General features: G+C 71.9%; 48 protein-coding genes and 2 pseudogenes. 19 read left to right on the forward strand and 31 right to left on the reverse strand.

The annotated features are described in order from the left end of the window. From AB0G16_RS29725 to AB0G16_RS29745, 5 genes and pseudogenes are all read left to right on the forward strand, one after another. Positions 1-324 (forward strand): annotated as a pseudogene (locus tag AB0G16_RS29725) (phospholipid carrier-dependent glycosyltransferase); the annotation flags it as partial. Between the two features lie 110 nt (positions 325-434). Then, positions 435-1,733 carry a hypothetical protein gene (locus AB0G16_RS29730; protein WP_362812166.1) on the forward strand — a complete coding sequence of 433 codons (1,299 nt, stop codon included), beginning with the start codon at positions 435-437 and terminating at the stop codon, positions 1,731-1,733. A gap of 84 nt (positions 1,734-1,817) precedes the next feature. Next, complete coding sequence (locus AB0G16_RS29735; RefSeq protein ID WP_362812169.1) at positions 1,818-3,167, forward strand: AI-2E family transporter; 1,350 nt, start codon at positions 1,818-1,820, stop codon at positions 3,165-3,167. A 228-nt stretch (positions 3,168-3,395) separates the two neighbouring features. After that, complete coding sequence (locus tag AB0G16_RS29740) at positions 3,396-4,040, forward strand: hypothetical protein (protein ID WP_362812173.1); 645 nt, start codon at positions 3,396-3,398, stop codon at positions 4,038-4,040. Positions 4,041-4,119: 79 nt separating this feature from the next. Further along, positions 4,120-4,308 (forward strand): annotated as a pseudogene (locus AB0G16_RS29745) (MerR family transcriptional regulator); the annotation flags it as partial. Between the two features lie 383 nt (positions 4,309-4,691). Here AB0G16_RS29745 and AB0G16_RS29750 read toward each other — a convergent pair. Beyond that, positions 4,692-5,279 (reverse strand): XRE family transcriptional regulator, encoded by a 588-nt coding sequence (locus AB0G16_RS29750; protein ID WP_362812176.1) that lies wholly within the window; start codon positions 5,277-5,279, stop codon positions 4,692-4,694. Positions 5,280-5,463: 184 nt separating this feature from the next. Between AB0G16_RS29750 and AB0G16_RS29755 the strand changes: the two genes are divergently transcribed. Further along, positions 5,464-6,978, forward strand: a complete 1,515-nt coding sequence (locus tag AB0G16_RS29755) for a ricin-type beta-trefoil lectin domain protein (RefSeq protein ID WP_362812179.1) — start codon at positions 5,464-5,466, stop codon at positions 6,976-6,978. A 203-nt stretch (positions 6,979-7,181) separates the two neighbouring features. Here the strand turns inward: AB0G16_RS29755 and AB0G16_RS29760 are convergent, their stop codons facing one another. Both AB0G16_RS29760 and AB0G16_RS29765 read right to left on the reverse strand, forming a co-directional pair. After that, positions 7,182-7,838, reverse strand: coding sequence for a response regulator transcription factor (locus tag AB0G16_RS29760; RefSeq protein WP_362812181.1), 657 nt, complete (start codon positions 7,836-7,838; stop codon positions 7,182-7,184). After that, positions 7,835-8,926 (reverse strand): histidine kinase, encoded by a 1,092-nt coding sequence (locus AB0G16_RS29765; RefSeq protein WP_362812184.1) that lies wholly within the window; start codon positions 8,924-8,926, stop codon positions 7,835-7,837. Before AB0G16_RS29765 ends, AB0G16_RS29760 begins: the two co-directional genes overlap by 4 nt. Before the next feature lie 100 nt (positions 8,927-9,026). On the opposite strand from AB0G16_RS29765, the gene AB0G16_RS29770 reads away from it, so the two are divergent. The 3 genes from AB0G16_RS29770 (at position 9,027) to AB0G16_RS29780 (ending at position 11,831) form a co-directional block, all read left to right on the forward strand. Beyond that, positions 9,027-10,412 carry an alpha/beta hydrolase gene (locus AB0G16_RS29770; protein ID WP_362812187.1) on the forward strand — a complete coding sequence of 462 codons (1,386 nt, stop codon included), beginning with the start codon at positions 9,027-9,029 and terminating at the stop codon, positions 10,410-10,412. Continuing rightward, positions 10,409-11,203 carry a hypothetical protein gene (locus tag AB0G16_RS29775; protein WP_362812190.1) on the forward strand — a complete coding sequence of 265 codons (795 nt, stop codon included), beginning with the start codon at positions 10,409-10,411 and terminating at the stop codon, positions 11,201-11,203. Before AB0G16_RS29770 ends, AB0G16_RS29775 begins: the two co-directional genes overlap by 4 nt. Positions 11,204-11,393: 190 nt before the next feature. Next, complete coding sequence (locus AB0G16_RS29780; RefSeq protein WP_362812193.1) at positions 11,394-11,831, forward strand: GNAT family N-acetyltransferase; 438 nt, start codon at positions 11,394-11,396, stop codon at positions 11,829-11,831. Here the strand turns inward: AB0G16_RS29780 and AB0G16_RS29785 are convergent. From AB0G16_RS29785 to AB0G16_RS29800, 4 genes are all read right to left on the reverse strand, one after another. Beyond that, entirely contained in the window at positions 11,826-12,350 is a 525-nt protein-coding gene (locus tag AB0G16_RS29785; RefSeq protein WP_362812196.1) for a hypothetical protein, read from the reverse strand. The genes AB0G16_RS29780 and AB0G16_RS29785 overlap by 6 nt on opposite strands. A 281-nt stretch (positions 12,351-12,631) precedes the next feature. Further along, positions 12,632-13,339 (reverse strand): dihydrofolate reductase family protein, encoded by a 708-nt coding sequence (locus AB0G16_RS29790; protein ID WP_362812199.1) that lies wholly within the window; start codon positions 13,337-13,339, stop codon positions 12,632-12,634. Between the two features lie 99 nt (positions 13,340-13,438). After that, the gene (locus tag AB0G16_RS29795; RefSeq protein WP_362812202.1) at positions 13,439-14,767 is read right to left on the reverse strand and encodes a sigma-70 family RNA polymerase sigma factor; all 1,329 of its coding nucleotides are present in this window, start codon (positions 14,765-14,767) and stop codon (positions 13,439-13,441) included. Continuing rightward, positions 14,754-15,122: a YciI family protein gene (locus tag AB0G16_RS29800; RefSeq protein ID WP_362812205.1), complete on the reverse strand. Its 369-nt coding sequence runs from the start codon at positions 15,120-15,122 to the stop codon at positions 14,754-14,756. Before AB0G16_RS29800 ends, AB0G16_RS29795 begins: the two co-directional genes overlap by 14 nt. Positions 15,123-15,319: 197 nt before the next feature. Here AB0G16_RS29800 and AB0G16_RS29805 point away from each other — a divergent pair, with 197 nt between their 5' ends. Both AB0G16_RS29805 and AB0G16_RS29810 read left to right on the forward strand, forming a co-directional pair. Next, a complete protein-coding gene (locus AB0G16_RS29805; RefSeq protein ID WP_362812208.1) occupies positions 15,320-15,958 on the forward strand; it encodes a helix-turn-helix domain-containing protein in 639 nt (212 codons plus the stop codon). Continuing rightward, complete coding sequence (locus AB0G16_RS29810; RefSeq protein ID WP_362812211.1) at positions 15,955-16,398, forward strand: thioesterase family protein; 444 nt, start codon at positions 15,955-15,957, stop codon at positions 16,396-16,398. The genes AB0G16_RS29805 and AB0G16_RS29810 overlap by 4 nt, the downstream gene beginning before the upstream one ends. 12 nt (positions 16,399-16,410) lie before the next feature. On the opposite strand, the gene AB0G16_RS29815 is transcribed toward AB0G16_RS29810, so the two are convergent. The 6 genes from AB0G16_RS29815 to AB0G16_RS29840 form a co-directional block, all read right to left on the reverse strand. Beyond that, on the reverse strand, positions 16,411-17,328 hold the full coding sequence (locus AB0G16_RS29815) for an ABC transporter ATP-binding protein (protein ID WP_362812214.1): 918 nt from the start codon (positions 17,326-17,328) through the stop codon (positions 16,411-16,413). Next, positions 17,325-18,338, reverse strand: coding sequence for an iron ABC transporter permease (locus AB0G16_RS29820; RefSeq protein WP_362812305.1), 1,014 nt, complete (start codon positions 18,336-18,338; stop codon positions 17,325-17,327). Before AB0G16_RS29820 ends, AB0G16_RS29815 begins: the two co-directional genes overlap by 4 nt. 118 nt (positions 18,339-18,456) lie before the next feature. Further along, a complete protein-coding gene (locus AB0G16_RS29825) occupies positions 18,457-19,500 on the reverse strand; it encodes an iron ABC transporter permease (protein WP_362812217.1) in 1,044 nt (347 codons plus the stop codon). Then, positions 19,497-20,561 (reverse strand): iron-siderophore ABC transporter substrate-binding protein, encoded by a 1,065-nt coding sequence (locus tag AB0G16_RS29830; RefSeq protein WP_362812220.1) that lies wholly within the window; start codon positions 20,559-20,561, stop codon positions 19,497-19,499. Before AB0G16_RS29830 ends, AB0G16_RS29825 begins: the two co-directional genes overlap by 4 nt. Before the next feature lie 264 nt (positions 20,562-20,825). Next, the gene (locus AB0G16_RS29835; RefSeq protein ID WP_362812223.1) at positions 20,826-21,599 is read right to left on the reverse strand and encodes an AraC family transcriptional regulator; all 774 of its coding nucleotides are present in this window, start codon (positions 21,597-21,599) and stop codon (positions 20,826-20,828) included. Positions 21,600-21,842: 243 nt separating this feature from the next. Further along, the gene (locus tag AB0G16_RS29840; protein WP_362812226.1) at positions 21,843-23,393 is read right to left on the reverse strand and encodes a polysaccharide lyase family 1 protein; all 1,551 of its coding nucleotides are present in this window, start codon (positions 23,391-23,393) and stop codon (positions 21,843-21,845) included. A gap of 881 nt (positions 23,394-24,274) precedes the next feature. On the opposite strand from AB0G16_RS29840, the gene AB0G16_RS29845 reads away from it, so the two are divergent. Beyond that, a complete protein-coding gene (locus tag AB0G16_RS29845; protein ID WP_362812229.1) occupies positions 24,275-26,122 on the forward strand; it encodes a hypothetical protein in 1,848 nt (615 codons plus the stop codon). A 33-nt stretch (positions 26,123-26,155) separates the two neighbouring features. Here AB0G16_RS29845 and AB0G16_RS29850 read toward each other — a convergent pair whose 3' ends face one another. Further along, a complete protein-coding gene (locus AB0G16_RS29850; RefSeq protein ID WP_362812233.1) occupies positions 26,156-26,692 on the reverse strand; it encodes a YceI family protein in 537 nt (178 codons plus the stop codon). Between the two features lie 299 nt (positions 26,693-26,991). Between AB0G16_RS29850 and AB0G16_RS29855 the strand changes: the two genes are divergently transcribed. Beyond that, positions 26,992-27,744, forward strand: a complete 753-nt coding sequence (locus tag AB0G16_RS29855; RefSeq protein WP_362812236.1) for a hypothetical protein — start codon at positions 26,992-26,994, stop codon at positions 27,742-27,744. Positions 27,745-27,840: 96 nt separating this feature from the next. Here AB0G16_RS29855 and AB0G16_RS29860 read toward each other — a convergent pair whose 3' ends face one another. After that, on the reverse strand, positions 27,841-29,550 hold the full coding sequence (locus tag AB0G16_RS29860) for a hypothetical protein (RefSeq protein ID WP_362812239.1): 1,710 nt from the start codon (positions 29,548-29,550) through the stop codon (positions 27,841-27,843). 349 nt (positions 29,551-29,899) lie between these two features. On the opposite strand from AB0G16_RS29860, the gene AB0G16_RS29865 reads away from it, so the two are divergent. Both AB0G16_RS29865 and AB0G16_RS29870 read left to right on the forward strand, forming a co-directional pair. Next, entirely contained in the window at positions 29,900-30,784 is an 885-nt protein-coding gene (locus tag AB0G16_RS29865) for an ABC transporter ATP-binding protein (protein ID WP_362812242.1), read from the forward strand. Between the two features lie 39 nt (positions 30,785-30,823). Next, positions 30,824-31,543 (forward strand): ABC transporter permease, encoded by a 720-nt coding sequence (locus tag AB0G16_RS29870; RefSeq protein WP_362812245.1) that lies wholly within the window; start codon positions 30,824-30,826, stop codon positions 31,541-31,543. 52 nt (positions 31,544-31,595) lie between these two features. On the opposite strand, the gene AB0G16_RS29875 is transcribed toward AB0G16_RS29870, so the two are convergent. Next, a complete protein-coding gene (locus AB0G16_RS29875) occupies positions 31,596-31,991 on the reverse strand; it encodes a RidA family protein (RefSeq protein WP_362812308.1) in 396 nt (131 codons plus the stop codon). A gap of 137 nt (positions 31,992-32,128) precedes the next feature. Between AB0G16_RS29875 and AB0G16_RS29880 the strand changes: the two genes are divergently transcribed. The 3 genes from AB0G16_RS29880 to AB0G16_RS29890 all read left to right on the forward strand — a co-directional run bounded on the left by AB0G16_RS29880 (position 32,129) and on the right by AB0G16_RS29890 (position 34,621). Further along, positions 32,129-33,106 (forward strand): WYL domain-containing protein, encoded by a 978-nt coding sequence (locus tag AB0G16_RS29880; protein ID WP_362812248.1) that lies wholly within the window; start codon positions 32,129-32,131, stop codon positions 33,104-33,106. 220 nt (positions 33,107-33,326) lie between these two features. Then, positions 33,327-34,163 carry an MBL fold metallo-hydrolase gene (locus AB0G16_RS29885; protein WP_362812251.1) on the forward strand — a complete coding sequence of 279 codons (837 nt, stop codon included), beginning with the start codon at positions 33,327-33,329 and terminating at the stop codon, positions 34,161-34,163. Positions 34,164-34,264: 101 nt separating this feature from the next. Next, positions 34,265-34,621 (forward strand): helix-turn-helix transcriptional regulator, encoded by a 357-nt coding sequence (locus AB0G16_RS29890; RefSeq protein WP_362812255.1) that lies wholly within the window; start codon positions 34,265-34,267, stop codon positions 34,619-34,621. Positions 34,622-34,636: 15 nt separating this feature from the next. Here AB0G16_RS29890 and AB0G16_RS29895 read toward each other — a convergent pair whose 3' ends face one another. From AB0G16_RS29895 to AB0G16_RS29940, 10 genes are all read right to left on the reverse strand, one after another. Next, positions 34,637-35,239 carry an ATP-dependent Clp protease proteolytic subunit gene (locus AB0G16_RS29895; RefSeq protein ID WP_362812258.1) on the reverse strand — a complete coding sequence of 201 codons (603 nt, stop codon included), beginning with the start codon at positions 35,237-35,239 and terminating at the stop codon, positions 34,637-34,639. Continuing rightward, the gene (locus tag AB0G16_RS29900) at positions 35,236-35,862 is read right to left on the reverse strand and encodes an ATP-dependent Clp protease proteolytic subunit (RefSeq protein WP_362812261.1); all 627 of its coding nucleotides are present in this window, start codon (positions 35,860-35,862) and stop codon (positions 35,236-35,238) included. Before AB0G16_RS29900 ends, AB0G16_RS29895 begins: the two co-directional genes overlap by 4 nt. A 145-nt stretch (positions 35,863-36,007) precedes the next feature. Then, complete coding sequence (locus tag AB0G16_RS29905; RefSeq protein WP_362812264.1) at positions 36,008-37,003, reverse strand: MerR family transcriptional regulator; 996 nt, start codon at positions 37,001-37,003, stop codon at positions 36,008-36,010. A gap of 122 nt (positions 37,004-37,125) precedes the next feature. Further along, positions 37,126-38,376, reverse strand: coding sequence for an ROK family transcriptional regulator (locus AB0G16_RS29910; protein ID WP_362812267.1), 1,251 nt, complete (start codon positions 38,374-38,376; stop codon positions 37,126-37,128). Between the two features lie 40 nt (positions 38,377-38,416). After that, positions 38,417-39,841 carry a cellulase family glycosylhydrolase gene (locus AB0G16_RS29915; RefSeq protein WP_362812270.1) on the reverse strand — a complete coding sequence of 475 codons (1,425 nt, stop codon included), beginning with the start codon at positions 39,839-39,841 and terminating at the stop codon, positions 38,417-38,419. Between the two features lie 26 nt (positions 39,842-39,867). After that, positions 39,868-40,701 carry a carbohydrate ABC transporter permease gene (locus AB0G16_RS29920; RefSeq protein ID WP_362812273.1) on the reverse strand — a complete coding sequence of 278 codons (834 nt, stop codon included), beginning with the start codon at positions 40,699-40,701 and terminating at the stop codon, positions 39,868-39,870. After that, a complete protein-coding gene (locus AB0G16_RS29925) occupies positions 40,688-41,566 on the reverse strand; it encodes a sugar ABC transporter permease (RefSeq protein WP_362812276.1) in 879 nt (292 codons plus the stop codon). Before AB0G16_RS29925 ends, AB0G16_RS29920 begins: the two co-directional genes overlap by 14 nt. 61 nt (positions 41,567-41,627) lie before the next feature. Then, on the reverse strand, positions 41,628-42,887 hold the full coding sequence (locus tag AB0G16_RS29930) for an extracellular solute-binding protein (RefSeq protein ID WP_362812279.1): 1,260 nt from the start codon (positions 42,885-42,887) through the stop codon (positions 41,628-41,630). Next, the gene (locus tag AB0G16_RS29935; RefSeq protein WP_362812282.1) at positions 42,884-44,278 is read right to left on the reverse strand and encodes a GH1 family beta-glucosidase; all 1,395 of its coding nucleotides are present in this window, start codon (positions 44,276-44,278) and stop codon (positions 42,884-42,886) included. The genes AB0G16_RS29930 and AB0G16_RS29935 overlap by 4 nt, the downstream gene beginning before the upstream one ends. A 212-nt stretch (positions 44,279-44,490) precedes the next feature. Further along, complete coding sequence (locus AB0G16_RS29940; RefSeq protein ID WP_362812285.1) at positions 44,491-45,978, reverse strand: hypothetical protein; 1,488 nt, start codon at positions 45,976-45,978, stop codon at positions 44,491-44,493. Between the two features lie 990 nt (positions 45,979-46,968). On the opposite strand from AB0G16_RS29940, the gene AB0G16_RS29945 reads away from it, so the two are divergent. Beyond that, positions 46,969-47,361, forward strand: coding sequence for a ribonuclease E inhibitor RraB (locus tag AB0G16_RS29945; RefSeq protein WP_362812288.1), 393 nt, complete (start codon positions 46,969-46,971; stop codon positions 47,359-47,361). A 399-nt stretch (positions 47,362-47,760) separates the two neighbouring features. Here the strand turns inward: AB0G16_RS29945 and AB0G16_RS29950 are convergent, their stop codons facing one another. The 5 genes from AB0G16_RS29950 to AB0G16_RS29970 all read right to left on the reverse strand — a co-directional run bounded on the left by AB0G16_RS29950 (position 47,761) and on the right by AB0G16_RS29970 (position 52,060). Then, positions 47,761-48,744, reverse strand: coding sequence for a CU044_5270 family protein (locus tag AB0G16_RS29950; protein WP_362812291.1), 984 nt, complete (start codon positions 48,742-48,744; stop codon positions 47,761-47,763). Positions 48,745-48,747: 3 nt separating this feature from the next. After that, positions 48,748-49,341, reverse strand: a complete 594-nt coding sequence (locus AB0G16_RS29955; protein ID WP_362812294.1) for an RNA polymerase sigma factor — start codon at positions 49,339-49,341, stop codon at positions 48,748-48,750. A gap of 312 nt (positions 49,342-49,653) precedes the next feature. Then, on the reverse strand, positions 49,654-50,205 hold the full coding sequence (locus AB0G16_RS29960) for a hypothetical protein (protein ID WP_362812297.1): 552 nt from the start codon (positions 50,203-50,205) through the stop codon (positions 49,654-49,656). Between the two features lie 868 nt (positions 50,206-51,073). After that, a complete protein-coding gene (locus AB0G16_RS29965; protein ID WP_362812299.1) occupies positions 51,074-51,328 on the reverse strand; it encodes a hypothetical protein in 255 nt (84 codons plus the stop codon). Positions 51,329-51,337: 9 nt separating this feature from the next. Beyond that, entirely contained in the window at positions 51,338-52,060 is a 723-nt protein-coding gene (locus AB0G16_RS29970) for a DUF433 domain-containing protein (protein WP_362812302.1), read from the reverse strand. Between the last annotated feature and the right edge of the window lie 263 nt (positions 52,061-52,323).

The following is a 52,323-nucleotide window of genomic DNA, read 5'->3' on the forward strand; positions in this document are numbered from 1 at the left end:
CGCGCCGGAGCCGTCCTGCTCGCCTACGCCGCCGGCTGGCTGCCCTGGTTCTACTGGGCGATCGCCGACAACCGGACCATGTTCCTGTTCTACGCGATCCCCATGGTGCCCTTCATGATCCTGGCGATCGTGCTCGCGGCGGGGCTGGTCCTCGGCCCGGCGGGCGCCTCTCCGCGCCGGCGGATGGCCGGTGCCGCGGTCGTGGGCGCCTTCGCCCTGCTCGCGCTGGTCAACTTCTGGTGGCTGTACCCGGTGCTCACCGGCGAGCTCATCCCGTACGCCGAGTGGAGTTCACGAATGCTCTTCAAGAAGGGCTGGATCTGAGCGCCCGGATATGAGGCACTTGGAAGACATTTCTTAGGGTAGGCGCCGTGCAGGATCCATTACGTCATGTTCATCGTCAGAGCAGGCCCGCATACGGCAGACTTCGAGGCATGCCTGCACCGGACGTGGCCGCACTCCTGTCCGAGCTGGAGCGTTCCGAGCCCGCCTCGGCCGAGCACGCCCGCAGCGCGGTCGACTGGCTGACCGGCGGCGAGCCGCTGGAGACGATCACCCAGCTCAACGTGTGCGAGTTCCTCTGGTACACCCTGCCCTGCAAGGCCACCGGGGACCGCCACGCGATCGCCCGCGCGCTGGGCCGCCTGCTGCGGCTGGGCGGGCTTGAGCGCTACGCCGCGCTCTGCTTCTCGTCCACGACCGCCCACATCCTGCGCGTCTACGCCCGGCTGGGCGAGGACGCCGGGGCGGCGGCCTACCAGGGCGCCCTGGACGCGACGGGCGTGCTCCCGCCCGACGTTCCCGAGCTCCGGTGGAGTTCGATCATGGGTCCGGAGGAGCTGGGCGCGCACGGCGCCTGCTCGGCCGCGCTGGAACTGGCCATCGTCTCCGGCGAGATCGTCCCCGACCCCGGCGCGCCCGGCGGACATACCGAACACGACGGGCACGACGGGCACGGTGAACGTGACGGGCACGGCGGGTCGCCGCCGTCCGCGGAGGGGCGTCGGCGGCTCACCAGCCGCTGGCTCACCACGCCCCGCCCCGAGCTGGGCGGCGACAACTGGCTCCACCGCGTCCAGGGCGAGCGGCTCAACCGCTGGGTGCTGGGCCGCGGCACCGCCTGGCGTGAGCTCGCCCAGCCCTTCGAGGTACGGCTGCACGCCCCCGTCCCGGCGCCGCGGGAGGCCCACCTGGACGCGCTGCGCTGGCTGCTGGCCGCCGGCCTGCGCCCCGGCGGCGTCCCGCTGACCCAGCGGCACAACCTGGCCCGTTCCGTGCTCGCGGAGAGCGTCTGGAGCGGCGCCGAGCTGGCGGCCGTGCGCGAGGTGGCCCAGGGGCAGATGGGCGCGCTGCGGCAGGCCGGCAGGCGCCTGGTGACCACCCCGGCGGGTGAGCGCCTGCTGGGCGACCCCGATTTGCTCTGGGAGACCGCCGCGGCCGCGCTGCTCGCCCCCGAGTCCGGGGAGAACGGCTTCCGCGCCTCGGCCAGGGAGGTGGCGCTGATGCTGCTCGCCGACGGCGCGCCCGCCGACCGCGACCACGTCGCCGCGGTGATCGACTGCGCGGAGTGGCAGACCGGCGAGGTCGACGCCTCCCTCAACGAGCTGGGAAAGCGCCTGGACGCCTTCGGCCTGCGGGCCGGCGGCCGTCTCACCCCGGCCGGCCGCTCCGCCGCCCTGGCCGCCCTGCGCGGTCACGCCCTGCGCCCCCGCCAGTACGTCCACCTGACCTGACCCGATCGGAATTCGCGCGACGACCTGGGGAGGGACGCCGGCGGTAAAGCGACTATCTTCCGCCGGATCGGGCAGGGGCCACAGGTGCCCGAGTCCACCTCCGCCGGTCGCTCCCCGGCGGCATCCTCCCCGCCCGCCTCCGGTGTCCCGCCGAAGGGACCGAAGGCGCCCGCGCAGCCCTCCGTACCGGAAGGGGCCCCCGCGCCCGCGCAGCCCGCCGTACCGGAGGAGACCGTCGCGCCCACCGGGGCTCCCGAACCGATCCTGACCTCGGCGGGACCGCTCGTGCTGCCCGGTGTCGCGCCCGCTCCCCCCGGCAGGGCCGCGGCCGCCGCCCCGGACAGGCCCGTCCCGCCGGAGGCGCCCGTCGCCGTCCCCCAGGCCCTCCCGTTCGGTCGTCCCGGGCGCTCGATGAGCGGCAACCCGTTCGTGTTCGGTTTCACCGCCGCCCTGGGCGTGCTCACCGCCTGGTGGCTGGTGCAGGCGGTGGTGACGGTCAGCTCGGTGCTGATCCTCATCATCGTCTCGCTCTTCCTGGCCATCGGCCTGAACCCGGCGGTCGAGTTCCTCCAGCGGCGCCGCGTCCCGCGGCCGGGCGCCATCACCGTCGTCTTCCTGGGCGTCATCCTGGTCTTCGTCGTCTTCGGGCTGGCCATCGTCCCCCCGCTGACCACGCAGTCCACGCAGTTCGTCGCCGAGCTCCCGCAGTACGTCCAGGAGCTTCAGGACAACCCGCTCATCCGCGACCTGGACCAGCGCTTCCAGCTCCTGGAGAAGCTCCAGCAGTACGTGACGAGCGGGGACTTCGGCACCCAGATGTTCGGCGGCGTGCTCGGCATCGGGTCGGTCGTCATCGGCGCGGTCTTCAACTCGCTGACGGTCCTGGTGCTGACGCTCTACTTCCTGGGCTCGCTCAAGACGCTCAAGAGGATGGCCTACCGGCTGTTCCCCCGGACCCGCCGCAACCGCGCGGCCCTGCTGGGCGACCAGATCATCGACAGCATCGGCGGGTACGTCGCCGGGAACCTGATCATCTCGCTCATCGCCGGTGTCACGACCTTCATCTTCCTGAGCATCATGGAGGTCCCCTACGCGCTGGCGCTGTCCCTGATCGTGGCGCTCACCGACCTCATCCCGCTGGTCGGCGCCTTCATCGGCGCGGGCGTCGCCTCCCTGGTCGGGTTCTTCGTCTCCCCGACCGTCGGCATCGTCTGCCTGATCTTCTTCACGATCTACCAGCAGATCGAGAACTACTGGATCGCGCCGGCCGTGATGAAGAGCTCGGTCGACGTGCCGCCGCTGGCCACGATCGTCGGCGCCCTGCTGGGCGGCGCGCTGCTCGGCGTGCTGGGGGCGCTGCTCGGCATCCCGATCGTCGCCGCGGTCCTGCTCATCGTCCGGGAGGTGGTCCTGCCCCGGCAGGAGCGCTCCTGACCGGCCCGCCCCGGGTCCGCCACGGCCGCGCCGGCCGTTCCCGGGCCGGCCGTTCCCCGGGCCGGCCGTTCCAGGACCCGCGTCCCCGGACCCGCCGTTCCGGGTCTGTTCGCCCGCGAACCCACCGTTCCCGGAAAGATTTTTCCCTTCTTCGCCTTGAAAGCCCCTGGATCGCAGGAAGATGAGATAAAAGATCGTTTGTAACTACTGTCTCTTCTTGGGGTCTACGTGAAGAAGCACCTCCGACTTCTTGCGGCCCAGCTGTTCGCCGCCACCCTCGTCCTCACCGCTCTCCCCGGCCCGGCCCACGCCGCCACCCCCGCGGACGACGCCCGGCTCGCCGCCGAGTGGCAGGCCGCGTGGGACACCCACCGGTTCCACGAGAACACGCCGCCCGCGCCGGACTCGGGACGGAGCCGGGCCCAGGACAGCATCTCCATCGTGATCGACGCCCCGATCGCCCGGGTGTTCCCGGCGTACCTCGACTTCAGCAACCACATCGGCAAGCACTCCTTCCTGAAGCGGGTCGTCACCCACAGGGACCGGTTCGTGGGGGCCGAGCGCCACATCGACCTGACCGCCGTCGAGGAGATCCCCTACGAGGGCACGACCGTCACCGTCGACACGCACGCCCAGCAGCGCGTCAACTACCAGGGGCACTACTACGAGACGGACAGCTGGACGTTCCCGGGCGTCGTCACCCACCAGAGAATCGTCTTCACGAGGCTGTCCGGTGCGAGGACCGAGGTGACCGAGTACCTCACCTTCGAGGCGGACACCTCGATGATCGACTTCGCCCTCGCGAACGGGGTCGCCTCCCACCGGGCGACGCAGACCGCCCTGAAGCAGGCCATCGAGAACCACGACCTCTGACCCCTCCCCCGACGTCCGCCCCCTCCCGGCCGGACGCGGTTGACCTTGCCGCGACGTCAACGTCTCTAATGGGGACATGATGATCGGCGAGCTCGCCGCGCTGGTCGGGGTGTCCACCCGGACCGTGCGTCACTACCACCACCTGGGCCTCCTTCCCGAGCCCGAGCGCCGGGCCAACGGCTACCGGACCTACCGGTTGCGCGACGCGGTCGTCCTGGCCCGCGTGCGGCGGCTGGCCGAGCTGGGCCTGTCGCTGGACGAGATCCGCGACGTGCTGGCCGACGACCGGGGCCGGGAGCTGCGCGAGGTGCTCCTGGAGCTGGACGCCGACCTGGCCGGGCAGGAGAGGGCCATCGCCGCCCGGCGGGAACGGCTGGCCGCGCTGCTCGCGGAGGCCGACCCGCATCCCGACGCGGCCGTCTCCGCGGAGATGGCGTCGGTGCTGCGCGACCTGTCCGTCGAGGGCTCGGCGTCCGCCGCGGCCGACCGCGAGCTGCTGGCGCTCATGGACACCGTGACCGGCCCGGCCGGCCGGGCCCGGGTGCTCGACCTGCTCCGGCCGCTCACCGAGCCCGAGGCGCTCGCGCGGCGCCCTGCGCCCCGGTGGGCGTCCGGACCCCGCCGCCGGTCGCGTGCCGGGGTGAGGTGCCGTCAGCGGGGACCCTCCCGTGGCCGGGCCCTGACGTGCGCCCGTTCGCCCTGGGGGCCGAACAGGCTGAGCAGTTCCGCCGCCCCGGGCCCGGGGTTGGCGAAGAAGTGCGGGATCCGGGTGTCGAACTCGGCCACCTCTCCGGCGTTCAGCAGCACGTCCCTGTCGTTGAGCCGCAGCCGGACCCTGCCGGACAGCACGTACATCCACTCGTAGCCCTCGTGGACCTGCATCTCGGGCTCGTGCGAGGGCCAGTTCACCGGGACCACCATCTTGTAGGCCTGCAGGCCGCCGGGGCGGCGCGTCAGCGGGACGAACGTCATCCCGTGCCGCTGGAAGGGGCGCGGGTGGACCCGGGGGTCGCCGGTCACGGGCGCGCCGACGAGCTCGTCGAGCGGCACCTGGTGGGCCCGCGCGAGCGGCAGCAGGAGCTCCAGCGTCGGCCTGCGCTGCCCGGCCTCCAGCCGTGAGAGCGTGCTCACCGAGATCCCGGTCGTCGTGGAGAGCTGGGCGAGGGTGACCCCCCTGCTCTGCCGCAGCGACCGCAGCCGGGGACCCACCGCGTGCAGTACGTCGTCAAGGTCGTCCACCCCTCCATAGTGCTGCACCGGCGGGGTGATCCGCGGCGGATCACGCGCCGGCCGCCGCGCGGGCGGGCCGCCCGCTGATCGCATTACCCCCCGGACGCTTATTGACTTCATCTGTAAGAAATGAAAAGTTTCTTTCCTGAGAGCGCTCTCACGCCTCGTCCACCCCCCACTCGAAGGACCCGTCGTGAGATTCAGCATGCTGACCGGCGTGGCGGTACTCGCCGCCGCGCTCGTCCTCCCGCCCGTGTCGGCGCAGGCCGCCACGGTGCCCGGACCCGCCCCGACCCCGCCCGGGGCGGCCACCGCCGAGCAGGCGCTGCAGCGCGACCTCGGGCTGTCCGCCACCGAGGTCCGCGTACGGCAGGCGCACGAGGCCGCGGCCTCCGTGGTGGAGAAGAGGCTCCGCGCCCGCCTGGCCGACCGGTTCGCCGGCGCCTGGTTCGCCCCCGGCGAGGAACGGCTGGCCGTCGGTGTCGTGACCGACGCCGACGCCGCCGTGGTCCGCGCCGCCGGCGCGGTGCCCGTGCCGGTGCCGCGCAGCGAGCGGCAGCTGACCGCCACCAAGGACGCCCTCGACCGGGCCGCCGGCCGCGCGGGCAAGGACGTGCACACCTGGTACGTGGACGTGGCCGCGAACACCGTGGTGGTCTCGGCGGCCGACCGCTCGGCCGCCGAGCGCTTCGTCAGGGCCGGCGACGTCGACTCCGGCGCGGTGCGCGTGGCCGTCGGCGAGGCGCCCAGGACCCTCTACGACATCCGCGGCGGCGACCAGTACGTCATCAACGGCAACACGCTGTGCTCGGTGGGCTTCTCGGTCAACAACGGCGGCTTCGTCACCGCCGGGCACTGCGGCGGCACCGGCAGCCCCACCCTCGGCCACAACAACGTCTCCCAGGGCACCTTCGCGGGCTCGTCGTTCCCGGGCAACGACTACGCCTGGGTGCGCACCAACGGGAACTGGACGCCCCGCCCGTGGGTGAACAACTACGGCGGCGGCAACGTGCCCGTGGCCGGCTCCCAGGAGGCCGTGGTCGGAGCCTCGATCTGCCGCTCCGGGCGGACCACCGGCTGGCGCTGTGGCGTCGTCCAGGCCAAGAACGTGACCGTCAACTACTCCGGTTCCCTGGTCCACGGGCTGACCCAGACCAGCGCCTGCGCCGAGGGCGGCGACTCGGGCGGCGCCTACATCACCGGCGACCAGGCCCAGGGCGTGACCTCCGGCGGCGCCGGCAACTGCTCCAACGGCGGGCACACCTTCTACCAGCCGCTCAACGAGATCCTCGGCGCGTACGGGCTGACCCTGACCACGACCGGCGGCGGGGGCGGCAGCCGGCTCATCGGCTGGCAGGACAGGTGCATCGACATCCCCGACGGGATCCCCGCCGACGGCAAGCGCCTGCGGGTGTGGGACTGCAACACCACCCCCGCCCAGACCTGGACCTTCCCCGGTGACGGCACCGTGCGGGCCATGGGGATGTGCATGGACGTGGCCTGGGGCTCCACCGCCAACGGCGCCGCCATCCAGCTCGCCAACTGCAGCGGCAACCCGGCGCAGCAGTTCGTCCTCAGCGGAGCCGGCGACCTGGTCAACCCGCAGTCCAACAAGTGCGTGGACGTCACGAGCTGGGGCGGCAACGGCACGCAACTGCAGCAGTGGGACTGCCTCGGCGGCGCCAACCAGAAGTGGCGTCGCGGCTGACCCCGTACGCCCGCGGTGAGGCCCGGACGGGGTGACAGCCGCGGTCGAGGTGACACCCGCGCACGACGGCGGCCGCCGGGGCGACGGGTCCGGGACGCCCCGGCCCGCCGCCCCGGCGGCCGTCTGCCGTTCGTCCTCCTCCGCCCTCCCCCGTCCCGCGCCCCGCCCCGCGGGTCGGGGTCCCGCCGCGGGTGCCCCCGCTGTCAGTGCCGCGAGGTCGCGTCGCGGAGCAGCAGGGCCGCCTGCACCCGGTTGGCGCAGCCGAGCTTGGCCAGGACGCGGCTCATGTAGGTCTTGACGGTGGCCTCGGTCATGTGGAGCCGCCGCCCGGCCTCGGCGTTGGACAGCCCCTCGGCGACCAGGGCGAGGACGTCCGCCTCGCGGGCCGTCAGGGCTGCCAGCCGGCGGGAGGCGTCGTGCCCGCGCCGGCCGTCGCCCGGTCCCCGGCCGTCGCCGGAGCCGGCCATGTCGAGCACCTGCCGGGCCACGGCGGGTGACAGGTACGCCTGCCCGGCGTGCGCGGCGCGCACCGCCCGGACCAGTTCCTCCGGGGCGCAGGTCTTCAGCACGAACCCGGACACGCCCTGCCGTACGGCCCGCCGGACGTTCTCCTCGTCGCCGAAGGCGGTGAGGATCACCACGCGCGGTCCCGCCAGTTCCGCCGCCGCGGCCAGGCCGTCCATCACCGGCATGGAGATGTCCAGCAGGGCCACGTCGACGTGGCGCCGGCCGGCGGTCTCGACCGCCTCGCGGCCGTCGCGCGCGACGGCCACCACCTCGATGTCCCCGGCCGACTCCAGGACCGCGCGGATGCCCGCGGTGATGAGGGGTTCGTCGTCGGCGATCAGCACCCTGATCACGCGACGGCCCCGGCGCCGGCCGGTGCCAGCGGCAGCATCGCGACCAGCCTGAACTCGTGGGGCCCCGGCCGGACGCGCAGCAGTCCACCGGCCGCGCCGACGCTCTCCGACAGCCCCGCCAGACCGGTCCCGCCGGTGCCGTCGATCCCGTCGGCGCCGTCGATCCCGTCGGCGCCGTCGATGCCGCCGGGGGGAGCGCGGTGGGGTGCCGGGTTGGCCACGGTGACGAGGAGCGCGTCGGGCTGCCAGTCGAGGGACAGGGTGACCGGCGCGCCCGGAGCGTGCTTGGCCGCGTTGGTCAGTCCCTCCCGGACGACCCGGTAGGCGGCGTGGGCCGCGTCCCCGCCCGGGAGCGGGGCGCTCCGGCCTGACGTCTCGACCGTCACCGCGGCTCCGGCCGCCCGGAAGCGCGCGACGAGGCCGTCGATCCCCTCCAGGCCGGGACCCTCGTGCCGGCGGAGCGCGCCGACCACGTGGTGCAGCTCGGCCGCCGCCGTACGCGCGGCCGCGGCGAGACCGTGCACCGCCCGCCGCTGGTCCTCCGGGAGCGGGCCCACCTCCAGCGCCGCGGCCCGCACGGACACCAGGCTGAGCAGGTGCCCCAGCGAGTCGTGCATGTCACGGGAGATGCGCAGCCGCTCGCGCTCGGCGACGAGGTCCCTCTCCCCGCGCAGGTGCTCCCGCTGCCGGGCCAGGTACCGGCCCGCCAGCAGGGGCGGCACGGTGAGCACCACGGCCCGCGCCGGCACCGTCCACGCCTCCTGACCGCCGGGCGCGCGCTGGGCGACCGACAGGACCACTCCCACGTACGCGGCGAGCACGACGGCCGTCACGACCGCGTCGGCACGGGTGCGGAGGCGGTGACCCGCGTGGAAACCGGTGCAGACCAGCAGCGCCAGCGACCCGCCGGTGAACACCGCCAGCGCCAGGGCGGCGAGAAAGGCCGCGAACGGCAGGCGGCTCACCGCCGCCATCACCGCCGCCACCGACACGGCGTACGCGGCGAGTGCCCATCCCCCCGCCCCGTCCAGCCACAGCAGTGCCGTGTCGGCGGCCGCCACCGCGGCGACGAGGACATACCTCACCATGGGCATCACCCTACTGACCGCCCGTCCGTCCACTTTCGTGAACACGATCGACGACTTTCGGCGGCAGACCGCACCGTTCCCGCGTCCCTAGCGTTCGGGCATGCTCACATCACTCATGGCGCTGGTCGTCCTCGCGTCACCGCTCCCGGCATCCGCGACGCCCCCGGCGCCCCCGGCGCCCGGAGGGCTCGAATGGGGCGCCTGCCCCGGCGCGGGCACGTCCGAACCGCGGTGCGCGGACCTGGCCGTCGCCCTGTCGCCCGGGAGCGACCGGAAGATCACTCTGAAGGTGGCGCGCCTGCCCGCCACCGGGGTCAGGAAGGGAGCGGTGCTGGTCAACTTCGGCGGGCCCCAGGGACACCAGATCGCCACGATGCTCTCCCGCCCGGCCGTCTTCGACAAGATCCGCGCGTCCATGGACGTCGTGACCTGGGACCCGCGCGGCTACCCCGGGCTGAGCAGCCCGGTGCTGCGCTGCGACTGGGGGCTGCTGCGCACCCCGGCGTTCCCGGCCGACCAGGCCGGATTCGACCGGCTCGCCGAGGCCAACAGGGCCAGGGGCGACAGGTGCCGCGACACCGACCCCGAGCTCTTCGACCACATGGACTCGGCGAGCGACGCCCGGGACGCCGACGCCGTCCGGCACGCCCTGGGCGAGGACCGGATGAACTTCATCGGTCTCTCCTACGGCGGCACCATCGCGCAGTCCTACGCCCGGCTGTTCCCCGGCAGGGTACGGACGATCTACATCGACGGCACCCGGAACCACGCCGTGCGCGACTGGCGGCGGGAACTCGACGCCCAGGCCCGGGAGAACGAACGCCTCATCGAGCGCTTCTTCGACTGGGCGCCCCCCGGCACGAGGAGGCGCTGGCGGTCGCTGATCGCCGCGGCGGACCGCGAGCCGATCCCCGCCCCCTCGGTGAACGCCCGCTTCGACGGGACGCAGATACGGGCGCTCGGATTCCTGAAGCTCCGGCCGGGCCCGGCGCGGTGGGACGAGCTCGTGGCGGCCGTCACCGCGGCCGAGGGCGGCGACGCCTCCGGCTTCGCCCTGTCCGCCCGTGAGCCGTACCCCGGCCTTCCCGGCGGCGGGGTGAAGGAGTGCCTCGACTTCCCGCGCCCGGCCGGGCAGGCGGAGCTGGCGCGCGCGGTCCGGCGGCTGCGCGCGATCGCCCCCGACACCGGTGCCGCGTTCCCGCTCGCGTGGCACCTGCCGGTCACCTGCGCCGGCTGGCCGGCACCGGTGGCCAACCCGCCCGCGCCGATGCCCCGTGACCTGCCCCCCGTCCTGGGAGCGGGCACATGGCTGGACTTCGACTCCACCCGGCGGGTCGCCCGGCGGATCCCGGGCAGCCGGACGATCCAGTACGACGGGCCCGGCCACAACCTCTTCGCCGCGATGGCCAACCCGTGCGTCATCGACCACGTCAGCAGATACGTCACCACCCGCCGGCTGCCGTCCCCGGGTACCGTGTGCCCATGATCGATCGGGAGACCGGAACGACCGGTGAGTCCGGCACCCCCCGTGGGGGACGCCGGTTGACCCCGCGCCGGGTGGCAGTCGTCCTCCTCGCCGTCCTCGCCGTCCTGCTCGTCGCCGCCGTGGCCGTGACGGCGCTGGCCTTCCCCTCCGTCGCGGCCACCACCTGCCCCGGCTGCTACGGACTGGAACGGCTCCGGCCCGGCCTGTACACGGAGCCGGGCCTGTCCCCGGAGCGGCGCCGCCAGGTGATCGAGGTCGTCGAGCGGGCGAACCGGCGGGTGAGCGACTTCTACGGCGGGCGGAAGAGCTCGCCGGACGTCCTGGTGTGCCTCACCGACGACTGCTACCGCCGGATCGGCGGCGGCGGGGAACGCGGCGTCGCCGTGCTGAACCGCGCGGTGATGCTCTCCCCGCGCGGCGCCGACCCCGTGATCGCCTCCCACGAGATGTCACACGTGGAACTGCACGCCCGTCTCGGCGGCGAGGTCCCCCAGTGGTTCAACGAAGGGCTCGCGGTCCTGGTCAGCGACGACCCCCGGTACCTCTCCCCGGCCGGCGACCGATGCCTGGCCGAGCCCCGCCCGGCGCTCCCGGCCACGCTGGAGGACTGGCTGCACGCCGCGTCCGCCGACCGGCGGGTCTACGCCGAGGCCGCCTGCCGGGTGAGCCGCTGGGCCGGGGCGGGCGGCGGGCCGCGAGCGGTGCGGGACCTCACCGCACGGCTGTCGGCGGGTGGGTCCTTCGCGGAGGTCACGGGGATCACGGGCCACGCGCCGCCGTCCCGGCCCTGATCCCCCCCACCGACCGGCCGCGTCCTTCGTGCCGGTCGGCCGTGGCCTCCACGCCGACCGGCTCCGGCCCGCGCGCGGCCCGGCCGTGACCCGCGCGCGGCCCGGTCACACCCTTGGCACCGCCCGGTCACACCCCCGACATCGACCGGCCGTACGCTCCCCTGTGCCGACGCGGGGAAAGGCGGGCACCATGAAGATCATCGTCGACGACCTCTCCGGTCCGGAGATCGCCGGGTTCCTCGACGAGCACGTTCGCGAGATGCGGTCCATCACACCTCCGGAGAGCAAGCACGCCCTCGATCTCGACGCGCTCCGCAGGCCCGAGATCACCTTCTGGTCGGTCCTGGACGACGGCGACCTGGTGGGCTGCGGCGCGATCAAGCGGCTGGACGCGGAACACGCCGAGGTCAAGTCGATGCGTACCGCGCCGTCCCGCAAGCGGAGCGGGACCGCCTCCCTGCTGCTGGAGCACATCATCTCCGAGGCACGGCGCATGGGCCTTGCCCGCCTCAGCCTCGAGACCGGCGCGGCCGGCTTCTTCCTGCCCGCAGGCTGTACGAGAAGTTCGGGTTCGGCTACTGCGAACCCTTCGGGGACTACCGGCCCGACCCGCACAGCGTGTTCATGACACGACCCCTCTGACGGGGGCGGCCCGGGGGGCCGAAGCCCTCGGGCGTCGTCCCCCGGCGACCCCCGCCGCCCAGAGGGCCACGCCGATGTAGAGGATCTGCTCGGGGACGCGCTGCCACAGCGGCGTCGCCGGCTCCCCCGCCAGGGTGACCCCGGCCAGCGCGGCGTGGACGTTGGCCGGGAGCATGAGCACGAACAGCAGCGCCAGGCAGATCCCGGCCGCCCGCCGGGTGGCCGTCAGCACCAGCCCCACCGCCCCGGCCAGCTCAAGGACGCCGGTCAGGTACACCACGAGGGCGGGGAACGGGACGAACGGCGGGACCATGGCCGTCATGTCGGCGTGGTTGGGCATGACGGTCACGTCCGACGGGACGAAGTGGGCGGTGGCCGTCATCACCAGCATGACGGCCAGCCCGTGCGCGGCGCTCACCCGCCAGGTGGAGAAGCGCGTCAGGTGGGACACCGCGCCCAGCAGGCGGAAGCACAGCGTGGCGACGACGAGAACGATCAGGGTCATGGGATTCCCTTTCCTTGGATAGCGATACTACCCAATATTGGATAGTTGCGCTATCCAAAAAAGGCCGAGGTTCCCGTCGCCCGATGTCGTCCGCCCGCCGCCGGTGGCCGGTGAGCGGGGGACCCGAGGCCGGGAGGAGTGGCCGGGGAGACCCGTCAGGGCCTCCCCGGTGTTCCCGCGCTCACGGTGCCCTCAGGTCGCCGGCGTTCCCGCGTTCCCGCGTTCCCGCGTTCCCGCGTTCCCGCGTTCGCGGGTTCACGGCGTTCGCGGCGGTCCGGGGGTTACGGCGCGTCGGTTCCGCGCGGGCCGCCGCCCCTGCCGCGGTCGTCCAGGACGAGGGCCTCCCGCCCGTCGACGGTGTAGCGGATGTGGGTGACCTTCGGGGTGTGGACGACCCGGACGGGCGTGAGCTCGATCGCCTCCTTCACCGCGAGGTCGAGGTCGGCGTCGAACAGGCGCATCCCGGCGCCCAGGACGGTCGGGACGATGTGCAGCTCCAGCTCGTCCAGCAGACCGGCCTTGACGACCTGGCGCAGCAGGGTGCCGCCCCCGGCGATCGCCACGTTCTTGCCGCCCGCGACCGCGCGGGCCTGCTCGACGGCGCCGGCGACCCCGTCGGTGACGTAGGTGAAGCTGGTCCCGCCCCTGCGCCTCAGGACCTCGCGGGGGCGGTGGGTCACGACGAACACCGGCGCGCGGAAGGGCGGCTCCTCGCCCCAGGGCACCTCTCCCCCGTCCATCATGTTCCGCCCCATGACGTACGCCCCGGCCGCCTCGAACGACTCGGCGATGATGTCGGAGTCGACGTCGTCCTCACCGCCCCGGAAACCCTGCCGCTCGCGCCAGGCCATGGCGTCGACCGCCCATCGGGTGATCCGGTAGAAGCCCGCGGCCTCCGCCGACTCCAGCCAGCTCCCCGTGCCGTCGTGGCGCGGGCCGGCGTAGTGGCCGTCAAGTGAGATCGACATCTGTGCCGTCACCTTGGTCATGTCGTTCCGCCCCTTCGTGCGGGCCCCTCGGTGGGCCCGTTCGGGGAGGGAACGGAGCCGCGGACGGGATTTCTACACGCCCGCGCCGGAAATCACGACTCACCCCGCGCAGCGGGCGGCTCGCCCCAGGAGGAACCGCCGCTCGGGCCGGCTGCCGGCCAGGCGCGCGGCCTCCCGGTAGGCCTCGGCGGCCTCGGCGGCCCGGCCGTCCCGGTCGAGCAGGTGGGCGCGGACCGCCAGCAGCCGGTGGTGACCGGCGAGCGCCCCGGACTCCAGCCCGTCCAGCAGGGCCAGCCCGGCTCGCGGCCCGCGCACCATCGCCAGCGCGACCGCCCGGTTGAGGGTGGTGACGGGGTTGGGCTCCAGGCGCTCCAGGATCTCGTACAGCCCCAGGATCTGCCGCCAGTCGGTGTCCTCGGCCGACGGCGCCTCGTCGTGCACCGCCGCGATGGCCGCCTGCACCTGGTACGGCCCGATCGGCCCGGTCGCCAGCGTGCGGGCGACGAGCTCGGTCCCCTCGGCGACGGCGGCGGCGTCCCAGCGGGACCGGTCCTGCTCCGCCAGCGGTACCAGCACGCCGTCGGGGCCCGTACGCGCCGCGGCGCGGGCCTCGGTCAGCAGCATCAGCGCCAGCAGGCCCGCGGTCTCGCCGGACCCGGGGAGCCGCGCGTGCAGCCGTCGTACGAGATGCAGGGCCTGCCGGGTCAGTTCGGGCCGGCGCAATCGTGAGCCGGCGCTGGCGCTGTAGCCCTCGTTGAACACGAGGTACAGCACGTGCAGCACGACCCGCAGCCGTGGCCCGTGCTCGGGGTCCGTGGGCGCCTCGAAGCGCGCCCCGGCCTCGCGCAGGCGCTGCTTGGCCCGTGAGATCCGCTGTCCCATCGTCTTCTCGGGCACCAGGAATGACGCGGCCACCTCACCGGTGGTCAGCCCGGCGACCGCCCGCAGCGTGAGCGCCATCTGCGACGCGACGGTCAGCGCCGGGTGGCAGCACAGGAACAGCAGCTCCAGCAGGTCGTCGCGGGTCTCCTCGGCGTCCGGCGGCGGCGCGACCAGCGCGTCGCGCGGCGTGGCGTCGAGGGCGGCCCGCTCGCGGCGCTCCCTGGCGCCGTCGGAGCGGACCTGGTCGATGTAGCGGTTCGCGGCGACCGTCACGAGCCACCCCAGCGGACGGGCCGGGACGCCGTCACGCGGCCAGGCGCCCGCCGCGGTGATCAGCGCCTCCTGCGTCGCGTCCTCGCACCGGGCGAAGTCGCCGTAGCGGCGCACGAGCGAACCGAGCACCCGGGAGGCCAGCGACCTCAGCAGCTCCTCGACGGGGTCGTCGGCACCCGGCGGCCTCTCGACCGGGTCGTCGGAGCCCGGCGCCGCCCCGGCCGGATCGCCGGTCGCCCGCGGCTCCCCCACCGGACCGTCAGGTTTCGGCACTCGCCCAGCCACGCTCCATCAGCGGCCACACCTCCAGGCCGCCCACGCCGTGACGCAGCCCGGGATAGGACCTGGCGATCTCCAGGGCCCGCCGCTCGTCGTCGACCTCGACCACGAAGTAGGAGCCGACGTACTCCTTCGCCTCGATGTAGGGGCCGTCGGTGACGACCACGTCGCCCGGCACCGGCCGGACCGACCGCGGCCGGGCGACCAGCCCCTCGGAGTCGATCAGCTCTCCGGACTCGCGCAGCGCGGCGTTGAAACCGTCGACCTCGTCGATCAGCCGCGCCAGCTCCTCCGGCCCCAGGCTGTTCCAGATCTCCTCGTTGCCGTAGATCAGCATCAGGTATCTCACCGCGGGGTCCCCGTCCTCGTCCTCGTCGTCCTCGTCCTCGTCGTCCTCGTCATCTTCGTCATCCTCGTCACCGGACCGACGCCGCCTCCCGGAGGGGCCGGCCCGCTCGTCCTGCCCCGATTCTGCCCCAGCGGGGACGGTCGCCGGATACGCTCGGCAGATATACAAACGATCGGTCGTTAATATAGTGTGCCTCCATGACGACCGACGGGCGACGACTGCGCGGGCTGCGCAGCCGGGAGGCGATCCTGGAGCAGGCGGTGAGCCTGGCCTCGGTCGAGGGGCTGAACGGGCTCTCCCTGGGACGGCTCGCCACGGCGACCGGCACCAGCAAGTCCGGATTTTTCTCCCATTGGCAGGACAAAGAGGAGCTGCAGCTCGACGCGGTGGAATGGGCCGTCCGGCAGTGGACCGAGGCGGTGGTGGCCCCGGCGCTGGAGGCTCCCGCCGGGGTGCGGCGACTGTTCGCGTTGCACGAGGCGCGGCTGCGGTTCTACAGCGACGGCGTGCTGCCCGGCGGGTGCTTCTTCTTCAGCGTGCAGGCCGAGTTCGACGACCGGCCCGGGGCGGTGCGCGACCGTGTCTCACGGGCCCTGCACGACTGGCTGGGGTTCATCCGGCGGCAGGTGACCGAGGCGGTGGAGCTGGGCGAGCTGGCCGGAAGCGTGGACCCGGCCCAGCTCGCGTACGAGATCGACGCGCTCGGGGAGATGATCGTCCTCCACTCGCGCCTGCACGACGGGCCGGCCGCCTTCGTCCACGGTCGCCGTGCCGTGCTGCAGCGCCTGCGCGCGCTCTGCCCGGACCCCTCACTTCTCCCGGAGGACCGACCATGATCGACGACGGTGTCCACGAACCGGTCCAGGTGCATTTCGACGACCTCGACGCCATGGGCCTGCTGCACAACTCCCGCTACTCCCTGCTGGTCGAGCGGGCGATCAGCGCGTACTGGCGACGCCTGGGCTGGGCGCCCGACCCGGCCCGGTCGGCGTTCAGGGACGTCTTCCTGGCCGTACGCGAGTTCAAGGTGACCTACCACGTTCCCATCGCCGGGGCGGGCGAGCCGCTGGTGCACTTCTGGATCGACCGCCTGGGCCGCAGCAGCGGCGTGTACGGCTTCCGCGTGCTGTCGGCCGACCGCGCCGTGGTGCACGCCGAGGGCTACCGCGTCAACGTCAACCTGGACCCGGCCACGTTGCGGCCCGCGCCGTTCAGCGACGAGCTGCGCGCCGCCGCCGGCTCCCTGCTCCGCCGTACGGCGGCGGCGGCCCGCTGAGGTCCCGCCGGGTCACCGCTGCGCGGAGCCGGTCGGACCCGCGGAGCCCGCGGAGCTCGCGGAGCTCGCGGAGCTCGCGGACTCCGTGGGCTCCGCGACACCCGTGGGATCCGTGGGCGGGGCGGGTCGTGGCCGGATGTGGTGGCGGCCGATGGGGAGCATCAGGGGGCGGCCGGAGACGGGGTCGGCGATGATGCGGCTGTCGAGACCGAAGACGGCGCGGACCACGTCCTCGGTGAGGACCTCCTCCGGGGTGCCGGAGGCGTGCAGGCGCCCCTCGGCCAGGGCGATGAGGTGGTCGGCGTAGCGGGCCGCGAGGTTGAGGTCGTGCAGGACCATCACGATGGTGGTGCCGCGCGTGCGGTTCAGGTCGGTCAGCAGGTCCAGGACGTCGATCTGGTGGCTGGCGTCGAGGAAGGTGGTGGGCTCGTCCAGCAGGAGCAGGTCGGTCTGCTGGGCCAGTGCCATGGCGATCCAGACCCGCTGGCGCTGGCCGCCGGACAGCTCGTCGACCGCGCGGTCGGCCAGGTCCGTCGTCCGGGTGGCCTCCAGGGCGGCCGCCACCGCGGCGTCGTCCCCGTCGTTCCACCGGGAGAAGATCCCCTGGTGGGGATGGCGGCCACGGCCGACGAGGTCGAGCACGGTGATGCCCTCGGGCGCGACCGGCGACTGGGGCAGCAGCCCGAGCGTGCGGGCCAGTTCCTTGGCGGGCATGCGGTGCACCTGCCTGCCGTCCAGGACGACACGGCCCTCGCGGGGCCGCAGCAGCCGCGACAGGGAGCGCAGGAGCGTCGACTTGCCGGAGGCGTTCGCGCCGACGACGACCGTGATCTCACCGGGCGGCACGGTCAGGTCGAGGGACTCGACGACGACGCGGTCGCCGTAGCCGAGCGTGAGGCCCTCGGCCGCGAGGGAGTGGGACGTGGTCACAGCGAGCCTCCGGCCCGATGGGTGCGGACGATCAGGTAGACGAGGTACGGCGCGCCGAGGACCCCGGTGACGACGCCGACCGGGTAGCGGATGTCGAACGCGAACTGGCCGGTGAAGTCGGCGACGAGGACCAGGAGGGCGCCGACGAGCCCGGCGGGCACGAGCAGGGAGCCGTTCGCGCCGACGAGGCGGGCCGCGATGGGCCCGGACAGGAACGCCACGAACGCGATCGGCCCCGCCGCCGACGTGGCGAAGGCGATCAGGCCGACGGCGGCGACGATCACCGTGATGCGGGTGCGTTCGACGCGGACCCCGAGGGCGGAGGCGGTGTCGTCGCCGAGCTGCATCGCCGACAGGTCACGCCCCTGCGACAGCAGGACGGGCGCGAGGACGGCCAGCGCGACGACGACGGGCACGACCTGCTCCCAGGCCGTGCCGTTGAGACTGCCGGTCAGCCAGCGCAGGGCCTCCTGCAGGTCCCAGTCGGCGGCCTGGGACAGGACGTAGGAGGTGATGCTCTCCAGCATGGCGGCGATCCCGATGCCGATCAGGATGAGCCGCGTGCCGACGACCCCGTCCCGGAACGCCAGGGTGTACACCAGCAGCGCCACGGCGAGGGCGGAGACGATGGCGAGGAACGACACCTGGGCCCGCTCCAGGGACAGCGACACGATCGCGATGGCCGCCGCGGCGCTCGCCGCCCAGCTGATGCCGATGATGTCGGGACTGGCCAGCGGGTTGCGGAGCATCGTCTGGAAGGTGACGCCGCCCAGCCCGAAGCAGAGCCCCGCCGCCACGGCGAGGACGGCCCGCGGCAGCCGGAGCCGCCCGACCGTGAAGGACGCGCCGGGGACCTGCTCGCCGAGGACGACGCGGACCACGTCGCCGAGCGGGTAGAACGTCTGCCCGGCCATCAGGGTCACGAGGAACCCGGCGACGACGAGTACCGCCAGGGTCATGACGACGACGCGGCGGCGGGAGGCGCGGCGACGCCGGCCCTGGGCGACCATCCGGGCGACGGGCGTCCGGACGGCGGCAGGAACGGGGGCGGGGGCGCTCACGGCTTCCCCTCCGCCGGAGCCGTGGGCGCGACGCCACCGTGTCCGGCGGCTCGCTCGCTACGCTCGCTCACAGGTCACGCACCTTCTGACTGCGGACGATGTGGATGAAGAACGGGGCGCCGATCAGCGCCGTGACGATGCCCACCTCGATGTCCTGCGGGCGCGCCACCACGCGGCCGACGACGTCGGCCGCGGTGAGCAGCGACGCGCCGACCAGGGCCGAGAACGGCAGCAGCCAGCGGTGGTCGACGCCGACCAGCATGCGGCACGCGTGCGGGACGACGAGCCCGACGAAGGCGATCGGCCCGGCGACGGCCGTGGACGCGCCGCACAGGACGACGGCGCCGAGGGCCGCCGTGGCCCGGATGAGGACGACGCGCTCACCCAGCCCGGCCGCGATCTCGTCGCCCAGGGCGAGCGAGTTCAGCGCCCGCGCCGACAGCAGGCACACGGCGAAGCCGACGGCGAGGAACGGCAGGATCTGCCCGATGCGCTCGTAGGACGCGCCGCCGACCCCGCCGATCTGCCAGAGCCGGAAGGCCCCGGCGATGTCGTTGCGGGGCAGGACGACGGCGCTGACCAGGGACGCGAAGGCCGCCGACGTGGCGGCGCCGGCGAGCGCGAGCTTCAGGGGTGTGGCCCCGCCGCGCCCGAGGGAACCGACGGTGTAGACGAACACGGCCGAGACGGCGGCCCCGGCCATCGCGACCCAGACGTACCCGACCGGCGAGGTGAGCCCGAAGAACGCGACGGCGCTGACGACGAAGAGCGACGCGCCCATGTTGACGCCCAGGATGCCCGGGTCGGCCAGCGGGTTGCGGGTCACGCCCTGCATGACCGCTCCGGAGAGGCCGAGCGCGGCGCCGACGACGATCGCGAGCAGGGTACGCGGCACCCGCTTGACGACCGCCGCCTGTTCGATGGAGCCGTCCGCGCCGCCGAGGGCGGTCCAGACGTCGGACCAGGTGACGTCGCGGGAGCCCAGGGCGACGGAGGCCACCGTGAGCGCGGCCAGCACCAGGAGCACGACGAGCAGCCACAGGACGCGGACACGCGCCGGACGCCGTACGAGGACGGCGTCCGGCGCGCGACCGGTGTCGACCGGTGTCAACTGACCTTGTCCGCGGCCTCGGCGAGCGCCTTGGCGTAGTCCTCCAGCACCCAGGAGATCGACAGCGGGGTCGGGTTCGCGGCGGTGCCCAGGGGCGTGCTGTCGGGCAGCAGGTACACCGAGCCGCGCTTGACGGCGGGGATCTTCGACAGCAGCGGGTCCTTGCGGATCTTCGCGAGCAGTTCGCCCTTCGCGTCGCCGTACCCGGTGATGATGTCGACGTCGTCGAACAGGTCGATCTGCTCGGCGCTCCGCGTCAGGGCGAACTTGTCCGTGCCCTCGGACGCCTTGGTGATGCTGCCGGGGATCGTCAGCCCGAGGTCCTCGAAGAACAGCGTGCGGGTGTCGTGCGTGGTGTAGAAGCCGACCTCGCTCACGTCGTTGGGGTCGACGTGCGTCATGAACATCGCCGACTTGCCCTTGAGCTGCGGGTACTTCGCGGCGACCTCGGCGATGTCGCCCTCGATGTCACCGATGAGCCTGTCGCCCTCGGCGGCGAGGCCGATCGCCTTGCTGTTCAGCTGGATGATCTCGCGCCACGGGGTCGCCCACGCGGCCTTCGGGTAGGCCACCACCGGGGCGATCGTGCTCAGCGTCTCGTAGTCCTGCTTGGTCAGGCCCGAGTAGGCGGCCAGGATCACGTCCGGCTTCGTGTCGGCGACGGCCTCGAAGTCGATGCCGTCGGTCTCGTCGAACAGGACGGGCGTCTTGGCGTTGAGCTCCTCCAGGCGCTTCTTCACCCAGGGCAGGAGCCCGTCCTTGTCGTCGTCGCCGAAGTTCGCGGCGGCCATGCCGACCGGGACGACGCCGAGGGCCAGCGGCGCCTCGTGGTTGGCCCAGTTGACCGTGGCCACCCGCTGCGGCTTCGCCGGGATGGTGGTCGTCCCCAGCGCGTGCTCGATCGTCAGGGGGAAGGCGCCGGAGTCGCTGCTCGCGCTGGTGCTCGGGGCGGTGCTCGCGCTCGCGCTCCCGGCCGGGGTCTCCGTCTGGCCGCCGCAGCCCGCGATGCCCAGCAGGACGGCCGCGACGGCGAGGATGCGAAGGCTACGTGGACGCTTCAATCCGTACTCCACTTTCAGGAATCTCCACTGGCGCCGGCCCTCACCCGTCCGGATCGCGGGACGCGTCCGTGGAGCGGTGCACCGTACTTCCGCACAGTTTGATCTAGTTAGGTAAGGCTTACCTTTGAGGCACCTTAGGAGAAATGACCGACTTGTCGCAATGAAGCTTTTGAGACAGCCGATATCGCGATCGGGACATCGGAGCCGCGAGACGGCCTCTACGGCGGCGCGCGCACACACGGAGCGGCCCCGCCGTCCGGAGCCTCAGCGCGCCCGGAACGCTCCCGGGGTCAGCCCGGTCGTCCGGCGGAAGGCCGCGCCGAACGCGCTCGCCGAGCGGTAGCCGACCTCCTCGGCCACGAGGTCGACCTCCCATCCCCGGGTGAGGAGCGCGACCGCGTGCTGGGCGCGCACCGCCGCGACCCAGCGCGCGAAGCTGGTCCCCGTCTCCGCGTTGAAGGCGCGGGTGATCGTACGGGCGCTCACGCCGAGGTGGGACGCCCAGTCCGCCAGCGTCCGGAGATCACCCGGGTCGGCGCGGAGCGCCTCGACGATCGGGCGCAGCAGGTCGGAGGTGGGCACGTTCAGCAGCAGCTCGCGTGAGGAGGGGGTGAGCACGTCGAGCACCATCGCCTCCGTCACCGCCCGCGATCCGGGGGACAGGTCCGTGTCGGCGAGCCGCTCCAGCAGCAGCCGCAGCAGCGGGGTGATCTCGACGCCGACGGGCGTGGGAGAGATCGAGGTCATGGTGCCGAAGCCGAAGAAGTTGGCCCGGCAGCAGGTCCCCACGATCGCCGAGCCGGAGTGCAGCGTGCCCGCGGGCATCCACAGGCCCAGGGTGGGGGTGACCGTCCAGGCCCGCGCCCCCACCACGGCCGTGGAAGCGCCCCGCTCGTTCCAGAGCAGTTCGTGGAAGGGGTGGGAGTGCTCGTTCCAGGTGGTGTCGTGGGCGATGGTCTCGCTCCAGCCCAGGATCACGAACGGCATCTCGACCGGCCCCGCCGCGAGGGCGGGCAGCGTGCGGGTCTCCCTGGTCACGGGAGGACGCGGCCGGCGGTCACGGAAGGGCGGGGCCGGAGGTCACGGGGGAACACGACCGGGGTCACGGGAGGACGCGGTCGGCGCGACAGGACGCGAGCGGCATCCCCCCACCCTAGTGCCGCGTCCCTCTTCGTGCCTGATCGCCCGGAACGGCAGGGAGCGGGGGCCGCCGGTCCGGCGGCCCCCGCTCCCTTTCCTCTCACGTCCGGATGATCGGTGACGGACGGCGGAACCGGTCCGCTATCCGGTGTAGGTCTCGAACTCGGCGACCCTCGGCGTGCCGGACGAGCCGGTGATCTTGAAGGTGAGCTTGGTCAGCGAGGTCGGGGAGAAGGTGATGGTGCCCGCTCCGCTGCCGGACTTCAGCACGGCGCCGGTGCTGCCGTTGAGGAGCTGCCAGGACCCGATGCTGGACCCCGAGGCCTCACGGATGACGGCCCTGGACACCGACTTGGCTGAGCTCCACTTGATCGAGATGTCACCGGTCGCGCCGGCCGGCGACCAGTAGGTGCTCAGGTTGCCGTCCCGCACGTTGCCGTAGCTCGTCCCGCTCGCCTTGCTGGAGCCGTCGGAGCCCGCGCCGATGCTGAGGTTGGTCCCGGTGGGCGGCGGGGTCACCGTGGGGGTGGGGGTGGGCGTGACGGTCGGCGTCACCGTCGGGGTGGGGGTGGGGGTGGGCGTCGTGGGCGAGCAGCTGCCGTTCGACACCTGCAGGCCCTTGTTGGCGCCCGCCGTCTGGCGGACGATGTTCGGCACGCAGCTCGCCCCGTCGAGGCTGTAGGAGTACGGGACGCTGACGGTGGTGTTGGACTGCGGGTTGGGGCCGGCCGGGGCGTTGTCGCTGCCGGGGGCGGACCAGGTCACGTTGTCGAAGATGTTCCCGGCGACCTGCCAGTAACCGGCCTCGCTGGTGTAGAAGGTCCCCAGGACGTCCTTGGAGTCCTTGAAGTAGTTGTTCTCCACCTTGGCGCGCGCCCCGGCCCGGGAGTTGATGCCGGACTCGCGAAGGTTCACGTAGGAGTTGTTGTAGATGTGGGCGACGCCGCCGCGCAGCAGGGGCGTACGGGAGTCGAGGTTCTCGTAGAGGTTGTGGTGGAACGTCACGAAGCCGTTCGAGCGGTCGCTCTCGCTGGACCCGATGAGCCCGCCACGGCCGGAGTTGCGCAGGGTGCTGTAGGACAGGGTCACGTACTGGACGTTGTCCTTCATGTCGAAGAGGCCGTCGAACCCCTCCGACTCGCCGCCCGAGGCCTCCAGGGTGACGTGGTCGACCCAGACGTTGCGGACGGTGCTCTCCATCCCGATGGCGTCGCCGCCGTTGGACGTGGGCGAGCCCGACTTCTTGACGTTCCGGACGGTGACGTTCTGGATGATGATGTTGCTGGAGTCGCGGATGTGGATGCCGAGCTGGTCGAAGACCGCCCCGGCGCCGACCCCGATGATCGTCACGTTGCTGATCTGCTTGAGCTCGATCACGCCGGCGGCGGTGTTGCAGCTCGAACCCGACACCTTGGTCGTGTTGCCGTGGTTGATGGTCCCCTCGACCTGGATGGTGATCGGGGTGCTGCTGCTGGCCCGGCCGCACAGGGCCGCGTGGATCGCGGTCCCCGTGGTGGCCCGCACCGTCTGCCCGCCCGCGCCACCGGTGGTGCCGCCGTTGACGCTCGCGAAGCCGGTGGCGTTGCCGACCGCCGCCGACGCCTGGAGCGCCGGCAGGGCCACACCGGCCACGGCCGCGACCGACACCGTGGCCAGCGCCGCCTGAAGCCGCAATGCGACTGCTCGTCTCATCCTGGTCTCACCTTCGTTCTCGAATACCGGGTGCGTTCTTCTCGGTGCTTCTTCTGTGCGTGTTCTTCTGCGTGCGCTCTTCTGTGTGCTCTGGGATGCCGCGGGGGCCACGTCATCGGGTTCGCCGCGGGCTCGGGGGCGCGTGGAGCCCGGATCACCGGCGGGGCGGCAGGGGCGGCAGGGGCGGAGCCGGCGTCGCGGGCATGAGGGCGAGACCGGGGCCGGGGCCGGGGAAGAGGTCGTCGCGCGTCACGTGGTCACCGCGGGCGGGCGTGGCCGGACCGGACGTGGGACGGCGGGGCGGGAAGGCTGGGGTCTGTCCATGGTGGACCTCCCTTGGACCGGGTAGAGGTCGCGAATCCGCGCGGGGCGACGCGGGGATCGGCCAAGCGGTACGACGTGCCGCCACCCCGGCGAGAGGGGACGGCGAGAGCCGTACGCCGGAAAGCTCTTCTCTGACGACGCTGACGGAAAGCGCTTTCCCAACAACTGGACCTTAGCGGCCGCTGTCAAAACGTGTCAATGGCGAGGAGGGAAATCCCGACGAATCCGCACACACGCCCTTAAGAGCCGCAAAGCGAAGTGGATCATCTCGACGAGACGCCGACGACATTCCCGCCGTCGCCGGGAACCCGCCGGCGATCCATGGGACCGGAGCGGCGAACAAGCAAAAGGAACGTGAGGAGCAGGGGCTTGTCGCGTCTCCCGCGAGCGTGATTCACTGACGTCACCCTCGAAACTGTAAGCAAACTTTCCAATAATGGACTTCCGGTCCGGCGGCCTCCCGTGGCACAACCGCTCTCGCACGTCCCCGGCGGCGAGGATCCGTGCCCGGGGCGCGGTGGGCGGACACGGACCGGCACCCGGCGAAGGAACACCTCGTGAGCACCGCCCGCTTCTCCGGCCTGACGACGCGCCACGGCCCGCTGACCACGGGCCAGGCCAACATGGTCCGCTGCATGCTCACCGACCCGCCGGAGCACATGAACTACCGTGCCGTACGGACCCTCCAGCCGGGCACGACGCTCGCCGTGATCACCGAGGCCGTGGTCCGGCTGGTGACCCGGCACGAGTCCCTGCGGACGACCTTCCACGACGGCCTCCAGCGGGTCCTGGCCGCCGGAGAGGTGGCCGTCGAGGTCCACGACACCGGTGACACCCCCGCCGGGCACCACGCCGGCGAGGCTCCCGGGCACCACACCGGCGAGACCCCCGCCGGGCAACACACCGGTGAGAGCCCCGCCCGGCACGGCACCGGTGAGGCCCCCACCCGGCACGACACGGGCGAGGTCCTCGCCGGGCACGACGCCCACCTCGCAGAGGAGGTGGCGCGGCGCCTGCAGGGGACGCGCTTCGCGCTGGAGACGGAGATCCCCCTCCGGGTCGCCGTGATCACCTCCGGCGGCGTGCCGCGGCAGGTCGTCCTGGTGACCACGCACAGCGCCATGGACGCGGCCGGACTGGCCGTGGTGCTCACCGAGTGGGACGAGCTCCTCCTGGGCAAGCCGCTCACGCCGGTCACCGCGCCGCAGCCGCTCGACGTCGCGGCGGCCGAACGCACCCCGGCCGGCCTGCGGCGGGCCGAGTCGGCGCTCCACCACTGGGAGGGGCACCTGCGCCGGGTACCCCGCTCCACGCTGACGGTCCCGGTGGACGGCGAGACGGACTGGCTGCTCCCCCGGTTGCGCGTGCGCTCGGTCCCGGCGGCCGGGGCGCTGGAGCGGATCTCCGCGCGTACCGGGACGAGCCCGTCGGCGACGGTGCTCGCCGCCCTGGCGGTACTCGCCGGCACGCGGGCCGGCATGCGGACGGTCGTCGTGCTGTCCATCTCGGCGAACCGGTTCCGGCCCGAGCTGCGCGAGTACGTCGGGCCGCTCGCCCAGGACGCGCTGATCCCCGTGGAGGTCCCTCCGGAGACCGGCGGGGACGGCTTCGACGCCGTGTTGCGCGGCGCGCGCTCGGCCGCGATGAGCGCGTACCGGAACAGCCGGTTCGACGCGGCCGCCCTGATCCGGATCATGGAGGACGTCCAGCGGGAGCGCGGCGTCTTCTTCGCCCGGGACGTCGTGTTCAACGACATGAGCGCCCCCGGCAGGGGCGTGCGGGCCGGTCGCGACGGCGAGGACGTCCGCTCGGTCTGGCTGCCGCCGGCCGTCCTGCCCACGCGCACCTCGCTCTGGGTCCACCGGCTGCACGGTGAGCTCGACGTCACCCTGTGGGCCGACCCGCGCTGCCTGCCCCGCGCCGACACGCTCGCCCTCGGCGAGGGGATCGCCCGGCTGCTCATCGCGGCGGGCGACCGGGACGTGCCGCTCGCCGAGCTGACCTCGCTCACCGGCGTCGTCCCGGTCCCCCGGGACGACGGCTGGCTGCCGATCGACGGCTGCTGGGTCCACCTCCCCGAGGTCGAACGCCTGACGGCGGACGCGCTCGCGCTGCTGACCCGCGCCGAGGCGTCCCTCACCCCTGAGGCGACCTCCGCCGCCGAGACGGCCGCCGTCGCGGAAACGGCCGTCGTCGCCGAGGCCGACGAGCGGCTCGGGCACCGGCTGGTGTGCTTCACGTCGGCCGGGACCACCCCGCGGGCGCTGCACTCCGCCTGCATGAGCCTGCTGCCCGGCCGCATGTCGGCCATGGCCCCGCACCACTACGTCGTCTGCGCGTCCGCCCCGCCCCCGGGCGCGTCCTGGCGGGACCTGCCGAGGGTCGCCGAGGGCTCCGGACGCTGACGCCTCGCCGGGCGCCCGCGCCGAAGCCGCTCCCTATGCCCCGACCGGGAAGGCGGTGATGTCGAGGGTGATGTCGAGGTAGCGGCCCGTCATGCCCTTCGCCCTCGTCAGGCCGAAGGCGTACCTGTCGATCCGGGTCGTGGCCCGGGCCCGCAGGCACCGATCGTCGACGGTGACGGGGCCGAGGGCCAGGACCGTCGGCCGGGTCACGCCGCGCACGGTCAGCGCCCCCCGCACGCCGTCACCCTCGGCGGATCGCCTGACCTCCTGGCTCCGGAAGACGATCTCGGGGTACTCGGCGGCGCCGAGGTAGTCCGAGGACCGGACGTGCTCGTCGCGCTGCCGGTTGCCGCTCTCGAAGCCGGCCGCCCGGATCACCGCGTCCACCGTGGACTCCTCGATGTTCTCGGCGATCAGGATCCGGCCGTGGTCGACGGCGAAGGAACCCCGCACGGGCAGCAGGCCGAACACCGCACGGGTCGTGAACCGGACCGTCGTCGCGCCCGGATCTATCCGGTACACGCCCGGGGAGAGCTCGCGCCTCTGTGCGACCTCTGAGTTCTTCGTCATGCCGACCGTTCCTCCCGTTGATGGTGGACGGCACGGTGGCACCGTCACACGGCCGAAGGAGCGTCCGCGAACGCCTCTCGCCCTCGGAGACAACGGTAAGAAAGCCGGCGCACCGCCGGAATCGGGCTACGCGCACACCAGGGTGTGGCTAGGTGCACCCTTCGATCGAGCGTGTCACCCGGCGGGCCGCCGGCCGGGACGGGCTCGGGCCCACGTCGCGGCCGGTTCGTTCCCGAACGCGACATCACCTTCCGGACACGCGGACCGGCCGTGCCGCCGGGGTGAGGTAGCAAGGAGGAGTGCGCCGACTCCTCCCGTTGCTCCTGGCCGCTCCCCTCGCCCTCGGTGCCTGCGCCGAGGACGATCCCGCCGTACGGGCCGCCCGCGCCCACGCCGACCGGATCGCCGGGGAGCTCGGCCGCGGCCTCGGCTGGAACGCCGAGGACATCGGCTGGGTGCTCTCCCGCGACGAGGACGTCGACGTCTACTCGGTGAAGGGCACCAGGTTCAGCGCCACCGACCGGGGACGTGTCCTGGTGAGGATCCGCGCCGCCGGGCGGGCCGACGCGGACGGCCCGCCGCGACCGGTGAACGAGGCGACCCGTGCCCACAAGGCCGATCCCGGCGCGGGGCCGGATCCCCGCCCGCCGGCGTACGTGTGCTTCGAGATCTCGGTCTCCTACTCCGACACCGGCGTGGGCGAGGTCCACTGCCCGGCGGGCGAACCGCGCCCCTTCCGCTCCCCGGCGTCGATTCCGGACACCGCCTTCGAGTGGCTCAGGACGCGCCTGCCGAGGACTCCCGACCTGGCGGCCGCCCGGGAGACGGTCGACCGCCTGGACCTCGACGACCGCATCGGCAAGGACGTGGCCGAGATCGGCGGCGTCATCGGTGTCGCGCTGCGCGAGCGTCCGGGGGTGTGCCTGTTCGCCCGTGTCCGCGAGCAGGGCGTCGAGGTCTGGTACCCCTCCCGTGTCCAGGCGATGCCCGGGGAGAGCAGTTGCAGTGCCTCCGAGGCCGCCCACGGTCACGCCCAGCGCCCGCCTCACTGACGTGATCGGCAGGTCCGGCGCTCGGCCGTCATCGGGTCGGCCGGCTCGGCGTGCGGCCCGGAGCCGGGCGTGGTCGACCGGCCGTCGCCGTGCCGCTCACCCGGCCGGGTGGACGAGAACGAGATCCACGCCCGGGCGCGTGTACAGGCGCAGCCGGTAGGTGCCCGGGCCGCCGCGCGCGAGATCGGGGAAGCGCACCCCGCTCGCCGACAGCCTCTGCATCACCAGGCGACCCGACTCGCTGACGACGTCCGCCTCCACCACCTCGTCCCAGCCCTTGCGTCGCAGGGGTGGCGGCGCGGAGCTCAACGCCTTCGCCGTGACGCAGGTCGCCTGGTCCTGGGAGGGAGTGAAGATCAGGGCCAGCCGGCCACTGGTCTCCAGGACGCCGATCGGGTCCCTGTTCCAGATCGCCTCGGCGTCCTCCCCGGTCTCCGCGTCCGCGTCGTGGATGCCGTAGGGCCGGCTGTCCCAGTCGTAGTAGGACGCGGTCGCCTGGAACCGGGTGCGCAGCGCGGGCCACGGGTCACGGCACAGGGCGTCCTCCTCACGCGCCTCGCGCGCCAGCCGTTCGCGCTGGACCTCCTCTTTCTCCGCCCGCCGCCGGTCGATCTGGGCGGACGACAGCAACAGGTCCGGATGCCTGCGCCCGATCGCCTCCGGGCAGAGCAGCGCGAGCAGCGCGGGCCGGGCCTTGACCGGTTCCCCCGCCGTGAACCTGGCGCACGCGTCCCGGCCCTTGGCGAGCAGTTCCTGGTCCGAGACATGCCGGTCGGGTTTCGTCACGGTGCAGAGATAGGCCCGCTCGCGCTCGTGTGCCGGGGTGTCCGCGACACGTGGCGGTGCCCACGAGACCGGGCACCCGGGGCCGTCGTCCCGCCGTTCCGCGAGCGCGTCGTCCTGCCATCCCGCGAGCGCGTCGCCCTGCCAGCTCTGCCACGTGTAGGTGAGATGCGGACGGCCCTCGGGACCGATGGCCATCAGCGGGAGAACGACGGCCAGGGCCGCGACCACCGCGGGGATCCGCAGGGGCGCCTTCCGCCTCGGCTCGCGGTTCAGCTCGTGCGCCGTGCGCGCCAGCCAGACGACGAAGAACACGTCCATCGCCCCGGTGATCGACTCGATCGGGCCGCCGCTCGTCAGCGCGTCCACCAGCTCGACCAGGAACGTGCTCGCGAACGTGGCCGCCCCGACGAGGAGCGTCGCCCGGCTCCAGCGCCCGTCGCGCCGCTGGGCGAGCAGGAGCATCACCATCACGACGACCGTGGCCACCCCCGCGACCATGACGGCCGCCCACGCGGCCCGGCTCATGGCGAACCGGAACGCCCAATCGTCCATCAGGCCGATCGCGAGCGATCCGGCCGCTCCCGCCAGCCCCAGCAGGAGCAGGACCGACCGGAAGAGCCGGCCCACGCCGGTGAGCACCACCGTGAACAGCACCAGCGCGGGCACCCAGAGCGCCGGCCCGATGACCGTCTCCACCGCCTCCGGGAGGGAGAAGGGGATCAGCAGCCACACCACGGTGGCGTACAGCAGCCGCCGCAGCCACGTGGCCGCCCGGCGCACCGGCACCGCCGTGGGCGCGGGTCCCCGCAGGACCTGCCACAGCATCCAGGAGTTCACCAGCCCGAGCAGCAGCAACCCGCCCAGCAGCGGCAACAGCGGAGACCTCCCGACGCTCTCGCCGGGCAGGTCCCACATGGTGACCAGCCACGCGGGTGTCGCGGTGCCGAGCACCAGGCCGAGGAGGACCGAACCAAGGGTGAGGACCAGGTAGGCGGAAACCGCCGAACGGTGGATGCGCACAATGAGGCATGATCGTAGTGCGGCCGATCAATGCCTTTACGGGAATTCAGCGGGGTTTCTCGGGAAATGGCCGATCGACGTATTCCTGGTCGTTTTCGCTCCGATGCCCCGGTCTCTCGCGCGACGACCGGCCCGGACGGCCGCCGATCTCGGCCCCATCGCGCTGTGACGGCGACGACGGGCGGATCCCGCGGCCCGGCCGGGCCGGGCCGCGGGATCCGCCCGTGTGCGCGGCGACGAACCGGCCGCGACCCTGACACCACGTCACACGGCCGGCCGGGAAACGTCACGGCGAGGTCGTGACGTGGTCGCACTGCCCGGCCGGCGCGGTGGCTGATGGGATCGACGCATGTCCTCAACACCGGTCATCGACGTCGAACGCCTGAACCTCACCTACGGCGACTTCCACGCCGTCAGGGACCTGTCCTTCCAGGTACGGCCCGGGGAGCTCTACGCGCTGCTCGGCACGAACGGGGCGGGCAAGACCTCGACCCTGGAGACCGTCGAAGGCCACCGCACGGCCACCTCGGGCACCGTTCGGGTCTTCGGACACGACCCCCGCGACCGGCGTGCCGTGCGCCCCAGGACGGGGATCATGCTGCAGGAGAGCGGCTTCTCCCCGGACCTGACGGTGAGGGAGTCGATCCGGCTGATCGGGGGACTCACCCGGCGCACCGACACGGTCGAACGCGTGCTCGGCGTCGTGAACCTCACCCGCAAGGCCGCCACCAAGGTCTCCCAGCTCTCCGGCGGCGAGAAACGGCGCCTGGACTTCGCCACCGCCGTCTACGGAACGCCTGAGCTGATCTTCCTGGACGAGCCCACCACCGGCCTGGACGTCCAGTCCCGGGACGACCTGTGGGACGCCGTGGACAGGCTGCGCGAGGACGGCTGCACCGTCGTTCTCACCACGCACTACCTGGAGGAGGCGCAACAGCGCGCCGACCGCGTCGGTCTCATGCACGACGGCGCCTTCCACCGGGAGGGCACCGTCTCCGAGCTGACGCGGATGCTGCCGTCCACCATCCGCTTCTCCCTCGCGCCCTCCGCGCCGCCGCCGCCGCCGCTGGCCACGCGCGAGGGTGACGGGACGTTCCTCGTCAAGACCTTCGGCGTCCAGGAGGACCTGCGCGCCCTGCTCGGCTGGGCGCACGAGCACGCGGTGGAGTTGCGGGAGCTCCAGGCCGGGCCGACCCGGCTCGACGACGTCTTCCGCGCCATCGGCAGCGACTAGGGCGCTCCCGGGAACCTCTCACGGAAAAGGATCTTCTTCATGCTCTCGGTCGCTCTCAGCGAGCTGGTCCAGATCTTCCGGAACCGGCTGGTCCTGGTCACCGGTCTCGTCATACCCGTCGTGGTCAGCGCGTTCTTCGTCCACCGGCACGAGGTCTTCGCGGCTCTGGCCGGCCTCGGATACGTCGCGGCGACGGTGATGTTCACCGTCGGGGCGTTCGGGCTCTACACCACCGTGGTCACCACCCTGGCCGCACGCCGGCAGAACCTGTTCCTCAAGCGGCTGCGCTCCACCGCGGCGGGCGACGCCACCATCCTCGCCGGGCTGCTCCTGCCGATCACCGTCATCTCGCTGGTCCAGGTGACCGTGATCCTGGCCGTGCTGGCCGCGGTCACCGGCCGGCCGGACAACGTCCTCCTCCTGACGGCGGCCGTCCTCTCAATGGTGATCATGATGATCGGCCTGGGACTGGCCACGGCGGGACTGACGAACTCCCCCGAACACGCCCAGGTGACCACCCTGCCCATCGCCCTCGGCACCATCGCCGTGTCCGGCTGGGTGGGGATCACCGGCACCGGGGAGCTCACCCTGCTCAAGCGGCTGCTTCCCGGCGGCTCGGCCACCGAACTGGTCGTCAACGCCTGGAACGGCGGCGTTCCCGTCGCGGACTCCCTGATCCTCCTGGCGCCCACCCTGAGCTGGGTCGTCGTCTCCGTCGCCCTGGCCACCAGGATCTTCCGCTGGGAACCGCGCCGATGACGGCTCCGCTCGTCGCCGCCCCCGGAGGTCCCCCGGAGGCGGCGAGGTCGCGTCACGCGACGGCGGTCCCCTCCAGCTCGACCATCAGGTCGGGGATCGCCAGCCGTGTCACCCCGAGCATCGTGGCAGGCGGCCTCACCCTGGCGGCGGCCAGTCGCGAGGCCAGCACGCCGTAGTGCTCGATGAGCCGGTCGACGTCGGTGGCGTAGACGTTGAGCCGGACGAGGTTCGAGAGGGACATGCCGGCCTCGCCGAGCACGGCCTCCAGGTTGTCGAGGCTCAGCGCCAGTTGCGCCGCCATGTCACCGGCGTGCCGTGGCTCGCCGTCGCCGCTCATCGCGGTCTGCCCGGCGCAGTACAGGGTCCGGGTGTGCCCGGAGACGATCTCCCCCTGGTCGTACCCCAGCCGCGCCGACCACGTCCACGGGTTGACCGCCGTTCGCTCCATCGCCATACCGGCTCCATTCGACTCGTCGTCATCGCGTACGTCCGGCGGCCCGGTGGCCGCCGTCTCGTTCGTCGTGGTGGCAAGCCTCTCGGCGAATCACGACATCCTGTGTCGTGTATTCCTGGCATAGTTTCCGTATGCGCGCCGACCGGCTGGTCTCGCTGGTGCTGCTGCTGCGGCGGCACGGCCGGATGTCCGCGACCGCGCTGGCCCGCGAGCTGGAGGTGTCCACCCGCACCGTGCTGCGCGACGTCGAGGCGCTGTCCGCGGCCGGTGTCCCGGTCTACGCCGAACGCGGCCGGCACGGCGGTTTCGCGCTGCTGCCCGGTTTCCGGACCGAGCTCACCGGGCTGACCCACGATGAGGCCCTCGCCCTGCTGGTCGCCGGGTCGCGGCGCGGCGCTCAGGCGTTCGGCCTCGGCTCGGCGCTCGCCTCGGCGATGCTCAAGGTGGTCGACGCGCTGCCGGAGAGCTATCGGGACACCGCGGCCGGCGCGGCAGAGCGGCTGCTCATCGATCCGCAGACCGACCTGCTCTCGCGCCGGCTGGTCGCCGAGGAGGTGCCCGACGCCGTGGTGTCCGAGGTCCTGCGCGCGGTGTTCGCCGGGCGCAGGCTGCGCATCCACTACGCGGCCGTGGGCCAGACCCCGAAGTGGCGCACGGTGGACCCGATCGGCCTGGTCACCGTACGCGACCAGGGCTACCTGCTGGCCACCAGGTCGGGCGCGGACCGCACCTACCGGCTGTCCCGGGTCCTGGCCGCCGAGGAGCTCGCCGAACCCGCGCAGCGGCCGGAGCGGGTCGATCTGGACCGGGCCTGGCGGGAGCGCGGCACGCGGTTCCGGACCGGCGGCGACGCCCAGGTCACCGTGCTGGTGAGGGTGGACCCGGCGCGGCGGGAGGAGCTGGTGGGCACCGCGCTGGCCGTCCTCTCCGAGGAGACCGACCCGGACGGCCGGCTTCGGCTGGAGGTGACCTTCCAGGATCCCAGACACGCCGAATGGGCGCTGTGGCGGTTCGCCACGGACGCCGAGGCACTGGCCCCGCGGTGGTTGCGCGACTGCCTGCGCGACCGCGCCGTCGCGATCGCCACCCGCTACGGAACGCCGTTCTGAGGCTCACCCGAAGGACGTCCGGGATCAGGTGACGGCGTTCGGCCTCGAGCGCCCGGGCAGGGACGAGCGGGCTCCAGCGATCACCCGGCCCCTCGGCGACGGTGTCCACCGGCGTCCCGGTCGCGACCCATGCACTTCACCCGTAGTGCTTGCAATTCACCACCACTGGATACTACGGTCTCGGCAAGCGGTTGCGAACCACAAGCGGAAGGAGCCACCCGTGCTGAGACAGGTCGCGGAGGGCGTGCTGGTCCACGAGAGCGCGTTCTGCCAGAGCAACGCCGTCGTCGTGCACGGCCGGGACGGCGTGCTGCTCGTCGACCCCGGGGTGCGGGACCACGAGATGGCCTGCATCGCGAACGACCTGACCGACGCGGGCAGGACCGTCGCGGCGGGCTTCTCCACGCATCCGGACTGGGATCACCTGCTCTGGCACCCCCGGCTCGGCACGGCCCCCCGCTACGGCACGGCCCGCTGCGCGGCCGCCGCCCAGGATCAGCTCTCCGACCCGAACGCGAAGGCCGACATCGCCGCCCACCTGCTCGAGACCGAGATCGCCGGGCAGGTCCCGCTGGACCTGTTCGGCCTCCTCACCGCCCTGCCCGCCGGGACGACGCGGATCCCCTGGGACGGCCCCCACGTCCGGATCATCGAGCACCGGGCGCACGCGCCGGGCCACGCGGCGCTGCTCGTCGAGGAACGCGGGGTTCTCGTCGCCGGCGACATGCTCTCCGACGTCCTGGTCCCGATGCTCGACCTGGACGGCACCGCCGACCCGATCGAGGACTACCTCGCGGCGCTGCGGCTGCTGGAGGACGTGGCGGGCGACGTCGAGGTCGTCGTCCCCGGACACGGGTCGGCCGGCGGAGCCGACCAGGTCCGCGCACGGATCGAGCGGGACCGGGCGTACGTGCTCGCCCTGCGCGAGGACCGTGATCCCGACGACCCGCGGATCGGCCCGTCGGCCAGACCCGGCTGGGAGTGGGTGAGCGACGTGCACGACGGGCAGGCCCGGCGCCTCGCCCGAGGAGGCGGACGCGACGGGACGCCCGCCTGACGATCGGCGGGCGGCACGCCGCCGGGACGGAGGAGACGGGAACGGTTCCGCTCTACGCGAAGCCGGCGAGACGCGAAAGCACCGTCTATCTATGGTGAGGTATGGCCTCCTCTGTCCCGCCGCTCCGTCCGGCGACCGATCGGACCGATCCCACGTCGCCCCCGGCTCGCGAGCCGCTGTGGCGCCACGCGCTCGGTGAGCGCCTCAGAGGTCTTCGCCACGAGCGGGGCGAGAAGCTGAGCGAGACGGCGCGCCGCGCCGGCGTCTCGCCGCAGTACCTCTCCGAGATGGAGCGGGGCGTCAAGGAGCCGTCGAGCGAGATGATCGCCGCGGTCGCCGGCGCGCTGGACGTCACCCTGGTCGATCTGACCCTTGGCGTCGCCGAGAGCCTGCGGTCCGCCCGGGGCGGCACGCCGGGGGGCGCCACCTGCTCGGCGGCGTACGCCCTGGCCGCCTAGCGCGGCCCGCCGGGATCATCGGCGAGCCGGTGAGTTCTCCTCGATGATCTGATCGAGGAGCCCGTACTCCAGGGCCGCGGTCGCGGTGAACACGCGATCGTGGTCGGTGTCGGCGCGCAGGGTCTCGACGGTCTGGCCCGTGTGCCGTGACAGGATGCGCTCGATGTCCGCCCGGACACGGACGACCTCGTCGGCCTGCAGGATGAGGTCGGGGATCGTCCCGCGCCCCTGAGCGGCCGGCTGGTGCAGGATCACCCGCGCGTGCGGGAGAGCGGCACGTTTCCCCTCGGCCCCCGCGGCGAGAAGAACGGCGCCCACCGCGACGGCCTGTCCGACACAGGTCGTCTCGACCCGCGGGCGGATGTAGCGCATGGTGTCGTATATCGCGAGCATCGCACTCGGGTCCCCGCCCTCACAGTTGATGTAGAACTGTATGGCGCCGTCGGGGTTCTCCGACTCCAGGAAAATGAACTGCGCGACGAGCGCGTTCGCGACGCCCGCGTCGATCGCGGTCCCCAGATAGACGATCCGCTCGGTGAGAAGATGCGAGTAGACATCCATGATCCGCTCGCCACGGGGATTCTGGGCGATGACATTGGGAATGGTGTACGTGCTCATCGGCCGGCTCCTTCGGTGACGCCGAATCCGAGCCGCGGGCGGTCCTGCGGCGCTATCTCGTCGAAGTTCTGGACGATCGCGTCTATGAAGCCGTAGTCCAGCGCCTCCTGGGCCGTGTACCAGCGGTCGTGCAGGGAATCCTCGAATATGCGCCCCACGGGCTGACCCGTGTCCTCGGCGATGAGACCGAGCACCGTGTCACGGGTGTGCCGCAGGTCGTCGGCCTGCAGTTCGATGTCGACCGCGGTGCCGCCGATCCCGGCCGAGCCCTGGTGCATCAGGACACGCGCGTGCGGCAGGGCACGGCGCTTCCCCCGGGTGCCCGACGACAACAGGAACTGCCCGGCGCTGTAGGCGATTCCCAGAACGAGGGTCGAGACGTCACAGGGAATGAGCCGGATGATGTCGCGGATCGCGAGCATCGACGGCACGGAGCCGCCCGGGGAGTGAATCCACAGTGCGATATCGGCCGACGCGTCCTGCGTGGCCAGCGCCACCAGTTGCGTGGCGAGCAATGTCCCGTTGTCGTCGTCGAGAGGGCCGTCGAGAACGAGAACACGCCCGTCGTAGAGCTGACGTCTCACCCGCGCGTCGAACAGCGGAGATTTCGATTCTTCACCCATGCGTCAATCATGTGGGGCGCTCCGGACCGGCGTCGACACGATCTGCCTGCGGCGGATCCGCTCAGAGCAGCGCGGACCCGGCCCCCGAAGCCCGGCCCGGGGCACGGGGGATGTCGGGAGGATCCCCTCCCGGGAGCTCACCCCCTCACCGGGCCGAGGCACGAAGAGCCGCCGCGATCCACGCGAAGAGCGCGGGCCCCTCCTCGCCCGTGTCGGGCGGCGTCCCGTTGATCACGGCCACCAGGGACAGGTACCTGCCGTGGGTGGCGTCGTAGCGGGCCTCCTGCGGGGATTCCTCGCGCCGGACCCTCTCGGCGAGGAGGAAGGCCGCGGCCAGCCGGTCCCGCGACCCGGCCGTGGCCTGCCCGCCGAAGACCTCGGCGGTCGCGTCCGCCATGCGGACGACCAGCTCCCGCGCCGCGGGAGAGTCCGCCGGCAGCCCGGAACGGTACGCCTCCAGGAGCTCCTCCCCGATCATCGCCCCCTCGGTGTGGATGAAGTCCCACACCGGCACGGCGGCCAGGCGCCGTCCCGGGAACGTGCCGTAGGCGTCCTGGAGATGGGAACGCACCGCGCCGCGGAACTCCTCGCCCCGCACCAGGTCGGCCAGCTCGATCCAGGCCTCGAGCTGGGCGGCGGTGGGGTCCTCCGGCAGACGCGGCCGCGCCGTCCGCAAACGCTCGACGAAACCCGGGGGGACGTCGAGGGCCTCGCCCACCTCGTTCCAGAAGTCGTCGACGAGCCGCTCACGCTCCTCGTCGGGCATCGAGACGAGTCTGTGCATCAGGGTCACCTGCGCGGCCGTGCCCCCCTGCTCGACCAGGGTCCTCAGCACGGCCCGTCTGGCCCGGAGGTCGCGCTCCTGACGCTCGACGAGCTCCAGGTGCGTCGCGAGGAGATCCCGCAGCGACGTCTCACCGTCGAGCAGCCGGCGGATGTCGTCCAGGCCGGCGTCCAGGTCGCGAAGGGTGCGGATGAGTTCCAGCCGGGCGATCGCCCGGATGTCGTACAGGCGGTATCCCGCCTCGGTCACGCGGGCCGGGGTGACGATCCCGGCGTCGGAGTAGTACCGGATGGCGCTGACGCTCAGACCGGTCCGGCGTGCCACGTCCCCGATCGGGTACGGCTCGTTGTCGTCCATGCCGCCACTATGGGGTCTCAGGCGGCTTGAGACTCAAGCCCCGCCCACCGGCGTCGTCCGGTCTCGTGCCGGGGGAACACCCTCGTCCGGTACGGACGGCCGTCGCCGTCCGTACCGGGAACTCATGATCCGGCGGTCCGGCCGTGACCGGCGGGGTCGGCGGCGATGAGCGCCTCCAGCGGCAGCAGTGCCGCGCCGGTGGCCACGCCGTCACCGCCGAACGCGGCGCCGTGCAGCGTGAACTGGCCGGCCGGCCGGGCCAGGCTGTGCCGGGCGATCGCCGCCCGGATGCGGTCACCGAGCGATTCCATCAGCCGCAGCCCCACCCAGCCGCCGATGATGATCCGCTCGGGTCCGGTGAGGTTGACCAGGCCGCCCAGCGCCGCGCCCAGGCAGTCGACGACGTCGTCCACGACACCGGCCGCGGCCCGGTCGCCCCGCTGCGCGGCCGCGATGAGCTCGCCGAGGGCACGCCAGCCGGTGCCCTCGAACCGCGCCCCCGTCTCACGCCAGGCCGACAGGATCGCGTCGGCGCCGATGTAGGCCTGCACGCAGCCCCTGTTGCCGCATCGGCACACCCGGCCACCCCTCTGGATGACCATGTGCCCCCACTCACCGGCGCTGGAGCGCGAGCCGCGTGCGATCCGGCCGTCGCTGACGACGCCCAGGCCCGCGCCGCGCCCCAGCAGGGCGACCAGCGCGTGGTCGCACCCGCGGGCGTTGCCGAACCACAGCTCCGCCCTGCTCTGCATCTTGGCGCCGTTCTCCGCCAGCACCATGACGCCCGGCACGTCGCACAGCGAGGTCACGGGCACCGGCGGCCAGCCCAGGCTCTGGGCGTAGAGGATCTGCCGCCCGTCCGGGTCGACCTCGACCAGGCCCGGCAGCCCGAGGCCGATGCCCAGCAGGGTGGGCCAGCGGCGGGCGTTGCGTTCGCGCAGGGCCTCCAGGGCGGCGTGCAGGCCGGCGCCGATGCGCTCGGGGGACTCCTCCGCCGCGCCGCCGTGGAACTCGCGGTCGACCCGGTTCATGGCCAGGTCGAACATCTCCACGGCGACGCCTCGCTCGCCGATGTCGGCGCCGACGGTGACGGCGCTGTCGGCGCGCGGCCCGATCAGCGTGATGGGCCGGCCGCCGCGGGAGGAGACCGAGCCACGCTCCTCGACCAGGCCCGCGGTGATGAGATCGGCGACGAGGTTGGCCGCCGAGGCGGCGGACAGGCCGCACTCCCTGGCGATGGCGGCGCGCGTGGTCTCCTGCGCGAGGATGACGTGCTTGAGCACCACGGCCCGGTTACGCTGCCGCAGTGTGGTCACCGTGGAGACCTCGGGCAGGCTGAGGGCGGGCCGACCCGCAGCGGGTTCGACGATCATGATCCGCCGATCATAGCAACACCGTACGGGGGCGCCTCCGTCATCGCACCGTCACCCCGTACAGCCGCCCGGCCCGTTCCGCGCGGACGACCAGTCGGCCGGCGCGCCAGGCGATCTCGAAGGCGTCGGGCTCGTCGGCGTCGACGCGCCACCCGGCGGGCTCGTGCGCCAGTGGATAGTGCAGTTCGCCGCCCGCCTCGACGGTGACCGGCATGAGCTCCCGCGCGGTGTACGGCTGGCCGGCGGTGTGGTGCCAGACACCGTCGGCGCACCGGCCGGCGAACCGGTCGTGGAAGGCGGCGTCCAGGTCGGTGAAGCCCCAGCCGGGAATGCGCAGGGGCGGGCGTCCGAAGGCGGCGTTGACCACCTCGGGCCGTTCCTCGCAGGCGGCGAGCTCGACGGCGGCCAGGAAGTCCTCCAGGATCACCCAGGCCTCGCCGGGGTCGACGTGCGCGCCGGGGTCGGCGATCAGCGCCCAGTCGCGCGGGGACGGGGCCGACAGCGGCGAGGTGAGGGTGTCGAGCTTCTTCCACGGCCAGAGGTTCCAGCCGATGTGGTGCGCCTCGTAGAGCCGGTGCGCGGTGTAGATCCACTCGGGGGTGTTCTCCCCGCCCTCGCCCATGTAGACGGGCAGGCCGAGCCGATCGCGGGCGTCCAGGTACTCCTGGATGCTGGAGCGGTCGGGCGGGCACCAGTAGCGGTGGAACTGCAGGGCGGAGTTGGGGTCGAGGACGTCGGTGAAGATCGACCAGTTGGTGGCCCAGTGCGATCCCTCGTACATCAGCAGGTGGTCGGGGTCGATCGCGCGGACGGCGGCGGTCAGGTCACGGTAGAGCTCGACGAGCTCGCCGGCGTAGACGTGCTGCCACCGGTCGGGCAGCGGCTCGTTGAGCAGGTCGTAGCCGAGCACCACGGTGTTGTCGCGGTAGCGGCGGGCGATCTCCTCCCACAGCCGGACGGTCAGGCGCCGGTACCGCTCGTCCATGAACAGCTCGGGCCTGCCGTTCGGCGAGTCGTCGATGTTGGTGCCCGTCTGCCCGCCGGGGGCGCCGTGCAGGTCCAGCAGCACCCACAGCCCGTGCCGCGCGCACCAGCCCAGCAGGTCGTCGATGTGGGCGAAGCCGTCCTCCAGGTAGACGCCGGCCTCGTCGATCAGGCCGCGGGAGTTGAGCGGCAGGCGCACATGGTCGAATCCCAGCTCGGCGATGCGGGCGATGTCGGCCTCGGTGATGAAGGAGCCCCGGTAGCGGGTCCAGAACTCGGTGGCGCGTGCGGTGCCGACGAGGGCCTCGACGCGCCGCTCGATCTGGCGCGGCGAACCGAGCTCGTCGCCGAACCTCCACATGTACCCCTCGGCGAGCAGCCAGTTGCCGAGACCGACGCCGCGCAGCAGCAGCGGCGTGCCGGCGCCGTCGACCAGGTGGGGGCCCGAGGCGTGGACGAAACCCGTGAAGCGGGTGGTCATGAGCGGGTGGCTCCTCGATCTGTGGGTCATTTGAGTCCGGACAGGGTGAACCCCTGGACCACGAACCGCTGGAAGGCGATGAAGACGATCAGGATGGGCGCGACCATGAGGGTGGAGGCGGCCATCTGCAACGAGGGGTTGGTGGCGATCTGCTGGTTGAGCAGCGACACCCCGACCGACAGGGTGTAGAGGCGCTCGTCGTTGGCGATGATCAGCGGCCACAGGAAGCTGTTCCAGCCGGCGATGAAGGTCAGCACGACCTGCACGGCCATGATCGGTTTGGACAGCGGCAGGACGATCCGCCAGAAGATGCGCGCCTCGCTCGCGCCGTCCATGCGGGCGGCCTCGATCATGGCGGTGGGGATGGTGGTCATGAACTGCCGGAACAGGAACACGCTGAAGCCGGAGACCAGGCCGGGCAGGGCGATGCCGATCAGGGTGTCGGTGAGCCGCATCCCGTTGAGGATGAGGTACGTGGGGATCATCGTGACCTGGACGGGGATCATCATCGTGACCAGCACCAGGAAGAACATCGGCGTCCGGCCGCGGAAGCGGAACTTGGCGAAGCCGTACCCCGCCATGGCCATGAGGATCAGGCCGGCCATGCCGATGACGACGACCGCGACGGTGTTGATCAGGTAGCGGCCGAAGTCGAGCTCCTGGAACAGGTGCGCGAAGAACTCCGGCGTGGGTTCCCGCGGCAGGACGCGGGGCGGGTGGGCGACGGACTCCGAGCGCGGCTTGACCGAACCGAGGATCATCCAGAGCAACGGGAAGGCGGTCACCAGGGCGCCGATCACGAGGGCGGCACCGACGACGACGGTCGGCCCGCGGCCCCGCCGGCTGTCAGTCCTCGGCATCGATCCTCCTGGCCCGCAGCTGTACGAGGGTGACGACGGCGATGATCGCGAACAGCACGACGGTGCCGGCGCTGGCGTAGCCGAACTGGCTGGCCGAGAAGCCCTTCTGGTACAGGAACAGCGAGATGCTCGTCGAGGCGCCCAGGGGGCCGCCCTTGGTCAGCACGAACGGCTCGTCGAAGAACTGCAGCCACGCGATGATCGTGGTGATGGCGACGAAGAAGATCGCGAATCGCAGCAGCGGGACGACGATCGACACGGTCGTGCGCAGTTCGGAGGCGCCGTCGATGGCCGCCGCCTCCCGGTACTCCCTGGGGATGCCCTGCAGCGCGGCCAGGAAGATGATGACGTTCAGGCCGGTGCCACGCCACACGGCGACCAGGGCGACGGAGAACTTGACGAGGACCGGGTCGCCGAGCCACTGCACCGGCGCCACCCCCACCAGCGACAGCAGATGGTTGAACAGCCCGAACTGGGTGTTGTACAGGTATCCCCACACCAGCGAGACGGCGACGATGCCGGTGATGGCCGGCACGAAGTAGAACGCGCGCAGCGCCCGGAACAGGCGGCTGTCGCCGCGGTCGAGCAGCAGCGCGATCACGAGTGACACGACGATCACCGCGGGCACGCCCAGGACGGCGAACACCCCGGTGTTCCCCAGGGCCTGCCAGAAGGCGGCGTCGCCGAACAGCTCGCGGTAGTTGTCGGCGCCGACGAAGGAGACGCGCGAGTAGTCGGCCAGCCCGCCGAGGTTCATGTCGGTGAGGCTGACCAGCAACGCGACCAGGATGGGAAGCACTCCGAAGGCGAGCAGCAGCGTCATCGCCGGGGTGACGAACAGGTAGGGCGCGAGGCGAGGTTTCATGTGGTCTCCAGGCCGGTGCGGGAGGCGGCGGGGCGGCCCGCCCCCGCACCGGTTCGCGGGATCAGTTGACGGATGTGCCGCTGGTGGCCTCGTACAGGCCCTTGAGCGTGGCGTCGCGGTCGGCGCCGGTCAGGACGATGCTGTTGAGGCTGTCCAGGAGCGCCTTGCCGGTCTCCCCGTCCCAGTTGGGCACCAGGGGAAGGAGCTTCGCGTCGGTGAGCTGCTCGGCGTAGACCGACACCAGCGGGTCGGAGGTCAGCGACGCGTCGCCGAGCGCGGCCTTGGCCGAGGGGAGCTGACCGTCGAGCTTGTACCAGGCGAGCTGGGTCCGCGGCTCGGACAGGAAGTCCAGCAGCTTCAGCGCGCCGTCCCTGTTGTCGGTGGCGCCCCACACGCCGAGGTTGGAACCGGCCAGCAGCGACGTGCGGGCGGTGCCGCCCGGTATCGGGGCGACGGCCCACTTGCCCTTGAGGTCGGGAGCGGCGGAATTGATCTCGCCTGCCAGGTAGGGGCCGGAGACCAGCATGGGCGTGGCACCGGTGACGAAGCCCTGCGTCTGGTCGAAGTCGGCGTTGACCGGCACGCTCTTGTCGGCGTACAGGCCGGTGTAGGTGTCGACGGCCTCGCGGAACGCCGGGGTGTCGAAGTCGACCTTGCCGGTGGCGTCCACGATGTCGCCTCCCTGACCCCAGGTGAGGATGACCGGCAGCGCGCTGTCCCACTGCGGGACGTAGAAGCCGAACTGGCGCTCACCGCGCCCGGCGAGCTTCGCGGCGGCGGCGCGGACCTCGTCCCAGGTGGCCGGCGGCTTGCCGATGCCGTGCTCCGACAGGATGTCGCTGCGGTAGAACAGCACGCGGGTGTCGCTCACCCACGGGAGGCTCACCACCTTGCCGCCGACCGCGGCGGCGTCACCCGCGATGCCGTCGAGGAACTTGCCGGCCGCCAGGTTGGGGTACCCGTCCAGCGCCTGCTGGTCCAGCGTGAGCAGGACGCCGGAGTCGGCGAACGTGCGCAGCTTCGACACGCCGATCTGGATGACGTCGGGGCCGTTGCCCGACGCCACGGCGGTGGTGAACTTCTGGTCGACGGCGTCCCAGGGCACGGCGACGGCGTCGACCGCGATGCCGCTCTTCTGCGTGAACGGCTTGACCAGCTCGTCGAAGTGGGCGGAGCTGTCGCCCATGACCCACACGGTCAGCTCCTTGGCGGCGCGGACGTCCCCCTCACCGCCGTCCGAGCCCTCGGCTCCGCCGGAGCCCGCGCATCCGGTGAGCAGCACCAGGCACGAGGCGGCCAGGGCCAGGCGGAAATTCGTCATCGGGGAGTTCCTTTCGAGGTGGTGAGCAGGCGGTGGCGGGCGATGAGCTCGCCGTACCAGTGCGCGCTGAGCTTGGGGACGCGTTCCTGCGTGCGGTAGTCGACGTGGATCAGGCCGAAGCGCTTGCTGTAGCCCTCGCCCCATTCGAAGTTGTCCAGAAAGGACCAGACGAAGTAGCCGCGCAGGTCGACGCCGTCGGACAGGGCGCGAGCCGCGGCGGCGAAGTAGTCCCGCAGGTAGTCGACGCGTTCCTCGTCGTGGACGCGGCCGTCCGGGCCGACGTAGTCGTCGAAGCTGGCACCGCTCTCGGTGACGTACAGCGGCAGCCGGGTGAACCGGTCGGCGACGCGGGTCAGCACCGCGTGCAGGGAGTCGGGGATGACCGACCAGCCGAAGGAGGTGGTGGCCGGCTCGCAGGGGCGCTCGCGCACGCCGAACGGCTCGCTCTCGTCGTGGGCGGCGACCACGCGCTGATAGTGGTTCACGCCGGCGAAGTCCGTCGGGGTGGCGATGATCGCCAGGTCGTCGTCGTGGACGAGCGCCCCCAGCCCGAACGGGTCCAGGCATTCGTGTACGGCCGGGCCGTAGCCGCCCAGATAGACCGGGTCGAGGAAGACACGGTTGCCGACCGCGTCGAGCCGGGTCGCCGCGCGCCGGTCGGCGGGCAGGTCGCTCGCCGGCACGACGTCGGTGATGAGATTCGTGATGCCGATCTCGGCGGCCGGGGCGACCTCGCGGACGGCACGCACGGCCAGGCCGTGCGCGAGGTTGAGGTGATGCGCGGCGGCCACGGCCAGCTCCAGGTCGGTGCGGCCCGGCGCGTGCTTGCCGTACCCGTAGCCGAGGAAGGACGAGCACCACGGCTCGTTCAGCGTCACCCAGCGCGTGGCCAGATCGCCGAGCGCGCCGACGGTACGCCGCGCGTAGTCGGCGAACAGGTACGCGGTCTCACGCGCCGGCCAGCCGCCCTCGCGCTCCAGCACGGCCGGCAGATCCCAGTGGTAGAGGGTGACGAACGGCTCGATGCCGCGCTCACGCAGACCGGCCAGCAGGGCACGGTAGAAGGTCACCGCCTCGGGGTTCAACGCGCCACGACCGGCGGGCTGCAGCCGCGCCCAGGACACCGAAAGGCGGTAGCCGCTCACGTTCAGCGATGCCAGCAGGTCCAGGTCGGCCTCCCAGCGGTGGTAGTGGTCGCACGCGATGTCACCGGTGTCGCCGTGCAGCGTGGCGCCGGGGGTGTGGGAGAAGACGTCCCAGATGCTGGGCTCGCGGCCGCCCTCGGCCACCGCGCCCTCGATCTGGTAGGCGGCGGTGGCCAGGCCCCAGGCGAATCCCGCCGGGAACGCGGTCAGGTCGAGCACGTCTTTCGTCGTCGACGTCGAATCCATGAATGATCAAGTCCTCTTGGTTAATGTTTGGCTTAGGCTAAGGCGTAGACAAACGGCGCGCAAGAGGGGCGGAAGAGGAGTCGCGGCGAATCCTCGCTGGTCAGCCACGCCCGGGGCGAGGGGCGATGACCGGCTCCCGCACCGCGGGGAAAGGAAGCCTCACGGGAAACGCGCCGGCGACCGGGCCGCCGGAGGGGCCGGGGCGGCGCCGGTCATCGCGCCGATCGTCCCCCGCCGGCGGCTCGCGCGTAGCGGCTGGGTGCGACCACGCCATGGCGTCCCTCGCGCAGGACCGCGGCGACCACCGCCTCGGCGGCCGCGGAGACGTCGATGTCGTGCCCGACGTGGGCGACGAGCTCGTCACCCTCGGCCTCGACCCGCGCGACACCGAGACCCAGGGCGAGGTCCACCGCGGCCTGAACACCTGCGAGATCGACCCAGCACGAGCGGGCACGCACCCAGCCCGGCCCTCGTTCCACCGGGGGGATGCCGAAGCCGGCCGGATCGACGTCACCGTCGGCGGCGGCGACGATGAGTCGCTCGACCCCGCCGAGCAGGCCGGCGGTCTCGTCGGCGGTGGCCAGGCGGGCGTCGAGGCCGAGCCCGCAGCCGATCCTGCCGTCCAGCCGGTAGACGTCGAACTCCGCGGGGGCGCCGAACACCCGGCCGTCCGTGACGGGTTCCACGCCGGTCCCCGGCAGGGTCACCCGCGAGTGGCCGGTCGTGTTGTTGACGACCACGTCCCGGTGACAGCTCATGCCGCGGGCCCGCTCCGCCTCGCCCTTCGCCTCGGTCAGCCGGGCCGGGTCGTACCGGCCGTACCTGTAGGCCGCCAGGGCCGCGGCGTCCGTCCGGGAGACCGACCGCAGGAACGAGGACGACGCGGTGAACGGGACGATCGTCTCCTGGGCCACCGTGCCGACGTAGTCGCGCAGTTCCGGGGAGAAACGGTTGTTGCACAGGCAGTTGAGCTGGCACCCCGGGACTCCGGTCCAGCTCGTCAGGAGCGCCGCGAACGCGGCCATCACGACCGCCGGCGGCCGCGCACCCGTGCTCGCCACGATGTGGGCCACCGCCTCCGCCGCGGGCCGGGACCCCAGCAGGACGTGATGATGGCCGCGGGCGTCGGGAAAACGGAAGGGCAGGCCGAACGCGCACAACGGCTTCTCGGCCACCTGCCGGGCCCAGTACCCGACCGAGCCCTCCAGACGGCGCCGCCCCGCCGGGGAGAGTTCGTAGACGGCACGGTCGGCGGGATGGTACGCGGCGGGCGGAAGCGTCCGGCCCGCCAGCAGGGCGGCGAGTTCGGCGCCCAGGATCGTCATCGCCATCAGGTCCGCCGCCACGTGCGACACGCGAAGGCCGACCAGGAAGGGGGCCCCCGACCGCGTCACCACGCTCGCCCGTACCGGGAGGTCGGCGGCGGGGTCGAAAGCCCGGCCGGACGGGGACCAGTCCCGGTGGGTGCCGGTGGCCTCGACCACCTCGGCGACGAGCGTCCCCGACGCGCACACGAACTGCTCGCCGTCCCGCACGAGGGTCCGCAGCGCCTCCCTGCGACCGATCAGCTCGCCCAGAGCCGCGCCGACCGCGCCCATGGTGCTCCCCCGGGGCACTCGCACCGTCGTCGACAGGATGTCGGCCGGTCCGGGCAGGTCGGAACCGATCCACTCCAGCACGTTCTTCTGACCGACCGTCATGGGCCACCGACCCGATCGAGAGCCGGAGAAGTGGACCCTCAGGCCACCACCGGTCACCTCGGCCCGCCTCGCGGGGGACCGCACGAGACCTGGCGCGCGTTCCCCGGCAGTCACCGGCGGGTGATCCGGCCGAAAACGACGGGCCCGGCGGGTCGACCGCCGTTTCGCCGGTGATCGCCGCGGCCGAATGGCTCGTTCAAGCCCGCTCCTTCACACCCACCGGTCGCCGTCGTGACGTATGCCGATATGACATTCGACCGGATTTTTGACGCGAGTGTCATAAAGGTTCGTCACCGATCGGTCCTCTCCGGATATCGGTGGGAGAATGCTAAGGAGCGCCATTGGCGACGTCAAGACATCGGGCGGCATCCGGTTCTTTCCCTTTTCCGGCCTCGGGCCGGCATTTCCACCGGGTTTCGCGCGTCCCCACGCGGTCACCACCCGAGCCGAAAATCGGCCCGCCCGGCGGCCACGCAACCTCGGGAACCACGAGATCCCCGCCCGGTCAAGCGATCGGACGGGGTCTCGTCGACCGCCCCCCGAGCCCACTCGAGAACGACTCCGGGTGGAGCGGAAAGGATGCGACGAGGTGAACCCCGGCGGGATGTACCGGGTCTGCCCGCCAGATGTCATCCGGTGCCGTCGGCCGTGTTTTCGTATCAGCGGGTTCGCCGATTTTTCGCCGAGCTGTGATCCATGGGGAGTCCAGCGGGAGGCCGGTCCTCCGTCCTGTCCGCTGTCGTACGTCCGTGACGATCGCCGATATCGGGATGGCCGCTCTGCCCGCTCCCATGAGCTCCACCTCCCGCGGCGGAGAAACGGGAGGAGCCCGGGTTCCCCACGCTCGGGCCGATGGCCTGATCGTGATCGCTTCAACAGGGCCGGACGGACGCACTCACCGTGTACGAGGCGCCCTTCGGCTCCGGGCCGGACCGGCTCCTCCCCGACCGACTAGGATCACCGATCCGAACAGGATTACGAGGAAGACACATGTGGCCGTTCCGGAGGAAGCAGCGCGAGCAAGTCGATCTGGAAGAGCGGTCGCCACAGCTCGGGATCAAGTACAAGGACCTGCTGGTGATGCACCACCTCACCAAGGCCGGAGCCGATCTCGAGCGGCCTCGCCACGTGACCTTCTACCTGTACGCCCCCACCCTCGATGCCGCTCAGAGCGTCGCCAAAGAGGCTCAAGGCGCCGACCACGGTTTGCGCGCCCAGGTCGGGAAGCCCTCTCCGCAGGACCCGGACAGCTGGCCGGTGACCTGTGAGGCGAACGCGGTGATCTCACCCGACTTCGTACGGGAGACGGGCGACCTGTTCGACGACCTGGCCGCTCGCCACCACAGCGAGTACGACGGCTGGGAGGCCGCGGCCACTCCGTGAACGGTAGACCCGGCCGGTCGCCCGGTGACGCAGAAGGCCGCTCCCGGTCCCCGGGAAGCGGCTCTCCGGGAAGCGGCTCTCCGGGAAGACGGTCCCCTTACTTCTCGATGCGCTCGGCCAACGAGACGATGATTCCCTCGGGCCCGCGGACGTAGGCCATCCCGTTGAGATCGACCCGTCCTTCATTCACGAGGGTGTCGGCCAGGGCCCCCGCGTCCGGTCATCGGCATGCAGGCGTACGGCTGCCGCGCCGAGCCCAGGGCGTTTCCCGCATCGAATTCGCGCGGTTCCGCCCCCGTGAGCGCCGGTTGCCGCGCCGGCGCCATGCGCTCGGCGTCACGCCGCCCGCTCCCTTCCACCACGGAGTTCCATGCGGCGGCGGCCGCGACAGGGGGTGCGTCAGGGAACGTCGCCCGGCCTGTCGACGATCCCGGAGGCGAGCACCGACATGCCCGTGGCCTCGCCCTCGCCTTGCATCACTTTCACCCCCATGTATCGGTAGTCATCCGGATCAAGGACGTAGTACGCCTTCACCCCTTCTCCGGCATCGAACACCACGCCGACCCCCCGGCGCCCGTCCATGTCGGTGACATCCCGCTCGATGGACACGTTCGGGATCTTGGCCAGCGCCCGGTACATCCCCGCGGCCGTGTCCGGCGGGATCATCGGACCGAACTTCATGTACCACCCGATGGCCCCGAACACCTTGACGTCGTCCGCGATCTCGGAGGAGCAGCCGGGCCGGCAGATCGACAGCGGGTAAAGTCCCCGTTCGAGAGCGCGGAAGTGCCGGAGCAACGCGTCCGGGTCGGACGGCAGCGCCTCCACCTCCTCTTGCGTACGTCCACTGTGCGTCGGCCCCTTCTCCGCGGCGGTCACCTTCAGCTCACCGCCCTGCTGTCTGATCGCCGACTTCCGTCCGTCCATCCCCTGCCATATCTCGACCGGCGGCAGATTCCCCCCCAGGTGCTGTGATTCCTTGAGATAGAACCACTGATCCGGGCGGATCTCCGTAGTGGTGCTCCGAGCGGCGACGAGTGCCGCCTGCTCCAGCACCATCGCCACACCGTCCGGCCGCGTCACCGTCCCGCTGGGCCGGGCCGCCGCGCCGGTCGGCCGTGTGGTCTCGTGGGCCGACCCGGCGGCTTCCAGCCCCGCTCCTGCGTCCTGCGTTCGGGTGACGGCCATGGCCGCGACCGCCAGCACGCAGGCCCCCGCCAGGGTCAGCCCCAGCCACGTCCGGTACGCGGGCCGCTCGCGCCCCCCGGAGGCGGGCAACCCCCTGGCCGTCATCTCGGCCAGCCTGCGCTCCGCCCCCGACATGTCCAGCCGCCCGGGAACCTCGTCGCGCATCTCCCTCAGGAGCTCGATCTCGTTCACCATCACTCATCCCTCGTCCACAACGGTCGGATCCATACCGGCGAGCGCCCGGCGCAACTTGCCGCGAGCCCGGTTGACCCGTGATCGCACGGTCCCCACGGGAACGTCGAGTGCCAGGGCGACCTCCTCGTACGTCAGCTCTGTCCACGCCACCAGCAGCAACGTGTCCCGGTGTTTCTGTGACAGCCCGGCCAGTGCCTTCGCCAGCCGCCTGCGCGCCCCGTTCGCGGTCACCCGCCGCTCGACCTCGTCCGTGAACGGCTCGATCACCGAGTCGGCCCCCGTCCGGCTCAGTGCCCTGTACAGGCCGATCTCGCGGCGGCGGTGCCGTCCGATGAGGTTGGTGGCGATGCCGTACAACCAGGAACGCTCGTCGCCGAGCCTCTCGTCGTAGGACTCCAGGCGCTGCAACGCCACGGCGAACGTCTCAGCCACGATGTCGTCGGCCGGATCCAGCCCCAGCCGTCGTACGACATAGCGCTTGAGTTCCGGGGCATGACGGACGAACAGGGCGGCCAGCCGTTCGGACTCGCGCCGAGGCGGCGCACCGTCCGCGGCGCCGGACCCGGGCGAGAGGTCCGCCAGGCTCTCATGTCGCATCTCTTGCCTCTCGGGTGTCTCTGGTCATGACTCGAGTAATTGCCGCGGACCGGGCCGAGGGTTCCATGAATTTCGCCGGCGGTCATGACCTCGCCTCGGCGGTGTCTCGTTCTGGCTGATCCCGGGTTCGGTCATGCGTGGACGCCGGATCGGGCGAGGTGACGGCGCTGCCACCGCTCTGCTCCTCGGCAACCGCACGTACCGATGGACGGGGCTCGCGCCACCGCGACATCCCGCTGATGAGGATCCAAGCCCGGCGAGAGCATCAATCTCGCCGGGTCGTCTCTTTCCAGACGAATGAGTCCGATGTGATCAGTCGTTGTCGATGAGGTTGAGGCCGTGGCCGAGGTGGGCACGGAACGTGGGCCGGGCGCCGGTCGGACCGCTCAGCACGAACTCGTAGGCGGCGTCGTCGGGGTCGTCGGGATCCATGTCAGGGTCGTCGGGGTCCAAGAGGTGTCCGCGGACTTCCACTTCGTACCAGCCGGGTGGCACGGAAATGCGACGATGCCGGGGATCGTCGGGCGCCCACTTCGTGAGGTAGCCCAGGCCGCACAGCAGCACCTCTTCCGACCGGACGTGCAGAACCCACCCGGTGGATGTCACCTTGGGGTCCCGCCACGGCGAAGGACTCCGGACGTGGCGTACGAGCACGGTGTAGAAGCCGGGATCGATGTTCTGCGCGGGAATCGCGATGCCGTCACGTACGACCTGATCGCCCTGCTCACTCGTGCTGAACAGCTGCAGCAGATTCCTGCCGACGGGGCTGCCGGCACCGACGTCGTCGAGCCCTGTGGCATCGAGCAGCACGAAGCCGAAGAGCTCGGGAAAACACCCTTTGAACCGCGCGGCGGGAAACGTCATGGCCGAACGGTAACGGCGCCTGCACGCAGCCTCCCGCGGAGCGGGGTACGGCCCGGGCCTCGCCTGGGCGGTGCGAGGCTGGAAATGGCCGTGCTCGATCGCCCAGTCATAGGCACCCAGGCACCCGTGTCGAGGGGGTACTCCGTGAGCATCCCCGTCAGCTCGCCGCTCTTGATCCACGATTCTGCGCACTCTCGCGTCCGGAACACGCCGGACGGCCACCGAGCCCCCTCCCCCAGGAAGACCCACCCGGTCACGGGACTGGAATCGCTCACCGCTGAGACACCTCACCACTGGACTTCGCGAAACCCGGAATGGCACGGACCCGGTGGATGGACCGTAGTCACTCAGTTGGTCACCCGGCAACGCAGAAGGCCGCTCCCGATCTCTCGGAAGCGGCCTTCTGACCTGGGTGGAGATGGGATTCGAACCCCTGACCTCTTTGATGCGAAGCCCGTTGGGACGCACCGTTTCCGATCAACGGATGCCGTTCGGTGTCGTCAGATGCCACGACGATGACGTCCGTCGGTCTTGGCTGCGCTCCCGTGTCAGCGGGTTCACTGACTTTTCGCTGACTCCGCCCAACCCTTTATAGATCAGGTCTCCTTGCCCACGGGGCATACGGCGGACCCCGATACAGGCGATAGCCCTCGTGGCCTCGTTGTTCTGATGCTCACTCAGAGATCCGATCCTTGATCCGGATATCGCACTCGGGTGCGTCTCAAACCGTCGTGGCCCACAGCGAAGACAAACGGCTCGGTGACTCGTTGAGCAGCCTGGACGATCCTGGCCTCATTGGCGAGGAAGATGTCGGCCATGTCCCTTCCGACCACACTCGCGTTTGCAATCGCAAAGATGCGAGCACCACTCATAAAGATGACCGTGCTTCAACAAGATTCCGGGTGATCGCCAGGTCTTTGCACAACAAGATGTCACCGCGGATGGTCGCCTCCTCTATCCACTGGACGTCATCGATCCGCTGGGAGTCATCCTTGCCGTAACGCTCGTCCATCGTTTCTAGAAACCAACCAGCCTCGCGCAGAGCATTGGGAACGATCTTCGAACCCAGTCCTCTGTCAAGGAAGAAAGTAAGTCCGGACTCCCCGGCCTCGCCCGCCACCACCCCTCTTCCCTACGCCGCCTGCGAGAGGAGCGCCTCAACCTCGTTCAATTGGAGGTCGTAGTCGTCGGCGATATCACGCCAGTCCTCACCGGCTCTCGCCCGGCTGAGCACGTCTGCCACCCGTATCCCGCGACGAGCAACGGTCGGCTGGCCACCATTGATCCACGGATCGACGGTTACCTCCACACGCTCATATCCCAGAAGATGGATCATCCTCATCCATCCGTCCTGATAGGTGACCCGCTGGAGATAGTCCCGGACGACTGGGCGGAAGACCTGTTGACCACTACGCACGACGACCAGGCCATCGATCGCCTCCCGCTCAGCGGGATCGTCCGTGTGCTCCTTGAAGTCCCACAGCACCTCAGCGCCATCGGTCATCAGCCGCTCACTGGCCAGCGCCTGGCCAAGCCCGATGTTCTCCTCCAGCCAGTGGATGGCAGGCCGGATCCGCTGCATGGGAACCTTCGCACTGCGGAACGCGGCAAGCATGTAAGCCTCGGCGAGGCCAACGAAGGGAACCGTCGGACCGTGTGAACCCGCCGTGGTCACCAAGGGCTCAGCCGCGACGGCCACCCCGTCCATCCGCTTGTACGCATACCCCACGGCCCAGTTACGGAAGGACTGACGAGGTACACCGATCAGATCGGCAGCCTGCCCCTTGGTATACAGGGGGGTGACATAGCGGAAGTCGCCGATCAAGCCCTCTGGGCTGCCCGTACGTGTTCCCATCGTCGTCACCTCCCTTCAGGACAGCCTAGGGAAAACGGCCTTCAGCCGCACATGATCTCTGCTCCCTCACCTCATTCGATCATGTACCTAGAGAAGTCCCTCCGCCAGTGCCACACACCGGTCATCGAAAAAGGGCCGTCTCTGCGGAGCAGAGGCGGCCCTTTGATCTTGTGGAGACGAGGGGATTCGAACCCCTGACCTCTTCGATGGGTCGCGTCCGAGATGCGGTGTAAAAGGGAACGAGCGTAGGTTGCCGTGCTGAA

The organism is Streptosporangium sp. NPDC023615 (genome assembly GCF_040640155.1).
GTDB lineage: Bacteria > Actinomycetota > Actinomycetes > Streptosporangiales > Streptosporangiaceae > Streptosporangium.

What these genes read in the sequence shown, in the direction of transcription:
- AB0G16_RS29895 (WP_362812258.1), bottom strand. Translation starts at nt 35,239, where the DNA reads ATGAGCACGTACACCATTCCCAATGTCATCGCCCAGAATCCCCGTGGC.
- AB0G16_RS29810 (WP_362812211.1), top strand. Translation starts at nt 15,955, where the DNA reads ATGATCGACGACGGTGTCCACGAACCGGTCCAGGTGCATTTCGACGAC.
- AB0G16_RS29880 (WP_362812248.1), top strand. Translation starts at nt 32,129, where the DNA reads ATGCGCGCCGACCGGCTGGTCTCGCTGGTGCTGCTGCTGCGGCGGCAC.
- AB0G16_RS29765 (WP_362812184.1), bottom strand. Translation starts at nt 8,926, where the DNA reads ATGGTGAGGTATGTCCTCGTCGCCGCGGTGGCGGCCGCCGACACGGCA.
- AB0G16_RS29945 (WP_362812288.1), top strand. Translation starts at nt 46,969, where the DNA reads ATGTGGCCGTTCCGGAGGAAGCAGCGCGAGCAAGTCGATCTGGAAGAG.
- AB0G16_RS29925 (WP_362812276.1), bottom strand. Translation starts at nt 41,566, where the DNA reads ATGAAACCTCGCCTCGCGCCCTACCTGTTCGTCACCCCGGCGATGACG.
- AB0G16_RS29960 (WP_362812297.1), bottom strand. Translation starts at nt 50,205, where the DNA reads ATGACGTTTCCCGCCGCGCGGTTCAAAGGGTGTTTTCCCGAGCTCTTC.
- AB0G16_RS29790 (WP_362812199.1), bottom strand. Translation starts at nt 13,339, where the DNA reads ATGACCAAGGTGACGGCACAGATGTCGATCTCACTTGACGGCCACTAC.
- AB0G16_RS29890 (WP_362812255.1), top strand. Translation starts at nt 34,265, where the DNA reads ATGGCCTCCTCTGTCCCGCCGCTCCGTCCGGCGACCGATCGGACCGAT.
- AB0G16_RS29870 (WP_362812245.1), top strand. Translation starts at nt 30,824, where the DNA reads ATGCTCTCGGTCGCTCTCAGCGAGCTGGTCCAGATCTTCCGGAACCGG.
- AB0G16_RS29900 (WP_362812261.1), bottom strand. Translation starts at nt 35,862, where the DNA reads ATGGGTGAAGAATCGAAATCTCCGCTGTTCGACGCGCGGGTGAGACGT.
- AB0G16_RS29910 (WP_362812267.1), bottom strand. Translation starts at nt 38,376, where the DNA reads ATGATCGTCGAACCCGCTGCGGGTCGGCCCGCCCTCAGCCTGCCCGAG.
- AB0G16_RS29850 (WP_362812233.1), bottom strand. Translation starts at nt 26,692, where the DNA reads ATGACGAAGAACTCAGAGGTCGCACAGAGGCGCGAGCTCTCCCCGGGC.
- AB0G16_RS29935 (WP_362812282.1), bottom strand. Translation starts at nt 44,278, where the DNA reads ATGGATTCGACGTCGACGACGAAAGACGTGCTCGACCTGACCGCGTTC.
- AB0G16_RS29730 (WP_362812166.1), top strand. Translation starts at nt 435, where the DNA reads ATGCCTGCACCGGACGTGGCCGCACTCCTGTCCGAGCTGGAGCGTTCC.
- AB0G16_RS29805 (WP_362812208.1), top strand. Translation starts at nt 15,320, where the DNA reads ATGACGACCGACGGGCGACGACTGCGCGGGCTGCGCAGCCGGGAGGCG.
- AB0G16_RS29775 (WP_362812190.1), top strand. Translation starts at nt 10,409, where the DNA reads ATGATCGATCGGGAGACCGGAACGACCGGTGAGTCCGGCACCCCCCGT.
- AB0G16_RS29930 (WP_362812279.1), bottom strand. Translation starts at nt 42,887, where the DNA reads ATGACGAATTTCCGCCTGGCCCTGGCCGCCTCGTGCCTGGTGCTGCTC.
- AB0G16_RS29955 (WP_362812294.1), bottom strand. Translation starts at nt 49,341, where the DNA reads ATGCGACATGAGAGCCTGGCGGACCTCTCGCCCGGGTCCGGCGCCGCG.
- AB0G16_RS29770 (WP_362812187.1), top strand. Translation starts at nt 9,027, where the DNA reads ATGCTCACATCACTCATGGCGCTGGTCGTCCTCGCGTCACCGCTCCCG.
- AB0G16_RS29820 (WP_362812305.1), bottom strand. Translation starts at nt 18,338, where the DNA reads ATGGTCGCCCAGGGCCGGCGTCGCCGCGCCTCCCGCCGCCGCGTCGTC.
- AB0G16_RS29875 (WP_362812308.1), bottom strand. Translation starts at nt 31,991, where the DNA reads ATGGAGCGAACGGCGGTCAACCCGTGGACGTGGTCGGCGCGGCTGGGG.
- AB0G16_RS29970 (WP_362812302.1), bottom strand. Translation starts at nt 52,060, where the DNA reads ATGGGAACACGTACGGGCAGCCCAGAGGGCTTGATCGGCGACTTCCGC.
- AB0G16_RS29905 (WP_362812264.1), bottom strand. Translation starts at nt 37,003, where the DNA reads ATGGACGACAACGAGCCGTACCCGATCGGGGACGTGGCACGCCGGACC.
- AB0G16_RS29940 (WP_362812285.1), bottom strand. Translation starts at nt 45,978, where the DNA reads ATGACGGTCGGTCAGAAGAACGTGCTGGAGTGGATCGGTTCCGACCTG.
- AB0G16_RS29920 (WP_362812273.1), bottom strand. Translation starts at nt 40,701, where the DNA reads ATGCCGAGGACTGACAGCCGGCGGGGCCGCGGGCCGACCGTCGTCGTC.
- AB0G16_RS29915 (WP_362812270.1), bottom strand. Translation starts at nt 39,841, where the DNA reads ATGACCACCCGCTTCACGGGTTTCGTCCACGCCTCGGGCCCCCACCTG.
- AB0G16_RS29950 (WP_362812291.1), bottom strand. Translation starts at nt 48,744, where the DNA reads ATGGTGAACGAGATCGAGCTCCTGAGGGAGATGCGCGACGAGGTTCCC.
- AB0G16_RS29780 (WP_362812193.1), top strand. Translation starts at nt 11,394, where the DNA reads ATGAAGATCATCGTCGACGACCTCTCCGGTCCGGAGATCGCCGGGTTC.
- AB0G16_RS29865 (WP_362812242.1), top strand. Translation starts at nt 29,900, where the DNA reads ATGTCCTCAACACCGGTCATCGACGTCGAACGCCTGAACCTCACCTAC.
- AB0G16_RS29840 (WP_362812226.1), bottom strand. Translation starts at nt 23,393, where the DNA reads ATGAGACGAGCAGTCGCATTGCGGCTTCAGGCGGCGCTGGCCACGGTG.
- AB0G16_RS29785 (WP_362812196.1), bottom strand. Translation starts at nt 12,350, where the DNA reads ATGACCCTGATCGTTCTCGTCGTCGCCACGCTGTGCTTCCGCCTGCTG.